The 57,671-nt window shown below is 46.4% G+C and carries 51 protein-coding genes (2 of these 51 running past the window's edge); 29 read left to right on the forward strand and 22 right to left on the reverse strand.

The annotated features are described in order from the left end of the window. The 3 genes from JHD44_RS10810 to JHD44_RS10820 form a co-directional block, all read right to left on the reverse strand. A protein-coding gene (locus JHD44_RS10810) for a sensor domain-containing diguanylate cyclase (RefSeq protein WP_199462763.1) crosses the window boundary here: on the reverse strand, positions 1 to 1,544 show its 5' portion. Its footprint begins 229 nt before the window's first position; 1,544 of the gene's 1,773 nt are visible here — the first part of the coding sequence; its start codon is at positions 1,542 to 1,544; its stop codon lies off the left edge, out of view. Positions 1,545 to 1,656: 112 nt separating this feature from the next. Beyond that, a complete protein-coding gene (locus tag JHD44_RS10815; protein ID WP_199462764.1) occupies positions 1,657 to 2,379 on the reverse strand; it encodes a TrmH family RNA methyltransferase in 723 nt (240 codons plus the stop codon). Position 2,380: 1 nt separating this feature from the next. Beyond that, positions 2,381 to 4,000 carry an NAD(P)/FAD-dependent oxidoreductase gene (locus JHD44_RS10820; protein ID WP_199462765.1) on the reverse strand — a complete coding sequence of 540 codons (1,620 nt, stop codon included), beginning with the start codon at positions 3,998 to 4,000 and terminating at the stop codon, positions 2,381 to 2,383. Positions 4,001 to 4,170: 170 nt separating this feature from the next. Between JHD44_RS10820 and JHD44_RS10825 the strand changes: the two genes are divergently transcribed. The 4 genes from JHD44_RS10825 (at position 4,171) to rluF (ending at position 7,581) form a co-directional block, all read left to right on the forward strand. Next, on the forward strand, positions 4,171 to 5,109 hold the full coding sequence (locus JHD44_RS10825) for a LysR family transcriptional regulator (protein ID WP_199462766.1): 939 nt from the start codon (positions 4,171 to 4,173) through the stop codon (positions 5,107 to 5,109). Between the two features lie 64 nt (positions 5,110 to 5,173). After that, positions 5,174 to 5,788 carry a LysE family translocator gene (locus JHD44_RS10830; RefSeq protein ID WP_199462767.1) on the forward strand — a complete coding sequence of 205 codons (615 nt, stop codon included), beginning with the start codon at positions 5,174 to 5,176 and terminating at the stop codon, positions 5,786 to 5,788. An 85-nt stretch (positions 5,789 to 5,873) separates the two neighbouring features. Beyond that, positions 5,874 to 6,494, forward strand: a complete 621-nt coding sequence (rlmE, locus tag JHD44_RS10835; protein WP_133561703.1) for a 23S rRNA (uridine(2552)-2'-O)-methyltransferase RlmE — start codon at positions 5,874 to 5,876, stop codon at positions 6,492 to 6,494. Between the two features lie 4 nt (positions 6,495 to 6,498). Beyond that, positions 6,499 to 7,581: a 23S rRNA pseudouridine(2604) synthase RluF gene (gene rluF, locus JHD44_RS10840; protein ID WP_199462768.1), complete on the forward strand. Its 1,083-nt coding sequence runs from the start codon at positions 6,499 to 6,501 to the stop codon at positions 7,579 to 7,581. A gap of 27 nt (positions 7,582 to 7,608) precedes the next feature. Here the strand turns inward: rluF and JHD44_RS10845 are convergent, their stop codons facing one another. The 5 genes from JHD44_RS10845 to JHD44_RS10865 all read right to left on the reverse strand — a co-directional run bounded on the left by JHD44_RS10845 (position 7,609) and on the right by JHD44_RS10865 (position 12,681). Next, positions 7,609 to 8,610 carry an NAD-dependent epimerase gene (locus JHD44_RS10845; protein WP_199462769.1) on the reverse strand — a complete coding sequence of 334 codons (1,002 nt, stop codon included), beginning with the start codon at positions 8,608 to 8,610 and terminating at the stop codon, positions 7,609 to 7,611. Then, the gene (locus tag JHD44_RS10850) at positions 8,607 to 10,325 is read right to left on the reverse strand and encodes an ArnT family glycosyltransferase (RefSeq protein ID WP_199462770.1); all 1,719 of its coding nucleotides are present in this window, start codon (positions 10,323 to 10,325) and stop codon (positions 8,607 to 8,609) included. The genes JHD44_RS10845 and JHD44_RS10850 overlap by 4 nt, the downstream gene beginning before the upstream one ends. 4 nt (positions 10,326 to 10,329) lie before the next feature. Then, positions 10,330 to 10,992, reverse strand: coding sequence for a TVP38/TMEM64 family protein (locus JHD44_RS10855; protein WP_199462771.1), 663 nt, complete (start codon positions 10,990 to 10,992; stop codon positions 10,330 to 10,332). A gap of 6 nt (positions 10,993 to 10,998) precedes the next feature. Next, positions 10,999 to 11,730 carry a glycosyltransferase family 2 protein gene (locus JHD44_RS10860; RefSeq protein WP_199462772.1) on the reverse strand — a complete coding sequence of 244 codons (732 nt, stop codon included), beginning with the start codon at positions 11,728 to 11,730 and terminating at the stop codon, positions 10,999 to 11,001. 150 nt (positions 11,731 to 11,880) lie between these two features. Further along, complete coding sequence (locus JHD44_RS10865; protein ID WP_199462773.1) at positions 11,881 to 12,681, reverse strand: AraC family transcriptional regulator; 801 nt, start codon at positions 12,679 to 12,681, stop codon at positions 11,881 to 11,883. 88 nt (positions 12,682 to 12,769) lie between these two features. Here JHD44_RS10865 and JHD44_RS10870 point away from each other — a divergent pair, with 88 nt between their 5' ends. Next, positions 12,770 to 13,972: an MFS transporter gene (locus tag JHD44_RS10870; protein WP_199462774.1), complete on the forward strand. Its 1,203-nt coding sequence runs from the start codon at positions 12,770 to 12,772 to the stop codon at positions 13,970 to 13,972. Here the strand turns inward: JHD44_RS10870 and JHD44_RS10875 are convergent. Together JHD44_RS10875 and JHD44_RS10880 are read right to left on the reverse strand one after the other, a co-directional pair. Next, positions 13,947 to 15,785: a sensor histidine kinase gene (locus JHD44_RS10875; protein WP_199462775.1), complete on the reverse strand. Its 1,839-nt coding sequence runs from the start codon at positions 15,783 to 15,785 to the stop codon at positions 13,947 to 13,949. The two genes, JHD44_RS10870 and JHD44_RS10875, sit on opposite strands and share 26 nt — an antisense overlap. Beyond that, positions 15,786 to 17,975 carry a putative bifunctional diguanylate cyclase/phosphodiesterase gene (locus tag JHD44_RS10880; RefSeq protein ID WP_199462776.1) on the reverse strand — a complete coding sequence of 730 codons (2,190 nt, stop codon included), beginning with the start codon at positions 17,973 to 17,975 and terminating at the stop codon, positions 15,786 to 15,788. A gap of 234 nt (positions 17,976 to 18,209) precedes the next feature. Here JHD44_RS10880 and gmk point away from each other — a divergent pair, with 234 nt between their 5' ends. The 4 genes from gmk (at position 18,210) to JHD44_RS10900 (ending at position 21,738) form a co-directional block, all read left to right on the forward strand. Next, on the forward strand, positions 18,210 to 18,830 hold the full coding sequence (gene gmk, locus JHD44_RS10885; protein ID WP_199462777.1) for a guanylate kinase: 621 nt from the start codon (positions 18,210 to 18,212) through the stop codon (positions 18,828 to 18,830). 69 nt (positions 18,831 to 18,899) lie between these two features. Beyond that, positions 18,900 to 19,124, forward strand: a complete 225-nt coding sequence (rpoZ, locus tag JHD44_RS10890; protein WP_199462778.1) for a DNA-directed RNA polymerase subunit omega — start codon at positions 18,900 to 18,902, stop codon at positions 19,122 to 19,124. Positions 19,125 to 19,190: 66 nt separating this feature from the next. Then, positions 19,191 to 21,308: a RelA/SpoT family protein gene (locus tag JHD44_RS10895; RefSeq protein WP_199462779.1), complete on the forward strand. Its 2,118-nt coding sequence runs from the start codon at positions 19,191 to 19,193 to the stop codon at positions 21,306 to 21,308. A 43-nt stretch (positions 21,309 to 21,351) separates the two neighbouring features. Beyond that, positions 21,352 to 21,738 (forward strand): RidA family protein, encoded by a 387-nt coding sequence (locus JHD44_RS10900; RefSeq protein WP_199462780.1) that lies wholly within the window; start codon positions 21,352 to 21,354, stop codon positions 21,736 to 21,738. An 86-nt stretch (positions 21,739 to 21,824) separates the two neighbouring features. On the opposite strand, the gene JHD44_RS10905 is transcribed toward JHD44_RS10900, so the two are convergent. Beyond that, complete coding sequence (locus JHD44_RS10905; protein WP_199462781.1) at positions 21,825 to 22,676, reverse strand: epimerase; 852 nt, start codon at positions 22,674 to 22,676, stop codon at positions 21,825 to 21,827. Positions 22,677 to 22,778: 102 nt separating this feature from the next. On the opposite strand from JHD44_RS10905, the gene JHD44_RS10910 reads away from it, so the two are divergent. From JHD44_RS10910 to JHD44_RS19120, 3 genes are all read left to right on the forward strand, one after another. Beyond that, the gene (locus tag JHD44_RS10910; protein ID WP_199462782.1) at positions 22,779 to 23,687 is read left to right on the forward strand and encodes a hydrogen peroxide-inducible genes activator; all 909 of its coding nucleotides are present in this window, start codon (positions 22,779 to 22,781) and stop codon (positions 23,685 to 23,687) included. A 12-nt stretch (positions 23,688 to 23,699) separates the two neighbouring features. Then, the gene (recG, locus tag JHD44_RS10915) at positions 23,700 to 25,781 is read left to right on the forward strand and encodes an ATP-dependent DNA helicase RecG (RefSeq protein ID WP_199462783.1); all 2,082 of its coding nucleotides are present in this window, start codon (positions 23,700 to 23,702) and stop codon (positions 25,779 to 25,781) included. A 110-nt stretch (positions 25,782 to 25,891) separates the two neighbouring features. Further along, on the forward strand, positions 25,892 to 26,647 hold the full coding sequence (locus JHD44_RS19120) for a ComEA family DNA-binding protein (RefSeq protein ID WP_199462784.1): 756 nt from the start codon (positions 25,892 to 25,894) through the stop codon (positions 26,645 to 26,647). A 93-nt stretch (positions 26,648 to 26,740) separates the two neighbouring features. Here JHD44_RS19120 and lrp read toward each other — a convergent pair whose 3' ends face one another. Further along, the gene (gene lrp / locus JHD44_RS10925; RefSeq protein ID WP_133561677.1) at positions 26,741 to 27,217 is read right to left on the reverse strand and encodes a leucine-responsive transcriptional regulator Lrp; all 477 of its coding nucleotides are present in this window, start codon (positions 27,215 to 27,217) and stop codon (positions 26,741 to 26,743) included. Positions 27,218 to 27,778: 561 nt separating this feature from the next. On the opposite strand from lrp, the gene JHD44_RS10930 reads away from it, so the two are divergent. The 9 genes from JHD44_RS10930 to phoR all read left to right on the forward strand — a co-directional run bounded on the left by JHD44_RS10930 (position 27,779) and on the right by phoR (position 36,953). After that, entirely contained in the window at positions 27,779 to 28,801 is a 1,023-nt protein-coding gene (locus JHD44_RS10930; RefSeq protein WP_133561675.1) for an amino acid ABC transporter substrate-binding protein, read from the forward strand. Positions 28,802 to 28,906: 105 nt separating this feature from the next. Further along, positions 28,907 to 30,079: an amino acid ABC transporter permease gene (locus JHD44_RS10935; protein ID WP_199462785.1), complete on the forward strand. Its 1,173-nt coding sequence runs from the start codon at positions 28,907 to 28,909 to the stop codon at positions 30,077 to 30,079. 10 nt (positions 30,080 to 30,089) lie between these two features. Next, positions 30,090 to 31,190: an amino acid ABC transporter permease gene (locus JHD44_RS10940; RefSeq protein WP_199462786.1), complete on the forward strand. Its 1,101-nt coding sequence runs from the start codon at positions 30,090 to 30,092 to the stop codon at positions 31,188 to 31,190. Between the two features lie 24 nt (positions 31,191 to 31,214). Further along, complete coding sequence (locus tag JHD44_RS10945; protein WP_325097086.1) at positions 31,215 to 31,994, forward strand: amino acid ABC transporter ATP-binding protein; 780 nt, start codon at positions 31,215 to 31,217, stop codon at positions 31,992 to 31,994. Positions 31,995 to 32,099: 105 nt separating this feature from the next. Further along, positions 32,100 to 33,365 (forward strand): HDOD domain-containing protein, encoded by a 1,266-nt coding sequence (locus JHD44_RS10950; RefSeq protein WP_325097087.1) that lies wholly within the window; start codon positions 32,100 to 32,102, stop codon positions 33,363 to 33,365. Next, entirely contained in the window at positions 33,362 to 33,922 is a 561-nt protein-coding gene (locus JHD44_RS10955) for a chorismate--pyruvate lyase family protein (protein ID WP_199462787.1), read from the forward strand. Before JHD44_RS10950 ends, JHD44_RS10955 begins: the two co-directional genes overlap by 4 nt. A 22-nt stretch (positions 33,923 to 33,944) precedes the next feature. Continuing rightward, positions 33,945 to 34,799, forward strand: a complete 855-nt coding sequence (ubiA, locus tag JHD44_RS10960; protein ID WP_199462788.1) for a 4-hydroxybenzoate octaprenyltransferase — start codon at positions 33,945 to 33,947, stop codon at positions 34,797 to 34,799. Between the two features lie 84 nt (positions 34,800 to 34,883). Further along, positions 34,884 to 35,579: a phosphate regulon transcriptional regulator PhoB gene (phoB, locus tag JHD44_RS10965; protein WP_199462789.1), complete on the forward strand. Its 696-nt coding sequence runs from the start codon at positions 34,884 to 34,886 to the stop codon at positions 35,577 to 35,579. Positions 35,580 to 35,585: 6 nt separating this feature from the next. Continuing rightward, positions 35,586 to 36,953: a phosphate regulon sensor histidine kinase PhoR gene (gene phoR / locus JHD44_RS10970; RefSeq protein ID WP_199462790.1), complete on the forward strand. Its 1,368-nt coding sequence runs from the start codon at positions 35,586 to 35,588 to the stop codon at positions 36,951 to 36,953. A 63-nt stretch (positions 36,954 to 37,016) separates the two neighbouring features. Here the strand turns inward: phoR and JHD44_RS10975 are convergent, their stop codons facing one another. Both JHD44_RS10975 and cysZ read right to left on the reverse strand, forming a co-directional pair. Beyond that, positions 37,017 to 37,847 carry a response regulator gene (locus JHD44_RS10975; RefSeq protein ID WP_325097090.1) on the reverse strand — a complete coding sequence of 277 codons (831 nt, stop codon included), beginning with the start codon at positions 37,845 to 37,847 and terminating at the stop codon, positions 37,017 to 37,019. A 9-nt stretch (positions 37,848 to 37,856) separates the two neighbouring features. Next, the gene (cysZ, locus tag JHD44_RS10980; protein WP_199462791.1) at positions 37,857 to 38,627 is read right to left on the reverse strand and encodes a sulfate transporter CysZ; all 771 of its coding nucleotides are present in this window, start codon (positions 38,625 to 38,627) and stop codon (positions 37,857 to 37,859) included. Positions 38,628 to 38,840: 213 nt separating this feature from the next. On the opposite strand from cysZ, the gene JHD44_RS10985 reads away from it, so the two are divergent. From JHD44_RS10985 to JHD44_RS10995, 3 genes are read left to right on the forward strand one after another with little or no spacing between them, the layout of a single operon-like run. Continuing rightward, on the forward strand, positions 38,841 to 39,344 hold the full coding sequence (locus tag JHD44_RS10985) for a molybdopterin-dependent oxidoreductase (protein ID WP_199462792.1): 504 nt from the start codon (positions 38,841 to 38,843) through the stop codon (positions 39,342 to 39,344). A 6-nt stretch (positions 39,345 to 39,350) separates the two neighbouring features. Next, positions 39,351 to 41,153: an ATP-binding protein gene (locus JHD44_RS10990; RefSeq protein ID WP_199462793.1), complete on the forward strand. Its 1,803-nt coding sequence runs from the start codon at positions 39,351 to 39,353 to the stop codon at positions 41,151 to 41,153. 10 nt (positions 41,154 to 41,163) lie between these two features. After that, entirely contained in the window at positions 41,164 to 41,505 is a 342-nt protein-coding gene (locus JHD44_RS10995; RefSeq protein ID WP_199462794.1) for an Hpt domain-containing protein, read from the forward strand. Positions 41,506 to 41,563: 58 nt separating this feature from the next. Here JHD44_RS10995 and phoU read toward each other — a convergent pair whose 3' ends face one another. The 8 genes from phoU to JHD44_RS11035 all read right to left on the reverse strand — a co-directional run bounded on the left by phoU (position 41,564) and on the right by JHD44_RS11035 (position 50,457). After that, positions 41,564 to 42,286, reverse strand: a complete 723-nt coding sequence (phoU, locus tag JHD44_RS11000; RefSeq protein WP_199462795.1) for a phosphate signaling complex protein PhoU — start codon at positions 42,284 to 42,286, stop codon at positions 41,564 to 41,566. Positions 42,287 to 42,303: 17 nt separating this feature from the next. Further along, positions 42,304 to 43,134, reverse strand: a complete 831-nt coding sequence (gene pstB / locus JHD44_RS11005; protein WP_133561647.1) for a phosphate ABC transporter ATP-binding protein PstB — start codon at positions 43,132 to 43,134, stop codon at positions 42,304 to 42,306. 20 nt (positions 43,135 to 43,154) lie between these two features. After that, entirely contained in the window at positions 43,155 to 44,867 is a 1,713-nt protein-coding gene (gene pstA, locus JHD44_RS11010; RefSeq protein ID WP_199462796.1) for a phosphate ABC transporter permease PstA, read from the reverse strand. Then, the gene (locus tag JHD44_RS11015; protein WP_199462797.1) at positions 44,867 to 47,119 is read right to left on the reverse strand and encodes an ABC transporter permease subunit; all 2,253 of its coding nucleotides are present in this window, start codon (positions 47,117 to 47,119) and stop codon (positions 44,867 to 44,869) included. The genes pstA and JHD44_RS11015 overlap by 1 nt, the downstream gene beginning before the upstream one ends. A gap of 119 nt (positions 47,120 to 47,238) precedes the next feature. Then, a complete protein-coding gene (locus tag JHD44_RS11020; protein WP_199462798.1) occupies positions 47,239 to 48,207 on the reverse strand; it encodes a PstS family phosphate ABC transporter substrate-binding protein in 969 nt (322 codons plus the stop codon). Positions 48,208 to 48,390: 183 nt separating this feature from the next. Next, complete coding sequence (locus tag JHD44_RS11025) at positions 48,391 to 48,711, reverse strand: hypothetical protein (RefSeq protein ID WP_199462799.1); 321 nt, start codon at positions 48,709 to 48,711, stop codon at positions 48,391 to 48,393. Between the two features lie 7 nt (positions 48,712 to 48,718). Continuing rightward, entirely contained in the window at positions 48,719 to 49,255 is a 537-nt protein-coding gene (locus JHD44_RS11030; RefSeq protein WP_199462800.1) for a hypothetical protein, read from the reverse strand. Continuing rightward, a complete protein-coding gene (locus JHD44_RS11035; protein WP_199462801.1) occupies positions 49,252 to 50,457 on the reverse strand; it encodes a PepSY-associated TM helix domain-containing protein in 1,206 nt (401 codons plus the stop codon). Before JHD44_RS11035 ends, JHD44_RS11030 begins: the two co-directional genes overlap by 4 nt. 271 nt (positions 50,458 to 50,728) lie before the next feature. Between JHD44_RS11035 and JHD44_RS11040 the strand changes: the two genes are divergently transcribed. The 5 genes from JHD44_RS11040 to putA form a co-directional block, all read left to right on the forward strand. Then, positions 50,729 to 51,250, forward strand: coding sequence for a TRAP transporter small permease subunit (locus tag JHD44_RS11040; RefSeq protein WP_133561639.1), 522 nt, complete (start codon positions 50,729 to 50,731; stop codon positions 51,248 to 51,250). 1 nt (position 51,251) lies between these two features. Then, complete coding sequence (locus JHD44_RS11045) at positions 51,252 to 52,643, forward strand: TRAP transporter large permease (RefSeq protein ID WP_199462802.1); 1,392 nt, start codon at positions 51,252 to 51,254, stop codon at positions 52,641 to 52,643. A gap of 17 nt (positions 52,644 to 52,660) precedes the next feature. Continuing rightward, positions 52,661 to 53,617 (forward strand): NADPH:quinone reductase, encoded by a 957-nt coding sequence (locus JHD44_RS11050; RefSeq protein ID WP_199462803.1) that lies wholly within the window; start codon positions 52,661 to 52,663, stop codon positions 53,615 to 53,617. Positions 53,618 to 53,726: 109 nt separating this feature from the next. Next, the gene (locus JHD44_RS11055) at positions 53,727 to 54,503 is read left to right on the forward strand and encodes a helix-turn-helix domain-containing protein (protein ID WP_199462804.1); all 777 of its coding nucleotides are present in this window, start codon (positions 53,727 to 53,729) and stop codon (positions 54,501 to 54,503) included. 315 nt (positions 54,504 to 54,818) lie between these two features. Next, positions 54,819 to 57,671 carry the 5' portion of a bifunctional proline dehydrogenase/L-glutamate gamma-semialdehyde dehydrogenase PutA gene (gene putA / locus JHD44_RS11060; protein ID WP_199462805.1) on the forward strand. The gene runs 270 nt beyond the window's last position, so only the first 2,853 of its 3,123 coding nucleotides appear in the window; it begins with the start codon at positions 54,819 to 54,821; the stop codon falls past the right edge of the window.

The following is a 57,671-nucleotide window of genomic DNA, read 5'->3' on the forward strand; positions in this document are numbered from 1 at the left end:
AATTCCTCTCCGCCATAGCGGGCAATAATATCGCTCTCGCGGAAATTCGTTTTCAACACTTGAGCAACCGCACTCAATGCTTCATCGCCCACATTGTGCCCATGGGTATCATTCACTTGTTTAAAGAAGTCGATATCACACAGCACCATAGCAAACGGTTTTCCATGTTGTTCTGCATGTTGACGGGCTTGCTCTGAAAGGAAGTTAAATCCTCGACGGTTATGCAACCCCGTCAGCTCATCGGTGGTACTTTGCTCCAATAGCACTTCATTTTCATCTTTAAGCTGAGAAGTACGCTGAGCGACTTTCTGTTCTAAGTTCTGCATAACGTCTGACAGATCACCTGCCATTTTTTGCAAACCTTGATTCAAAGAATGAATCTCTTTTACATGGCTCAACGTGTCAGGTAACGTGCGTATTTGACTTAAGGAATGCGCATTAACCGCGCTGTTCAAACGTAAAATAGGTTGACCGATGTAACGCGCTATCAGCGACCCTAACAAGGCAATACTGATGAAAATCGCCGCGACCACAATGAGTAAGCCTTCCGACAGCTCTGCTAGCATTCCCTTATAATAAGAATCCGGTATTAAAACGCCGATTAACCAAGTTTGACCATAGGGCAGCTCAATGGCTCTAACATTGTATAAATACCCTTTGTCTAAAATATCAACATGATGCACCCCAGGCTCTAACTGCTTTGCCGCTTGGCGGAATACAGGGCTTTGGTGAGACGCCAACGAAACACGCTGAACAGCACCATCAATCGTTTGGTACAGGGGGTTGGTATTGGAACTGGCGATCAAGTTACCGTTGGTTTCGGCTAGGAAAACATAGGAGTTATCAACTAGATCGATGTTTTGTAGATAGTTATCCAGTGACACTAAGGCGACACTGGTCGCGGTCACAGCCAAAAGCTCACCTGCTTGGTCATAGATCGGTACGGAGAGGCCCACACCTAACGAATGATAGCCAAAGTAAGGAGAGATCGAACTCCAAACCATTCCCTGCTTTTGTACCGCCTCCTGATAAAAAGGGCGTGACCTCGGATCATAGTTTTTATAGGCGGGCTCACTTTCTATATGTTTGCCCACGTAAGAGTACGGGTCATATTCGAAAGCCTCTAAACTGCCTGGAGAGTTTGTATAATTGGTTGCGACGTGATGGCTGGCATTACCAAAAGGATCACGTGTAGAGTTTATATAGCGACCATCTGAGGCGGTCGCCAAAGAAATAAACGTCATATAGGGATAAGGAATGGCTTGCTCATAGAATCGACCCGCTAACATATCGAGGTCATCTAACCATTCTGGATGATGGGATATCGCATCACGGTTCAACTCTGCCAGCACACTGAGCGGTGCCATAAACTCAGTAACACGGTCATACACTCGGCTTTCCACTTCTTGCATATAATGCAGGCCGACATTATCAGATACATTAGACAGTGTGACATTAGACAGTGTATAGACCGTCACGCCAGCTAGTGTAGCCAGAATAACAAACGGTATGACGATTAACCCTCGTAACGATACTAATGCCACTCAGTGATTCCTTACACCCGACTTCCACTATTTATATGCTTAACGCCTGTTTATTAGTACATAAGAATCTTTACATAATATTCTTGTGTACTAAGTTTTGTGTAACATTATGTTAACGCTGACGCTCGTATACACTCAAATTGACTGCGGTTGCTAGGTTGAGCGATTCAATTAGCCCAACGCCAGGGATGGTAAAGGCTTTCGCCTTTAGGCTATCCAAATGCTCACGTGGTACGCCACGGGCTTCGTTGCCAAAGATGTAGCAATCACGCTGTTTGAACGCTGGTGAGCTTAATGGCTCACCCTGCATATCCAAGCAAGCAATCGCCTCAAAGCGCTCTGGCAAAGTCGTGATATCCACATCTAGCTCCATTGGTACATGGAACAACGCGCCCATGCTGGAACGAATCACTTTAGGGTTAAACGGATCGACACTGCCAGGGCTTAGTAATAAGCGAAAGCCACCGAACCAAGCGAGAGTACGCAGAATCGTACCCAAATTGCCCGGATCTTGGATTTCATGCAGATAAATGCCAACCGCCTTCTCATCTGCTAAAGGTGAGATAGCAGCCATTGGAACCACCGCCAAAATGCCCTGTGGACTCTTGGTATCGGACATGCCCGCCATCTGCTTAGTACTGACTTCGATCTTTTCAAACTGAGTTGACCAATCGGCGTAATCCGCCGTCACATAAAGCTTGGCCGCCGCCAACTTAGGATTGTGCTTGGCCGCATTTTCCAGCTCCAGCACCAAGTGCTCTCCTTCCACTAGGCAATGGCCTAGTTCTTGGCGATATTTCTTTTGGTGCAGCTTTTTGATTTGGTCAATTTTCATCTTAAGCACCTTGTTGCTTCAGAATATCTAGCGCCACCGCTTCCGCCACTTTGATACCGTCAATGCCCGCAGACAAGATACCGCCCGCGTAACCGGCGCCCTCACCTGCTGGGTATAGGCCTTGAGTGTTCAAGCTCTGGTAACTTTGATGGTCTCGGGTAATACGAATTGGCGATGAGGTACGGGTTTCAATACCCGTTAGGATCGCATCGTCACGGTCGAAACCACGAATTTTCTTACCAAATGCAGGCAAGGCTTCGCGCACCGCTTCGATAATAAAGTCAGGCAACGCATCAGCAAGATCACATAGCTGGATACCTGGTTTGTAAGACGGCTCCACTTCGCCCAATTCAGTCGATGCTTGGCCTTTGATAAAGTCGCCAACAAGCTGTGCTGGCGCTTTGTAATCTGAACCGCCTAGTTTGTAAGCCACCGCTTCCAGACGCTCTTGCAGCTCAACACCAGCTAAGATACCGTCTGGGTAATCTTGTTCCGGGTTAATGCCCACCACAATGCCAGAGTTAGCATTGCGCTCGTTACGCGAGTACTGGCTCATACCATTGGTCACCACGCGGCCTTCTTCAGATGTAGCAGCCACCACAGTACCACCCGGACACATACAGAAGCTGTATACCGCACGGCCATTCTTTGCATGGTGAATCAGTTTGTAATCCGCTGCGCCCAGCTCAGGGTGACCGGCGTATTTGCCTAGACGCGCTTTGTCGATCAATGACTGTGGGTGCTCGATACGAAACCCGATGGCAAATGGCTTCGGCTCAATAAAGACTTCTTGTTTATGCAGCATACGGAAGGTGTCACGAGCACTGTGCCCCAGCGCCATCACCACGTGTTGGCTGTGCAGTTCAGTACCGTCAGCCAGCACCACACCCGTCACTTTTTGGTCCTCCAGCAACAAGTCCGTGACTTTCGATTCAAAGCGGATTTCACCACCTAGCTCGATGATTTCTTCACGCATTTTCGCTACTACACCGGTTAGACGGAAAGTACCGATATGCGGCTTGCTCACGTACATGATTTCTTCGGGCGCGCCCGCACGCACAAATTCGCTCATGACTTTACGGCCGTAGAATTTTGGGTCTTTGACTTGGCTGTATAACTTACCGTCCGAGAACAGACCTGCACCGCCTTCGCCGTACTGAACGTTCGATTCCGTATCCAGTTTCTTTTGACGCCACAACGCCCAGGTATCTTTGGTACGTTGACGCACGTTGCGACCACGCTCTAAGACAATCGGCTTAAAGCCCATTTGAGCAAGGGTCAGAGCCGCAAACAAACCACAAGGACCAAAGCCCACCACGATTGGGCGCTCGCTTAGGTTTTCAGGCGCTGTCGCCACAGGGTGGTATTCGATATCCGGTGCCACTTTCACATGCACATCGTCTTCAAAACGTGCTAAGACCGCTGCATCATTGCTGGTGTTTAGGTGAATGATGTACACGAAGGTGATTTCCGTATTCTTTTTACGCGCATCATAGCTGCGTTTAAAGACAAAGAAATCCAGCAACTCTTCATCTACAAGGTTCAGGCGCTTGATAATCGCCTCACGCAATGCAGCTTCTGGATGGTCTAGGGGTAGAGAAAGTTCAGATAAACGAATCATGGAAAGGTCCTGGCCGATTGACTCGGCAAAAGATAGTCCGGCGACAAATGTCGAAAAGTAAATTGTGGTCGCATTATACGCCTGCCTTGTTTACAAGTCAGTCAGAAGCGTTATCTATCACGGAAAAACTGTTATGTTAAGGCCTTTAATGCGCGTGACGAGAACACCCCATGCATCAAAACATTAACCTCAACTTGCTGCGATCGTTAAAAGTCCTCTTGGAAGAATGCCATGTCAGCCATGCAGCAAACCGACTCAACCTGACTCAATCCGCTGTCAGCCGTCATTTGAGCGTTCTGAGAGAAATGTTTGCAGACCCCTTGTTAGTTCGTGATGGCAACTTGCTGATTGCGACGCCCAAAGCGCTACTATTACAGAAGAAATTAGAAGGCTGGTTCGTCGAGTTGGACGACTTGATGAGCGATGAGGTGTTCGCCCCCCAGCTGTGGCAAGGGGAATTTGTGTTCTCTTCTAGCGACTACGTTGCTCAGTATATTTTGCCAGAAATCACCAAGACCTTGATGCAAGAAGCACCGCAAGTCACCTTAACCTATCGCTTATGGCAGCCGAGTTTACTCCATCAATTGCATGATGAAGGTATCCAACTAGCTTCCAGCATGTCCCTAGAAGCACCAGCAGGGCTATCCTCGGTTCAAATCGGTGAAGATCATTCTGTGTGTTTAATGGGCGCTCATCATCCACTGGCTTCAGCAGAGTCGATTAGCCTGGATCAGGTTCTTCATTATCCACATATAAAAATAGTCGGGGGCGGTGATAAAGATGGGCTGTTCGATGCCGCGCTTAAAGCACAAGGTAAACAACGCCGAATCGCGCTGAATGTACCGTTCTTCTTTGCCGCCGCCCAAGCGCTTTGTGACAGTGAGCTGCTCCTGATAACGCCAGAGCACATTGCTAAAAACCTTTCCGAACGCTATGACCTAACCTATCACCAACTCCCTTTGAAAACGCCAAAACATAAATACTGGCTCACATGGCACAGCAAATACGACCTAGACCCTGCCCATATGTGGGCTCGAAGCGTGATTGAGGAGATCATGACGAGGGTAAAAGGCTCGGTAGCTTATGATTTTAAATCATATCCATGTTGATCAATCATGATTTCATTTGATATTCACGACTTGCTAAAGTGCATTTCTTCAAAAGGAGAACATCATGACACTAACACTCTGGCTTTCTTTATTAGCGATTTGTTTGCTGGGCGCCATGTCACCAGGGCCAAGCTTGGTAATGGTTACCAAACACAGTTTAGCGGGCGGTAAAGCCAATGGCCTAGCCGCGGCGTGGGCCCATGCGTTTGGTATCGGGGTTTACGCGTTTATTTCCATGGTCGGCTTAGCAGTGATTTTCCATCAATTGCCTTGGCTGTATCAGATCATCAGCTACGCCGGTGCTGCTTACTTAATCTATTTGGGTGTTAATGCCATTCGTTCCAAAGGCGGTATCGCCGCGAAGCTGGAAGCGGGTCAAACCATGCCTGTTTGGCAATCAGCTAAAGAAGGCCTATTGATTTCACTGTTAAGTCCTAAAATTGCACTTTTTTTCGCAGCCTTGTTTAGCCCCTTTGTCGCCTCCGTACATTCGATCGATGGCAAAATGTTAATGGTGATGACGCCTTTCATTATCGATGGTTTGTGGTACACCCTGATTACATTAATGCTTTCAAATCAACGTCTTCTGAATGGACTACGTAAAAAAGCAGTGCTGATTGATCGCCTATCAGGGCTGATCCTCGTTGCCTTGGCAGGCAAAATTATCTTGTCCGCTTAGAACTCTGTCAGAGCCTTGCTTCCTTTGCTGATTGGCTGTCAGCGGTTACAATAGCGTTTTTATTCAATCCGGTAGCGAAATCACCATGGCTCGATCAAAAAGCAGTAACCGTTGGCTCGAAGAACACGTCAACGACCCGTACGTTAAAAAAGCTCAAATAGACGGTTACCGTTCCCGCGCCAGTTACAAACTGCTGACCCTGAACGAGAAAGATAAACTGATCAAACCTGGTAACTTGGTGCTGGATTTAGGCTCTGCTCCGGGTGGCTGGTCACAAGTAGCGTCTAAGTTAGTGGGTGACAAAGGTAAAGTCATCGCATCGGATATCTTGCCGATGGACACCATCGCAGGAGTTGAGTTTATCCAAGGTGACTTCACTGAGCAGGAAGTCTTCGATCAGATCATGACCGCAGTCGATGGCGCGCCAGTGGACGTTGTGATTTCTGATATGGCACCGAATATGAGTGGTGTCTCGGCGGTCGATCAAGCCTCATCCATGTATCTTGTCGAACTGGCACTGGATATGGCGATTCAAACGCTTAAGCCAAAAGGCTTATTCGCAGTGAAAGTGTTCCAAGGAGAAGGCTACGAAGAATTCGTCAAGCAAATGCGTCCGCACTTTGACAGTGTCGTGGTACGTAAGCCAGAGTCTTCGCGAGCACGTTCTCGTGAAGTATACCTAGTCGGCCGTGGCTTTAAAGGCTAATTCGATGCAGTTAAAAACCTCTATTCGCCTGAATAAATACATCAGTGAAAGCGGCCTTTGTTCACGCCGTGAAGCGGACCGCTTTATTGAGCAAGGCAGTGTTTACATCAATGGTAAGCGGGCTGGCATTGGCGATCAGGTCACGCCTGGCGACTTGGTGAAAGTAAACGGTCAAACCATTGAGCCAATGGAAGCGGAAGATCTGATCTTTATCGCGGTGAACAAGCCAGTGGGCATCGTCAGCACCACTGAGTCGAGCGAACCGAATAACATTGTTAGCTTCGTAAAACACGGTGCGCGTATCTTCCCGATCGGTCGTTTAGACAAAGACTCTCAGGGTCTGATCTTTATGACCAACAACGGCGACTTGGTTAACAAGATCCTGCGTGCGTCGAACAACCACGAAAAAGAATACCTAGTAACGGTCAACAAACCAATCACCGATGCCTTTATCGAAGGCATGAGTAATGGTGTGCCGATCTTGGGTCAAATGACCAAGAAATGTAAGGTGCACAAAGAGTCGACCTTTGTTTTTAACATCACCTTGGTGCAAGGCTTAAACCGCCAAATTCGCCGTATGGCTGAGCACTTTGGCTATGAAGTGGTTCAGCTTGAGCGTATTCGTATCATGAACGTTTCCCTTAAAGGCCTCGCCTTGGGTGACTGGCGTGACCTGACGCAAAAAGAGATCGCCACGATTGCTGACATGACCAAAGACTCGGACGGCAATGCGGCACCAAAAGCCTCTAACCCTCGTAAGCCAAAACCACGTCCTCAAGGACAAGGTAAAGGCAATCGTGACGGTAAGCCTCGTGTTGGAGGGCCAGGCCGTGGTGGTGAGCAACGAGGTAAAGGAAGTGGCCAAGGGGGACGACCCGCTAACGGTAAGCCAGCTACTGGTGGTCGTGGTAAACCAGCTCAAGGCAAAACCAACGGCAAAGGTGGTAAACCTCAAGGTAACGGCGGTAAACCAGCTTCAGTAGGTAAAGGCGGCGCGGGCCGTAGTAAACCTTTATCTAACGGTAAAAATAGCGCTGGTCGTGGCAAACCGGCCAAACCCGCAGGCAAAGGCGGACGTAGCCGCTAAGCATTCGCGGCTACCTTGTGTCAGGAACTACTGAACCTTATAAAACGCTTTGTACCAATCAACAAAGCGTTGAATGCCCTCTTTCACCGCCACGCTTGGGGTAAAATCAATCGCTTTAAACAGGTCTTCCGTGTCGGCAAAGGTGGTGTATACATCCCCCGCCTGCATGGGTAAGAAGTTCTTCTTCGCTTCGACACCCAAGGAATCTTCCAAGGCCTGCACCATATCCATCAGTTTCACCGGACTGCCGTGACCGATGTTAAACACACGGTACGGCGCCGTCGCACTGACATTCGGCGTGTTGGCTTCATTGTCTTGCGCCGTTGGGATCACGTCTTGAATACGCACCACAGCTTCAACAATATCGTCGATAAAAGTGAAATCACGCTGCATATCGCCGTGGTTGTAGATATCGATACTCTCGCCCACTAGGATCGCTTTGGCAAACTTAAACAGCGCCATATCCGGGCGCCCCCAAGGGCCATAAACGGTAAAGAAGCGCAACCCCGTGGTCGGCAATTGGTACAAATGCGAGTATGAATGGGCCATCAACTCATTCGACTTTTTGGTCGCCGCATACAAAGAGATCGGATGATCGACATTGTCTTCGGTGGAAAAAGGAATGCACTTATTCAAACCATACACAGAGCTGGAAGACGCGTATACCAGATGCTCAATCTTATGGTGACGGCAACATTCTATGATCGACAAAAAGCCAGTTAAGTTACTGGCGCCGTAGGCCATTGGATTATCGATGGAGTAACGTACGCCAGCTTGCGCTGCCAAGTGAATCACACGATCAAATTGCTCCTCTTGAAACAGGTCATTCAGAGCGTCGTAATCTTCGATACTGCGTGTGTGAAAACTAAAGTTGTCGTGGGCAAAATGCTCCAGACGTGCGTGTTTTAAGCTGACATCGTAGTAATCGTTAAGGTTATCCACGCCAACGACCGTATGACCTGCTTCGCACAAGCGCTTTGCAACATAACTACCAATAAAACCGGCTGCGCCAGTCACTAAAAACTTCATAACACACGATCCTCAGAAAACGGCATCTGATAACGCTTCAGCGCCTTAGGCGGTGCACACTCAGCGAGCATGTCAACGCGATCTAACAATAGCCATTCACCACCATGGCCGATGCCCATCAACTCGCCACCGCTGATGTCAAAACATGGGGTGGGCTCTTCTTTTGGCACCAACAAGTAACGATTTGGCTGCTCTTGTTGCCAAAACCAAGCGTTGCGGTACTGCTCTTCCATCGGCGCTAGATAACTAAAATGCGTCAATGGTATCGGTGAGAACAATAAAAACTGCTCTTTGAACTTCACTAAGCCTAGTTCCGCCTCAGGACCAATGCGCTCTGCCGTATCTGCCATGATTTTTTGCGCTCCAGCACGCACCGGTTCCATCACCACATAGCCCCAAGTACTGTACAGCAACCAAGTCGCGGCCATCACCGCACCAAACACTTGCAATGCTGGTGCGCGACGCTGCCACAGCAAAATCACCAACCAAGCCATGCCGGATCCAGCAAAGAATAGTGCCACTGTTATTGGGCTGACTACGCCATCAAGATGATCCACTAGGGACTTCTTGCCTGCTAACAACATACCCGCAGTCACAAATAGCAGCACAGGTACCAACCAAAGCAGCGCCTTGATCACTCTTTGAAGCCAACGCTCAGGCGATTGCTGCGCCAACCAAGGCGCCATCAATAACGCTAACATCGGCACCGCGGGCAAGATGTACACACCTCGTTTACCAGGGCTCCAGCTAAAAAAGAACACCACTAATGCGACCCAAGCGAACAACACCAAGGCAATGCGGTGACGCACTAGGAAACGCCAGAAACTTCGGCTTAACACCATAAACGACAGCGGGAACCACAAAGATGGAATCGCTTCGACGAGGTAATACCACCAAGGCAAAATATGGTGCCAAGCATTGGCATAACGCTCACCGGTTTGCTTGAACATAATGTTGTCACGGTAGGCAATAAAATCTGGATTACCACTACTGTCCGCCAAATACAGCATCGGAACCAACCAACACAGCACCGCCAACAGCATAAAGCCAAGCGTCAATAGCGGTTCCCAAAGCATGCGCCATGAACCACGACGGTTCTGCAAAGCTTGCTGGATGTAAACAGGAATAAAGAACAGGATCGGTAGGAAGCCAACCCCTTTGGTTATGATGCCCACCCCCATAAAAAAGCCCGAGACACACAACCAGCGTAGATCTGCTTTGACATAAAAGTGGCGAATCAAACCATACATGGCTACCGTGATCCAACAGGCCACCATGGCATCAATTTGCGCGGTTTTCGCCTGCAACATAAATTGTGGCGCCAGCAGCAATAACAGCCCCGCCACTCGTGCGGTGCGCACATTCCAAAGCTTGGCTGCAATGTCGTACACACACACCAACGTCAACAAAGACGCTAAGGCATTCGGTAGCAAAAATGCCACCTTCATATTGCCTAATAGCCAGTAGAAAAAGGCAATCGACCACATAAATACCGGAGGTTTATCAGGGTACAGCTCACCGCCACGGATGGGGAAGAACCAGTTACCCGAAGTCACCATCTCTCGGGCGACTTCCGCAAAACGAGGCTCATCCGCTGGCCAAGGTGAACGCAAGCCAATCCCAGCAAAGATGAAAACAAAAGCCATTAATAGTAATACGGCTAACACCTTGCCGTAATCATCACTCATTAAGCGTTCGTACAAACGTGAGAACACGGAATTACTCTCCTATGGTGACGATATTGGAATGCTGCTTTTTATACTGACGATACAAGTGACTAGTAAGTACTAAACTCACGATACCGAGCAGAATACTGACGATGAACTGCCACTGATTAGCCGAGCCAAAACCAGAACCTGCTAAAGCAAAAATGATTGTTTGTGGTAAGTAGCCTAAAGCTGAAGCGCTGACAAAGGCCATAAAGGGCACACCGACGGCCCCAGATAATAAATTCGTGATGACATTACTTCCAACGGGAAAAATGCGAACCAGTAACACTTTTGAGAAAGGATCAACCGAAACAAATTCGCGGAAGCGCTGATAACGTCGATCAAAGTAACGAATCAAGGCTTGCTTCACTAGACATTGCGCCAAACTGTATACAAGCACTGCACTTAATATGGTACAGAGCAAAGCCAGTAGCACCCCACTCAATCCACCAAACGTGAAACCAAAGGTAAACGCAATTAGCTGCCGAGGTGCACCAATGGCCGTAAAAATCACAGCGCAAGCAAACAGCAGTACTAATCCTTGTACACCATGTGTTGCAACGTAGGCAGCGATCCAATCTTTATCGGCAATGTGCAGCCAAATTTCACTGTTCGACTGACCGTACGCTAAAACTGCCAATACGACTAACAGAACGATTTTAAGAAATTTCATTCTTTATTAGTCTTTATGAGTCACTTCAACTACCGGCCAACGAGTCCGACGGCGCAACCATAAGACACCAAACATGTCGACAATACCCACCCACAAGCGATTCCAAACATTGTATTTCGATACACCTGCACCACGATCACGATGGTTGACAGGGTAAACAACAATCTCGCCGTTCATACGACAAATCAAGGCAGGCAAAAAACGGTGCATGTGGTCAAAATAAGGTAATAGCAAAAACGTTTCTCGACGAAATACTTTCAAGCCACAACCAGAATCCGGGACACCATCCGCCAAGAAAAACTGTCGTACTCGGTTGGCGATTTTTGATTGCAGTCGTACCCAAGGGGTATCTTTGCGTTTATTACGATAACCTGCGATGCAAAAATGTGGATTACTGATTTTTTTGGCTTTTTCTAACATCGCCACCACATCAGCTGGATCATTCTGACCATCAGCATCCAATGTTGCGATAAATTCACCTTCCGCATGTCGGATCGCAGTATGAACCGCCGTGCTTTGCCCACAGCTACTAGAATGACGCAGAACTTTAAGCTGGCAACCCAGTCGATTGGCGGTTTCGATCGCCTCTTGTCCAGTTTGATCATCGCTGCCATCATCTGTTAACACAATCTCAAACTTTGTATGTGTGCTCAGTGCGGAATGAATTTCTTCGATTAGCGGTCGAATGTTTCCTTGCTCATTTTTGGCAGGCAATACCACGGACAAACTGGGTTTCATGGGCCGATTCCTAATGCTTTGGACAGAATTTTTCCGATTCTAAACAGTGAAACTTAAGAAAAGCTTAAGCAAATTGTATTGGCAGCATGCAGATTATATATGTGAGAATTTAAGCAGTTAAACATTTTTTCCTAATTTAGCCATTCAATCTCACCTCTTTTCCCAACGCAGTTGTTGGTACTGTTTTGGCGTACAACCAAATTGCTTTTTAAAGAACGTAATAAATGCTCCGACTGATTCGTAACCTAGCTCATCTGAGATTCGCTGTATTGGCCACTTCTGAGCCAGTTTCTCGAGAGCGAGCACTGTATGTAAGCGTGCTCGCCATTGCCCAAATGTAAGCTGTACATGCTGACGGATCAAACGCGCTAACGTACGCTCACTCATAGCGTAGTCCTTTGCCCATTGCGCCAACGTACGGCGGTCATTTGGCTGATGTAAAAGCCGTTGTGCCAAGTCTCGTAAACGAGGCTCTTCTGGGATTGGAAAATCAAACGACTCCTGTGGTGCTTGCTCTAACAACTCCATTAGCACCTTTACCAAACGCTCTGCCTGACTGTCTGGCTCGTGTTTGATAGGTAAGGTCGCAATATGAAGAATGAGTTCGCGCATCAGTGGTGTCAGCGCCATGGTACAAACGCTATCTGGTAAACGAGTCATTGCCACATCGATAAATACCATGCAGACATCTGAATTAGGGGTAAATGCGTTTCGATGAACTTGTTGACTTGGAATCCATACCGCACATTTTGGTGGCACAAGCCACATACCTTGCTCGACATAGCTTGTAACCGAGCCCTTTAAAGCAAGAATGAGTTGACCTTTTTTATGTTTGTGCCACGGGGTTTCTTGATGATGACTCTCTCGCTGGAGGATCATCGGCTGAGCTAATGTGTCGGCTGGACCAAAGTCTGTCAGTACCGGTTGCTCATCTTGTCTGAATTTCGTCATTTTTTGTCTTAATTTCACAATACCGTAAAGCACGCTATCCCATATACTGCACATGGTTCAAGCATTTACACCGACGGAATTCGAAAACATGCCCACCTACATTAGGCGCGATACCCTTTTATTATTATCATTTATCATGCTACTAGCCCTTTGCTTGAGAGGGCCAGTGGTCGGTATTGCACCTTTAATTGAGCGTATCGAACATGACTTGTCACTGACCAGCTCCGCATCAGGTCTATTAACCACACTTCCGTTACTTAGCTTCGCTTTTTTTGCCCCAGTGGCCACTTGGCTCGCTCGCCGTTGGCAAATTGAAACCGCATTACTCATCGGCGCAGTGTGTATCCTGATCGGCATGGTACTGCGCTCCTTGGGTATGCTGCCCTCTCTCTATTTGGGAGTATTTCTAATCGGAGCAGGCATCGCAGTAGGCAATGTTTTACTGCCTATTTTGCTAAAGCGGGATTTTGCTCAACACATCATTCAACTAACCGCGTTGTATGTTCTAATGATGAATGTAGGCGGTGCACTGATGACGGGCAGCGCCATGCCCATTGCTTTGTTCTCAGAACAACATTTGTCTGCATTGGGCGAAGGTTGGTCGCTGTCCTTAGCCAGCCAAATACTGTTGGTGCTGGTGCCTGTTGTGCTTTGGTTTTGGTTACCAAAATCTCCATCCAATGCTGCCCAAGCGCCTACCACCACACTGCCTATCAACCTTTGGCGCTCGCCATTAGCTTGGCTCATTACGTTGTTCATTGCTTTGGATTCAGTAATCAATTACATCGTCAATGCATGGCTGCCCACTATTTATATGGATCAAGGCATTGCACCGGTCACCGCAGGGGTCTACCACAGCTATGTTCAAGTGGGGGGGGCCTTACCTGGTCTGCTATTGCCCTTGCTGCAACGCGTACTCAAAAGTAACCGGCAGTTAAGCGCTACGGCCTGTGTTTGTACGCTAATCGGATTGTTTGGCATTGCTGAATTCACTGCTTGGGCCGCTTATTGGTCGTTATTATTTGGTTTTGGCATCACCTTAGGTTTTGTCATAGGTATAGCGTTAATCAGCTTGCGCACGGACAGCATTAAACAAGCCGCCGCGCTGTCTGGTATGGCACAGCTGGTCGGTTACACCCTAGCAGCGATGGGCCCTGTTGCAATGGGTGGTTTACATGACTGGCTAGGGCAATGGCACACAGGGCTTTATGCGCTCATCGTCCTATGTCTCATTTGGAGTATTCTAGGCTGGTATGCAAGCAAGCCTAATGCTCATTGCCATCAGGAATAGGAATATACAAGGTGAAGCGGGTCTGACCAGGCTCGCTATAAACGGTAATACGTCCCTTTAAAAGCTTCGTCACCCACTGATGCACCATAAATAAACCCAGCCCAGAGTGCTGTTTAACACCGCGCTCTGTCGTGACAAACGGCTCCCAAATCTGGTCAATAATCTTATTGTCGATCCCTCTACCATTGTCTGATACTTCGATAACGTATTCTTCTTCTTGCTTGGCCGTTAAGGTAATAATCCCGGCAGAGTCTTCGTCAAATGCATGGCCCAAAGCATTCATAACGAGATTCTGAAGAATTTGGGACAGCACCCCTTGAGCGGTATGCATCTCTGCCTCTGGCTCACCATGACACATTATCTGTATATGTGGATGCTTTTTTAGAATCGCTTTTAAGGGTGCTAAGGTGTCATCAAACATGGCTTGCACTAAGAAACTATCCTTGTCTGAATTCATTTGATTTTCCGTAATGCGTTTGAATTGCGCGACCGTTTGTACGGCACGGCTTAAGTTCTGATTCGCTAAGTTGAGGCTACTTTGAAAGAGAGTCTGATCCTGTTCTGCTAATGTCGGTATAAGCCGCTTTGATAAATGCTCCAACGATGACAAGCTTAAACGCACACCTCCTAAGGGTGTATTCAGTTCATGACCAACCCCTGCGACGAGCAGCCCTAGAGAAGATAATCTCCCTTTTTCAACTAACTCACTTTGCAAGGTGACAAGATCCCGATTGCTTTCTTGTAACTGTGTTTGAGCTAACTCTAGCCGGATTTTTTCCTGTTGCAACGCGTGGATGTACACTCTTCGTTGTTCGGTATTACGCCACCACAGCATTAAAATGGAGACGAGAAAACTGTATACAATCACACTAATGAACACCGTAAAGAACAAGGCCAGTTGATTGGTTGATTTCCAGATGTTGGAGCGCACTTGGGACAAGAAGAAATAATTTGGCATCCCAGTTTGCTGTTCATCCACATAGCTGGGTAAAACGGTCATGGGACGACCATCCGCTAGCATCAAAGCCTGTAAGTTTCGGCTGTTTTTCACCTCCGCCCAAGTATTAGGCAGCTGATTTTGAAAAGACGATAAAATGTCACCATATAGATGACGCCACTCTTGTTCTGGTGTTTGCGATATCAGCCAATCTCCTTCTTGATCAATCATCTCAAAGGTATTCGCTGCTGTTTGCATAGAGCGTAATCGAGCAAATAAGTAATTAAGATTATAGTTCACCACCAGCAGCCCTAACTCCTTACCTTCTGGACTTAGTAATTTTATGCTGGCTCTTACGGTTATCTCATAAGGCTTAACGATGGCACCACGTTCAACATTTAAGTCAATGGGTGAAAAAGAGACAGTTTGAGCAGCGCTCTTCATACCCTCAATAAAATAGTATCGATTAGACTTATCTTGAAGATCGGTCCCTTTTACCACTTCTGTTTGCTGACCCAAAATGTTGACACGAACCGCCTCTATACCATCGGGCGTTAGCCAACGAATTTGCGACATATAATCGGATAAACCAGCAGAACGAATGAAATAATTCGCTACATCCGTCTGCCAGCGAGCTAGGTCATCAAACTGATCTGGGCGATAAAACTGTCTCAGTACTTCATCCATGTAAGACAAGGTTTGCTGGATATGTCCAAGCTCTCGGGACATCAAAACAGCGCCACGATTCACTGTATCTATTTGATCGAGGCGCCATTGCTCTCTAACACGGTCTTGCCAAAGATGCCAAGCAGCGTAGCTTAATAACGCAACCAACAATAGTGGGAGCGCAAAAATCGCAATATAAGGACGCTTCATTTATGAGTGAGTTCTATGGTGATGTTCCAACCAACTTAACACATCCGTAAGCGGCATGGGGCGACCGATTAAGTAACCTTGTCCAGCATCACATCCCATATCCAATAGAGCTTGATATTGCGCCTGCGTCTCAATGCCTTCGGCAATCACCTTCATATTCAGCAAATGGCCTAAATCGATAATCATTTGCACGATTTGATGGTCCTGTTTAGAACGATCCATACGCCATACAAATTGGCGATCAATCTTAAGTTCAGAAGCCATTAGTTGCGACAAATAGGACAATGAAGAGTACCCTGCACCAAAATCATCGATGCTAACCCTAACGCCTCCTTGACTTAGTTTATCAAGGCAGCCTGCGGCATTTCGAAATACTTCAATCAATTGCGTTTCGGTGACCTCTATCTCGATATCCTGCATGGAGACACCCGACTTCTGCAGTAGCTCGGCAAAGCGGTTTGCGAAATCAATACGAGAGACTTCTGAACCTGCGACGTTGACTGACAAAGGAACGTCTACACCCGATTGACGCAAATACTTAATCGCTTGGCATGCTTGTCGAGTCACGTACTCATCTAACTTATCAATTAAGCCCGAACTTTCAGCAAGTGGCACAAACCGATCAGGGGGAATCATTTTACCTTCACTGTCTTGCCATCGAACCAAAACTTCAAACCCCTTTAAAGCGCCGTCTGTTAGAGCAACTTTTGGCTGTAAATGGATGAAGATTTCCTCTTCTTCTATGGCACTGCGCATTTTTTTCATCAGCTCATAGCGCTCTTGCATATCATTCATTTCTTGAGCGTTGAACACACCAAAATCGACATTTCGATGTTTTGTTTGCTCTAAAAAGCTTTTTGTAATGCCCAGTATTTGCGCGGAAGATTGATGGGTAGGTAAATCTGACAATTTGACGATGGTGCCAGTGAGATCAATCGTATGTAACACGCCTTCGATATCTAGCTGTGGATGCAGCACATGCTCTAAGTCCTGCCGCTGATAATCTTGGCTGTCATAAACCAGCAACATCAGGGTATCGCGCTCATAGAGAACAATATCAATAGCCTTTACGAAGCAGGCTTTCAGATGCGCCGCTAAATGCATCATCAAAGAGCGACCAAACTGAACCCCAAGCAGAACCTCACTGTACGAGAGCTCCTCAACAAAGAGCATGACGAGCTTGGCGTCTTTTCGCTCAGCTTTGGATAAACTGTCCAGCTGTTTTAAAAGCCAGTTTTTATTGTGTAGACCTGTCGTACTGTCTTGATAAGCAAGCTCCGAGAGCCGACTATGAAGAGCAACGTTAGTAAACCCTGCATTAATGTTCTCGCCAAAGATTTGCAGCAAATCCATGTCAAATTCGCTTAATGGCTCTTCATATTTCACAATGACAACGTAGTCACGCTTGTCAATTTCAACACTTGAGAAATACAGTGCCGTAAAAGGCGTCTCTAGAACATGGCATTTTGCCTGTATACTCTGCTCAAACACACGAACCAGCTCAGCTTCAGGTGATACGCGCCCTAAATACTGATTGGACCATGGCCGAAATTGCCCCGCCGCAGCGAATACTAACGCCTGATCAGGTAATTCATCCTGCTGATGAGCAATGCAAACGATGCCCCCTTTTTCGAGCTTAAAGACACGAGCCAACTCATCTAGAATGGACTGTGTGTAACTTTTAAGATCCAACTTACTGCTGATACGCTGACTGGACTCAATCATCATTTGCAGACCAAGACGCGCTTGTTGCATCGCATACAAATGATGCCAAGTACGTAAATTACCAAGCACAATGGTTTGTAAGTGCTCATGGCTGAGTTCACTTTTATTCCAATAGTCATCTATATCATAGGAAGACATTAGCTCATCTTGTGGCATTAACCCTGGTTGGCCTGTTAGCAGGATAATACGCACCATCTGATTACCTACGGTATTGCGGATACTCCGGACTAAACGCAGCCCAGAGTCTTCATCTTCCATCACAACATCTAATAGTACTAAGCTAATGTCTGGGTGTTTCGCCATGACCGAAGCCGCTTCTTGAGCACTGTTCGCGCAAAGAAACTCGACCTTAAAATCACCATAGTTAAGCGTTTGCAAAGAGAGTAATAATGCTGCTTGATAGTCCACATCATCTTCAACAGACAGTACTTTACAGACTTGGGTCGTTTTACGAGTTGCTTCCATGTTCCAAATACCTATTTTGCAGTACTACAAAAGGATCCGTTGTGTATTTAAACGAGACACATAAGAGTCTAAGTATTTGTTGGAATGTTGGATTTTTCAAACATTAGCAAGCTCCGGTTTACAAAACGTCACCTTAATCATACTTCGCCAACAAATTTGCACCACAAATATGCTATAGTCGCCGTTCGTATTGTGTATATTTTCAAACAACATCTTGCTCAGCAAGGTAGGGTCATGACAAAACAAAAAGGCAATTTATATATCCTCTCCGCACCTTCTGGTGCCGGCAAATCTTCGCTGTACAAAGCATTGCTACAGGCAGATTCTCAGGTTCGTATTTCTGTTTCTCATACCACTCGCGCACCTCGCACCGGTGAAGAACATGGCCGAGAATACTTTTTTGTAGACGTGGACAGTTTTCTAGATATGATCGCTGAAGATGCCTTTTTTGAGCATGCGCAGGTGTTTGACAACTACTATGGCACTTCAAAACAAGCCATTTTTGACACCTTGAACCAAGGTCTTGATGTCATTTTAGAAATTGATTGGCAAGGTGCTCGACAAGTACGTGAACAGTACCCTGATGCGATTGGCATTTTTATTCTACCGCCATCCTTGTCAGCACTGGAAGAGCGTTTAACGGGGCGTGGCACTGATGCCACGGATGTGATCGCACGACGAATGTCCAAAGCCGTCAGCGAAATGTCACATTACGATGAATATGAATACGTCATCATTAATGATGATTTTGAGCTTGCCCTGTCTCAACTTAAGGCTATTTTTGTTGCTAATCGCGCACGAACATCATTAATCCAAGATATTCATAGCGATCTGATCAATGATCTCTTGTCATAGAGACTGCCCCTTAAGTAAAATCAACCACACTAATTAGTGATCAATCCTTACCCTATATAGAGGTCTAACATGGCTCGAGTGACAGTTGAAGATTGTCTAGAAAACGTAGACAACCGTTTTGAACTAGTAATGGTAGCAGCGAAGCGTGCTCGCCAGCTTGCAACAGGTGGTGCAGACGCAAAAGTACCACTAGAAGAAGACAAAATGACCGTTGTGGCATTGCGTGAAATCGCAGAAGATCTAATCAACGCAAAAAACGTCGACTTCCAAAACAAGCCTACGACTGAGTTCTAATCTGTATGGTATGCATCGCTCAGCACACGATTTTCTGGTTTAGCTTTTCCTGATGTGAGGTGAGCGATGTCGACTATTGAACAATTAGCGGAAACGCTTAGCCAATACTTGCCCTACGAGCAAGTGGCAACCGTCAAGAGAGCGTATTACTACGCAGAACAAGCCCACGATGGCCAAAAGCGTAAAAGCGGTGAGCATTATGTTACTCACCCTTTAGCTGTGGCTTTTATCCTTGCTGATCTGCGTATGGATTGCGAAGGACTCACGGCGGCTTTGTTGCATGACGTGATTGAAGACACGGGTATCTCACGTGAATCTTTAGCCGAGCAATTCGGCGAAGGCGTTGCTGGTTTAGTTGACGGTGTAAGTAAACTGACACACCTTGAGTTCAACAGTCAGCTTGAGAAACAAGCGCATAACTTCCAAAAAATGGCCATGGCCATGGCCGATGACATTCGCGTCATCATGGTCAAGTTAGCGGACCGCTTACATAACATGCGTACACTCGACGCCATGCCCGGCCACAAAAAGCGCCGCATCGCTCGAGAAACCCTAGATATCTACGCACCAATCGCCAATCGACTTGGTATGTACGATGTCAAAGTCGATCTAGAATCCCTCGCCTTCGAAGCATACTACCCAATGCGCTCGCGCATGCTAAAACGCGCGATCAACAAGCGTTACGGTCAACGCGAAAAAGCCATGCAAAAGCTTGAGGACTTTATTCGCTCGGAGTTGGCAGCGGACTATATCGATTCATCCATCAGTATTCGCGAGAAGCACACTTACAGCATCTATCAAAAGATGAAGAAAAAGCGACGCTCGCTAGAAGAAATCATGGATGTGATGGGCGTTCGCATTGTCACTGATCGACAAGACAGCTGCTATCGTATTTTAGGTGTGGTCCACGCACTATTTAAGCCGATCGAAGGTCGCTTTAAAGATTATATTGCTGTACCGAAGTCGAATGGTTATCAGTCATTACATACGACTGTGCTAGGCAACAATGGCTTACCATTGGAAGTACAAATCCGTACTCAAGAAATGGACGTGGTTGCGATTAACGGTATTGCTGCCCATTGGTCTTACAAATCCAATGGGCAGTCTGGTATATCACAGACAAACCACGAACGCGCCACAAAATGGGTAAAAAGCTTACTTGAGATTCAAGAAAAAGCGCATAACCCAATGGAGTTCATCGACAACGTTAAGAGTGATTTATTCCCTGATGAAGTCTATGTCTTCACACCTAAGGGTCAAATTATTGAATTACCGTCTGGAGCAACGCCTGTCGACTTCGCGTATGGCGTACACACAGAAATTGGTAATACGTGTATTTCTTGTCGTATTAACCGTCGTCTCGCGCCACTCAGTACGCAACTAGAAAGTGGCCAGACAGTAGAGATTATTACGGCGAAAAGCGCCCAACCTAACGTTGCATGGCTAAGTTTTGCGATTACTGGTAAAGCTCGCACGAATATTCGTCATTACCTCAAAACCAAACAGCGTGAAAATGCCATTTCGTTTGGATACCGCCTTCTTACACGCTCTTTAAATGCGTTTAATAGCACTATAGAAGAGCTAACGCAGGAACAAGTACAAGTTGTTTTAGAGCATTATCAACTGGAAAGTATGGACGACTTATTAGAGTCGATTGGTAAAGGCCGACATGTCGGTTATGTAGTCGCTCGTCAGTTGTTCCCTAACTTTAATGAAGATGAGCTAACAACCCCTAAATCTTTCAAAGTGAACGGCTCTGAGGGCATGTTAATATCCTACGCTAAGTGCTGTTCACCCATCCCAGGTGACCCTATTGTAGGGTATGTTCAGGTTGAGAAAGGTATCATTATTCACCACCAAAACTGCCCGAATATTCAGGACCACCTGTCTAACCCAGAACGCTATATTCGTATGACTTGGAGCAAAGAGATTGAGGAGGAGCTAAATGTGAGCTTAATCGTCTCTTATGTGAATGAGCGCGGTGCGGTGGCTAAGATTGCCAGCTCTATCACAGATACCGACTTCCAAGTATCGAATCTAGATATTATCGAGCGCGGCAAGATTTCTCGTTTACGCTTAAACATCGCGATCTCAAGTCGTGTTGGCTTGGCCGATGTGATGCGTCGTATTAAAGCGGTTCGCTGTGTGGAAAAAGTCACCCGCGAAACGCTGGTGGGACGTTAATGCGTCCCACCCCTATTCGATTAACTCAATAAGGATACTTAACATGGCAAAACAAGTGATTTTCTCTGAAAACGCACCTGCAGCAATCGGCCCATACTCTCAAGCGGTTCGCGCTGGCAACACAGTGTACCTTTCAGGCCAAATCCCATTGGTTCCAGCGACAATGGAAATCGTCAGTGAAGACGTTGCAGAGCAAACCACTCAGGTTTTCAAAAACCTTCAAGCGGTTTGTGAAGCGGCAGGCGGTGCTTTAAAAGACATCGTTAAGCTAAACATCTACATGACAGATCTTGGCAACTTCGCCACGGTTAACGAAGTGATGACTCAGTTCTTCGAACAACCTTACCCAGCTCGCGCAGCGCTTGGCGTTCGTGCGCTACCAAAAGACGTTGCTGTAGAAATCGAAGGCGTGATGGTTCTAGAAGACTAATCTTCTGCTACCTAGTAAAAGAGAAAGGCGTTTGGGATAACCTCAAGCGCCTTTTTTTGTGGTTCGATCAAGGCTTATTCCTCCCTTCAATCGAGCCTCTCATGGTAAGCGGCCATCATACTTTCATAACCCGCTACATAAGATGAATATTTCGGTGTCCAACCTAATGCCAGTAAAGCGTTCGGCACAATACGTTTACCACGAGCAGGCAAATAATCTGCACGGTTGATGGTTTCACCCAGCGGGGTCGATACCTGCAATCGCTCTGCCAACCATAATTTGACCTCCCACATGGACGTCGGTTGGCCATCACTGGCAATGATATGTGCTGGTAGCGACTCTTCTGCTAATGCTCGTTCCCCCAACAAACACAGTGCGGACACCACATCATCACGATGAATGCGATTGGTCCATTGATTCGCTCCCCAAGCCTCCTTTCGCTGTACACCTTGCAATAAACGGAAACGACCAGGGCCATAAATGCCCGAGCAACGCACCGCAACCGTCGGAAGGTTTGAAACCAATAGATTTTCCGCTTCGAGCAGCTTGCCAGCCGTTTCCGATTCGGCCACTGCGTGCGTCTGGTCATCCACCCACTCGCCGCTGTTTTGCCCGTAAACACTGGTACTTGAAACAAAGATCACGTTTGGCTGACGTCTACCTTGGTACGCCGTCACCACTGCAGCAGCGGTCATAACATAGGCTGCATGGTAAGCGTCTGCATTACGACCTTGAGGCGTCATAATCAAATACAGCAAATCCGCATCGGGCCATTGCTCAGCAGGCAATGTGAGCAAATCATGGGTAATGCCACGCACCCCTTCTGGAAAGACAGTACCAGAACGACGAATACCAATAACCTGAGCCTGTTTCTTTACAAAGTACTGCGCAACACCTTGTCCTAAGTCACCACAGCCCGCCACTAAAATCTTTGTCATGACATCCTCAATCATTGCAAATAAAACGCATCTTTCCAGAAGCAGTACACTTTATCAAATTATGTATTATCATAGTTAATACCAATCAAAGGGGTAATAACTATGACGCTAACAGAACTCAAATACATCGTGATGCTAGCAGAAGAGAAACATTTTGGCCGCGCAGCAGAACGTTGTCACGTTTCTCAACCAACATTAAGTGTTGCGGTTAAGAAACTAGAAGACGAACTTGGTGCGGCCATATTTGAGCGTAGCAAAAGCTCCGTTTACATTACCCCTATAGGCGAACAGATCATCGCCCAAGCACGTCGTGTCTTAGAACAAGCAAATATGATCAAGGAAGTGGCTTCGTCAGGAAAAAACCAACTTAAGGGGCCATTAAAAGTTGGTGCTATTTACACCATTGCTCCTTATCTATTTCCTTCCATGATTCCTGAGTTAAAGCGCATTGCCGAAGGCATGCCGCTACTGATTGAAGAAGATCTAACTGAGAATTTACGTCCAAAGTTACGCAATGGTGAATTAGATGCCATCATCGTCGCACTACCATTCCGTGAGCCAGACGTCGTGACTCGCCCCATTTATGAAGAAGAGTTCGTTGTGTTAATGCCTAAAGATCACCCATGGACTCAATTGGAGCACATTATCACTGATCAGCTCACCACCGATAACTTACTGCTGCTGGGCAAAGGCCATTGTTTCAGTGATCAGGTGATGGAAGCCTGTCCAATCGTCGGCGAGAACGAGCTGAACGAAGGCCATACCATTGTTAACGGCAGTTCGCTCGAAACAATTCGTTATATGGTTTCCTCCGGCCTAGGCGTCACCGTGTTACCAAAATCCGCGGTAACGCATTTAGATGAGCAAATATTGGCAGTGCGCCCATTCAAATCCCCTGCTCCTAAAAGGACCGTGGCCTTAGCGTGGCGTGCGAGTTTCCCACGCCCTAAAGCCATCGAGTCACTGAGCCAATCAATCAAAGAAGCGTGCCAAAAGCTTAACCTAGATTAACGTTGGACAGACATGATTGACACACTTGAAACACAAGATATCAAAGAACTAAAAGGAGTGGGGGCAGCCATGGCTGAAAAGCTCGCTAAGCTCCACATTCATACTGTCCAAGATGCTTTGTTTCATTTGCCAATTCGTTACCAGGATCGCACTCGCGTCGTACCCATCGGGCAACTACGCTTCGGCGATGAAGCCGTGATCGAAGGTGAAGTGAGCGGCTGTGAAATCAAAATGGGCAAACGACGCAGTTTGATTTGTCGTTTGCGAGATCACTCAGGCTCACTTTGCCTGCGCTTTTTTCATTTCAATGCAGCGCAAAAAAAACAACTAGAGCAATCTGGGCGTGTGCGCTGCTTTGGCGAAATTCGCCGAGGCAGTACAGGGTTTGAAATATACCACCCTGAATATACGGTGCTTTCAGACGATGACTCCCTTGAAGGTACTGACCAGCTTACTCCGATATACCCGCTTACCGAGGGAATAACGCAGACTAAGATTCGCCAGATTTGTGAACAAGCCCTAGAGCGTTTAACCCCTTATAACCTGCGCGAGTGGCTACCAGACAGCATACGCCAGCAGTTCAGTCTGCCGCCCTTAGCGGACGCCATTCACTTTTTGCATCACCCCACTCGTGGCACCGATTTAGAACAATTGAAGCGCGGTGCACACCCAGCCCAGTATCGCTTATCTTTCGAAGAGTTAATGGCGCACCAATTATCGTTGATCGGCAAACGCCAAATGGCTAAGCATGATCGGGCGATTGTAGTACCAGAGCCTGGTCAACTGGTCGACCGGCTACTGGCTGAACTGCCCTTTTCTCCCACCGGTGCACAACAGCGTGTCAGCCAAGAAATTCTTCAGGATCTCGGCACAGGACACCCCATGCTGCGCCTAGTACAAGGAGACGTGGGTTCAGGGAAAACTCTAGTGGCTGCCATGGCAGCAGCGGCAGTTGTTCAACAAGGGTACCAAGTCGCTGTTATGGCACCGACAGAAATCCTCGCAGAACAACACTACCTAAACTTTAAGCAATGGTTTGAGCCGCTTGGTATTGAGGTGGCTTGGATGATTGGCAAGCTCAAAGGCAAGCAGCGTGAGACGGAGCTTGAACGGATTGCCTCAGGCAGCGCAGGCATCGTCGTCGGCACTCACGCGCTATTCCAAGAAACCGTGTCATTCAAAGGCTTAGCTCTGGCCATCATTGATGAACAGCATCGCTTTGGTGTGCATCAACGTATGGCATTGCGCGAAAAAGGTTTACAAGCGGGTTTCCAGCCCCATCAACTGATCATGACCGCAACCCCTATTCCGAGAACATTGGCCATGTCTGCCTATGCAGACTTGGATTGTTCCATCATTGATGAGCTGCCACCAGGACGAACCCCGGTGAATACCATTGTCGTTTCTGACCAAAGGCGGGATGAAGTTATTCAACGTGTGCGTCACGCCTGTGAAGAAGGCAAACAAGTCTATTGGGTATGTACCCTTATCGAAGAATCTGAAGCACTTCAATGCCAAGCCGCCGAAGATACGGCCATCTTGTTACAAGAGCACCTTACCAGCCTCTCTATTGGTTTGGTACATGGACGACTAAAAGCTCAGGAAAAGGCGGATATTATGGCTCGTTTCAAAGCGGGCGAGATTCAGCTCTTAGTTGCAACCACGGTCATTGAAGTCGGTGTTGATGTTCCAAACGCCAGCCTGATGGTGATCGAAAACCCCGAGCGGCTTGGCTTAGCACAATTACATCAGCTGCGCGGTCGTGTCGGACGTGGTCAGGCAGCCAGTCATTGTGTGTTGTTGTACCACGCACCGCTTGGCCAACAAAGTAAAGCGCGCCTGTCCACCATGCGTGAAACCACAGACGGTTTTAAAATCGCAGAGAAAGACCTAGAACTGCGTGGACCAGGCGAGCTACTTGGCGCTCGCCAAACTGGTTTGTTGGAATTCAAAGTGGCTGACTTACAACGGGATAAAGCCCTATTAAGTCAGGTGCAACAAGCCGCCGCGAAACTCTATCAAGAGTACCCTGAGCATGTTTCTCCCCTACTTTCTCGATGGTTACCAAAGCACCAACAATATTTAAATGTCTAAGCGCAATAACACGACGAAATATTGTTTAGTTTTTAACCTGCTTGTCATATCCTGCTCCGAACATACGCTCTATTACGACATCTTTGTAAAGGAAACATAGGGGAATCATCGTGTCTGCTTTAGCATCATCCATCGAACCGGCAAATGAACTGACGCTTATCGGTGGCTTCGGCTACCGCATTAAACAAGACCGAATTATGATCAGCATTGATCAAATCGCCAATCAGCGCTCACTAGACAATTTAAGTGGTACCTTATCCATTGAGCTTCACGGCTACTCAAGTGACGGTCGAGAGACAGTGCTCGCCAGTACCACCATAGGTCAAATTACGGGACAACACTTTCTTGAACACTGCGTTTATGACCTAGTATTTAATAAGCCATACGCAGGAATATGGACACTGGCCCTAGAGCTAAAAGAATGGGATGGCAATCAGTTCGCTTTGCAATCACGCCAGCTTTTCGATCAAACTTACTACGTCCCCCAAGAACCCGAGACACCAAGTCCACTGCCCATGAGCAACGTTATTGTGGCAGATTTCTCCCCATCTGAAGCAAAACCAGATACCGTACCCCCCAATAAAAAGGACAATGATCGTTTGGAATCCCCTGCGATCACCACTAAGCACCCTAAACAGCCAAAGCCAACAAAATCAGTGAAGACAAAAAAGAAACAGAAGCCAGTGCTTACAAGTATCAATAAAAGCAGTCTTGAAGAACTGTCTAGCGTTAAGGGAATGCCTAAGAAACTGGCAATCGAAATCGTTGATAAGCGGCCACATAAAACGTGGGAGAGCTTACTCAAACTAAAAGGAATGGGGCCAAAGCTACTAAAAAAGTTAAGCGCGGGGTTAAAGCTAAACTAAATTGCTTTTGACCTCTTATCACTCAACCACGCTTTTACTCATGACTACAGAAAGCGTGGTTGACGTACTTTTCTTAGTAAATAGTCAAACCACTTATGGGATTTTGACAACCGTGGTGTTCTTGACCTCTTCCATGGCGACATAAGTTCGTGACTCACGAACATGAGGTAAGGTTAATAATGTTTCACCTAATAAGTGACGGTAAGCGTCCATGTTCGATACACGAGCTTTGAGTAAGTACTCGAAATCACCAGCAATCAAATGACATTCTAGCACTTCAGGTATCTCAGCAACGGCTTCTTTAAACTCATTGAAACCTTCTGGTGAAGTGGCTTTTAGACGGATCTCAACAAATACTAATAAACCTGCATCGACTTTTCGTGGATCAACCAACGCACAGTAGCCGGTAATGTAACCATTGCGCTCTAGACGTCGCACACGCTCTAAACAAGGTGTGGCACTTAAGCCAACGCGGCTAGCAAGTTCTACATTCGACAAACGTCCGTTTATTTGAAGCTCACGTAGGATCTTCTTATCCAATCTATCTAAAGGCTTTGCAGACGTTTCCATTTATACGACTCTCCGAAGATAACTGACATCTAATTTAACTCGATTCTATCACGTGGCAAATACCTAAGGAAAAATAAGCTAAAATGAACCATATAGTCAGTTTTAATAGATTCTTCGCACCAAATAATAACAATGAGCATCAAATAGCACCAAAAAATAACCAAATGCGTCATTTTGTTTGTTTATCCACCAGAAACTAGGCGATTTTTGCTTTATTAGAGTGCGCTTTTGCAAAAAAACGCACCACACCGAAACACAATAACTAAAAGCTATTAAGAGCATTGCACAAATAGCATTTATGTTATCGAAAATATACAAAAGAGGAAAAAAAACGCATAAAAGCAGTGGTTTCGGCTTGACGAGAGGGGGCAAACAGTAATTCTATAAGGTAGTTCCGTGCTAACTCAGTAGATTGCACTAGACTAGAGAAACAACAAAAACAATTAAAAAATGTTGGCAAGCAAATTGCTTTAGATATTTTCGAAAGTGAATTATCCGAATCTTAACGGATTCTACTTTGCAAACATAACAACTAGTAACAAAACGCCTGGAGGCAAAATCATGAAATCGAACGTTGGAAAAATTCTAACCACCGCAGCCGTAGCGGCAACGATCAGTACCGGTGCTGCAGCAGCAACATTGGATGACGTAAAAGCAAAAGGCTTTGTGCAGTGTGGCGTGAGCCAAGGTGTTCCAGGATTTTCAAACGCGGATGATGCAGGTAACTGGACAGGGATCGACGTTGACGCATGTCGTGCAACGGCTGCTGCAATCTTCGGCGACGCGCAAAAAGTAAAATTCACACCACTTTCTGCTAAAGAGCGTTTCACTGCTCTACAATCAGGCGAAATCGATGTTTTATCACGTAACACGACTTGGACTTACACTCGTGATACGTCTCTAGGTTTAGACTTCACTACGACAAACTTCTACGACGGCCAAGGTTTCATGGTGCGTAAAGATCTAGGTGTGTCTTCTGCAATGGAGCTTGACGGTGCAACAGTTTGTACTGAGCAAGGTACAACAACTGAATTGAACATGGCTGACTTCTTCCGTAAGCACCAGCTTTCGTACGTTCCAGTAATCGTACAGAAAGCGGACGAAGCACTTGCTGCTTACGCATCTGGTCGTTGTGACGTATTCACTACTGATAAATCAGGTCTAGCTGCTCACCGCTCTAAGCTGTCTGATCCAGCTGCACACGTTATTCTTCCAGAAACGATCTCTAAAGAGCCGCTGGGGCCTGTTGTTCGTCACGGCGACAACCAATGGAAAGACATCGTTACTTGGGCGCTATTCGTTCAAATTAACGCTGAAGAAATGGGCATCTCTTCTAAGAACGTTGCTAAAATCAAATCTGAGTCAACTGACCCAGGTATCCGTCGTCTACTAGGCGCTGAAGGTAACATGGGTGAAGCACTAGGTCTAAACGCTGACTGGGCTTACAACATCATCGCTGAAGTAGGTAACTATGGTGAAGTGTTCGAGCGTAACGTTGGTCCTAACACTCCTGTAGGTCTACCACGTGGCGTGAACAACCTATGGACTGAAGGCGGCGTTCTATACGCGCCACCAGTACGTTAATACGTATCCATCCCTTACCTACCAGGGATTAAACCCAGCGGTGGATGCCGCTGGGTACCCCCTTCCGATTTTACATCTGACGAGCATTTCATTGCCTGAACCAAGATGAGCGAAAAAACAACGACGAATACGAGCTTCTTGAACGATGCTGGCAACCGCGCCATGCTGTTTCAAGCTGTGCTCCTAATTGCTGTGGTCGCTGTGGGTTATTACTTATTCCATAACCTTCAAGCGAACCTTGAAAATCAAGGGATTTCGACTGGTTTCGCCTTTTTAAACGAACCAGCTGGCTTCCCAATTCTAATCCACCTTATTGAATACACTGAGGCCAACACTTACGGACGTGCCTTTGTTGTTGCTTTGATTAACACCACTCTAATATCTTTGATGGGGATTATCCTTGCGACCATCATTGGTGTAATCATGGGCTTAGCACGATTGTCCAATAACTGGCTGGTTGCACGTTTAGCAACGGTTTATATCGAAACATTGCGTAACATCCCGTTACTGTTACAAATGTTCTTCTGGTACTTTGCTGTACTAGCAACCTTGCCACACCCACGCGACAGCTTAATTTTTGGTAATTTCTTCCTAAACAAACGTGGCATTTACTCACCAGAACCGATTGCACAAGACGGATTTGGTATCGTCATCTTTGGCTTCCTAGCGTGTGTCATGGCTGCCATTGCCCTAATCGTTTGGGCTAAAAAACGCCAAAAGCAAACTGGCGTTTGGTTCCCTGCCTATTGGACATCGCTGGCGATCATTATTGTTGGCACAGTTGTGTTCTACTTCCTTGCTGGGTCTCCAGTAGAATTTGATGCCCCAACGAAAAGCCGTTTTAACGTAACAGGCGGTATGGTACTGGTACCTGAGTTTGTTGCTGTGCTAGTCGCTTTATCTACGTACACTGGCGCGTTCATTGCTGAAATCGTACGTGCGGGTATTTTGTCGGTGAACTGGGGACAGACGGAAGCATCGCGTTCGTTGGGCTTACCTGATGGCTTAACACAGCGTTTGATCGTATTGCCACAGGCACTACGCGTTATCATTCCACCGCTAACCAGCCAATATTTAAACCTTGCAAAGAACTCATCTTTGGGTGCAGCCATTGCCTACCCAGAGCTAGTAGCCGTTGTTATGGGTACCACATTGAACCAAACCGGTCAGGCTATTGAGACCATTGGTTTATGTATGTTGGTTTACGGTTCTTTAAGTTTGTCCATTTCAGTCTTTATGAACTGGTACAACAAGAAAATGTCATTAATTGAGCGATAAGGGGGCACACATGGCGATTGAATTTAAACCTTCTCCTAGCCTACCACCACCGAGTAATGCTGTCGGTCCGGTCGCTTGGGTTCGTAAAAACTTTTTCTCTTCACCGCTGAACATCTTTTTAACGTTCTTCAGCTTTTACATTCTTTATTTGTTAATTCCCCCTGCTCTAGAGTGGGCGATTTTTAACGCAACATGGGAAGGCACATCGAAAGCCGCTTGTACTGCTGGTGGCGCTTGTTGGGCATTCATTAGAGTTCGCTTCGACCAGTTCATGTATGGTCTGTATCCAGCGACGGAATATTGGCGTGTCAATGTAGCGGCAATTTTACTGGTGGTTCTGGTGGGCATGTTTGCCATCAAAGCGATCAATAAGCTATTGCTGTCGATTGCTATCATCGTGGTCTACCCGATCATCGCCTACTTCTTGTTTGCGGGCGGAATATTGGGCTTAGAAGTGGTAGAAACGTCGCTTTGGGGCGGTCTATTCTTGACCATGCTACTGGGTATCATTGGTATCGTAGCATCTTTCCCACTGGGTATTATTTTGGCGCTAGGTCGCCAGTCTAAAATGCCGGTAGCGAAATCTGTTTGTGTCATCTTTATCGAGACCATTCGTGCCGTTCCTTTGATCACAATCTTGTTCATGGCATCGGTGATGATTCCGCTGTTCCTGCCAGACGGCATGAACTTTAACAAGCTGCTACGTGTTCTAATCGGTATTACCTTGTTCTCTGCAGCCTACATGGCTGAGGTAATTCGTGGTGGTCTACAGGCCATTCCAAAAGGCCAGTACGAGGCCGCTGATGCAATGGGGCTTACCTACTGGCAGTCAATGATTTTGGTCATTTTGCCGCAAGCATTGAAGCTGGTTATCCCAGGTATTGTGAACACTTTCATCGGTCTATTTAAAGACACCACGCTGGTTTACATCGTAGGTATGTTCGACTTCTTAGGCATCATTCAGATGGCAAACCACGATGCCAACTGGTTAGGAACAACGACAGAAGGTTATGCCTTCGCAGGCTTTGTATATTGGGCTATCTGCTTCGGTATGTCCCGCTACTCTATGGCGGTTGAGCGTAAGTTAGATACCGGACACAAGCGGAATTAATAAGAGAATTTGAGGCCTTTACACATGACAGAACAAAATATGGCACTTGCCCAACTTGAGCCGGGCGAAGAAGCAATCATTCAATTTAGCGATGTAAACAAATGGTACGGTGAATTTCACGTACTGAAAAACATCAACTTCAGCGTTAAAAAAGGTGAGCGTATCGTTGTCTGTGGACCATCAGGTTCCGGTAAGTCAACGATGACTCGTTGTATCAACCGTCTTGAAGAACACCAAAAGGGCCAAATCTTGGTCGATGGTATCGAGATGAACGATAACCTTAAAAACATTGAGGCGATTCGTAAAGACGTGGGCATGGTGTTCCAGCACTTTAACTTGTTCCCGCACTTGACCATCCTTGAAAACCTGACACTTGCGCCAATCTGGGTTCGTAAAATGCCTAAGAAAGAAGCGGAAGCCATGGCAATGCATTACTTGGAGCGTGTAAAAATTGCTAACCAAGCTTTAAAGTATCCAGGTCAGCTTTCTGGTGGTCAGCAGCAGCGTGTAGCGATCGCTCGTGGTTTGTGTATGAAACCACGCATTATGCTATTTGATGAGCCAACATCGGCTCTTGACCCTGAAATGATCAAAGAAGTATTGGATGTAATGATTCAATTGGCAGACGAAGGCATGACCATGGTGTGTGTGACGCACGAAATGGGCTTTGCAAAAACCGTTGCCGACCGTGTGGTATTCATGGATGCAGGAGAAATCGTAGAGGCGAATACGCCACATGAGTTCTTTGAAAACCCGCAGCATGACCGTACACAATTGTTCTTAAGCCAAATTTTGAACCATTAAAGTTTGCTATTTTGCTCAAACAATACTAAAAAAGCCCCTTAAGGGGCTTTTTTCGTTTTCATAATCATGCACTAATATAGTTGAACAATTCTATGGGGATGTAGAGTGTCTGAGCAAGCCATTGAACAGCCGAGTCGAACTCGAGTAAGGATCGTTCATTTAGCCGATCACACAGGAAAGTTACAGGTCATTTTTCCGTATGACAGCATGCTGGATATGGCGTCGTTGTCGCGTTTGACGAAACGTAGATTTGACCCAATCGCGAACTACAATATTGAAGGCGACCCTCTCGTAAAACCCAATGCCTGCTCAACCATTATTGATTCGTCTTTATTAAGTCACGACATCATAGAGCTTCGTACTAGTGCTCAACACAGCTATAAAGAATTTACTCAAGAAGAGTTTTGTTCGCGATTTCAGGGCCCTCTTGCGCGCTATGAAAACATTGCGATTCCTCTTTCTAGTATTGATAAGCCGGTTCATGATATAGACCAAGATGCACAACAAATGCAGACTGCTCTTGGTAAATTTCAATCTATGAGACTGAAGCAACGCTTAGAGGAAACCTTAGAGATTCCACCTCTTCCTGCTTCTTCTCATCGAATTATTCAATTGTGCTCCAATGAGCATGCTGGCACTGATGATTTATGTGATGTGATCAGTTTAGACCCGTCCTTATCCGCGCAAGTCATTAGCTGGGCCTCTTCGCCTTATTACGGTGTACGCGGTGAAATTGAATCCGTTGAGGAAGCGATTATTCGCGTTCTTGGTTTTGATATGGTGATGAACTTGGCGCTCGGTTTGTCCATGGGAAGCGCTTTGCAACTGCCTAAAAATGGCCCGCGACACTATGAGGATTTTTGGTTTAGCTCCGTATCACATGCGGTACTTATGGAAGAGTTAGTCCGTAAAATGCAATCAGATCGCCCGCGCTTAGGTCATGCCTACTTATCTGGTTTATTGCATAACTTTGGCTACTTGGCCATTGCGGTCGTACTACCACCACACTTCGGTATACTGTCTCGTTATATTGAAGCCAACGCGCACCTGCCATCTGACATCATCGAGATGCAAACGCTTCACTTCACGAAAGAGCAATTAGGCGCTTGGTTGTTAAAGCACTGGGGACTTCCTGAAAGTATTTATACTGCTGTCCGCTACAGCAGGACCGAAGACTATGATGGTCCATTCAGTAAGTTGGCTCAATTACTCCAGTTGTGTCACCAGCTTTTCAATGATCAAGAGCCTGACGAGTCACTACTGTCTACTCTCGGGTTATCTGCTTCAGATGCCAAACAATCTCATCACAAAGTGATTAGCTCATCCAGCGAATTGTCTAAGATGGTAGATTTAATAAGCGGATCTAAATGAACCTGCTAGACTTCAAGAAAATTAAACAACTCGACTACCAATGGCACAGCATTAATCAGGTCCGTCGAACCAGTATTCCTAAAGATATATTACCTTGGCTGATCACACGCTTCTCGATCACGGCAAAGCTTAGGCAGGCTGGCCAGTTAAGAGTGGATGTGCTGGAGGACAGTTGGCAAACGCCCACGCCTAGAGAGCAGTTACGCCTACGACTCAAATCTCGTGAAACTGCTCGTGTTCGAACCGTAGTACTGTATTTAGATAATGAGCCGATGCTTTACGCTCGATCCATTATCCCCGCTCGCTCAATGAAAGGCTCATGGCGCTTTCTGCCATACTTAGGTAATCAGCCTCTAGGTGGCTACGTGTACAAATCCAGAGCACTTCGACGCAGTACGACTGAAGTTGTTAAACTACCCGCTGGCTTGATTCAAAATAGTAATGAGGCATTATGGGCTCGACGCTCAGTATTCATTGAATATGGTCCCGGTATTTTGGTCAATGAAGCCTTCTACCCTGCTATTAGCCGCGCTACCAAAATGGCTGGACAACTTTAATCACCGCAACAATAATGCCCCTATGAGTAAAATTAAAGATTACGCTGAATTAACACGTTTCAATCGGCCCATTGGTTCATTACTGCTGATGTGGCCTACATTATGGGCCTTATGGCTCGCTGCTGATGGCTGGCCAGATTGGCATCTTGTTGTCATTTTTGTTCTAGGTGTTTTCAGTATGCGTTCCGCCGGTTGTGTCATTAATGATTTTGCTGATCGCAAAGTGGATGGGTTCGTTGACCGAACGAAGAATCGTCCATTGCCCTCCGGACGAGTATCAGAAAAAGAGGCCCTATTACTGTTTGCAGGACTATCAGTCCTAAGCTTTATCTTAGTGCTGCTAACGGACTGGAAAACGGTATTACTTTCATTTGTAGGGCTCTTTTTAGCTGCGCTTTACCCTTTTATGAAGCGTTATACACACCTGCCTCAAGTGTTCTTAGGGTTAGCCTTCTCTTGGGCAATTCCGATGGCGTACAGCGCTCAAGGAGGCAGTCTCCTGGACCCAGAGCTGTGGATGCTGTTCGTAGCAAATAGCTTTTGGACCATTGCCTATGATACCTATTACGCAATGACCGATCGTCCTGATGACATAAAAATTGGCATTAAATCCACCGCTATTCTCTTTGGTCAGTTTGATTTGTTGGTAATCATCGTTTTGCAGGGGTTAACCTTATCTCTGTTGATGTGGGTTGGCATACTAGCGCATTTAAACATAATATATTTTATCAGCTTATTAGTAGCTGTTTGGCTATTTTACCAGCAATATCAACAAGCAAAGAACCGTGATCGACAAGCGTGTTTTAAATCTTTTTTGGATAACAATCGGGTTGGTGGCTGTATATTTGCGGGAATATTACTAAGCTATTACCTGTGAATATGGCAATGATGTGACAATTTAACACAGCTGTCATATTTAGCCGCTTTAATATCTACCGTTCCTGAGATGAGGGTATGTCCTGTGACCGGTAAAAAAGTACTGATAATTGATGATGAAGCACCAATCCGCGAGATGATTGCCGTCGCGCTGGAAATGGCAGGCTATGAATACATGGAAGCTGAAAATAGCCAACAGGCGCATGAAATGATCGTAGATCATCGTCCTGATTTGGTATTAGTTGACTGGATGATGCCTGGAGGCAGTGGCGTCGAACTGACACGCCGTTTGAAAAAAGACTCCACAACGGCAGAAATTCCAGTGATTATGTTAACCGCTAAAAGCGAAGAAGATAACAAAATCCAAGGTCTAGAAGTCGGTGCGGATGATTATATCACCAAACCATTTTCACCAAGAGAATTGGTTGCACGCCTAAAAGCGGTTTTGCGTCGTGCCACGCCGCAGGGTGTCGACGATCCAATCGAGGTAGAGGGGCTACACCTAGACCCTATTAGTCAACGCGTCTCTATTGGCTCAACCCCTATTGAGATGGGTCCAACGGAATACCGTTTACTTAAATTCCTTATGACTCATCAAGAGCGAGCTTATTCTCGCGCTCAGCTGCTTGATCAGGTCTGGGGGGGAAATGTCTATGTTGAAGAGCGTACCGTTGATGTGCATATCCGTCGCTTACGCAAAGCGATTGGTGAAACCCATGACTTTTTAATTCAAACAGTCCGTGGAACAGGTTACCGTTTTTCGGCAAAACGTACGGCATAAGGTTTTATGAAGCGAACTTGGCAACGAGCTTTCATTACATGGATTATTGGACTGATGGCTGTCATTACCATCGGTTTCGTACTGGGCCACATTCTCGCACTCGCATTGATTTATACACTGGGTACACTGTATTGGCAGTTGTACCAGTTGTATCAATTTCATTCTTGGCTGCGCCGCTCCGGTAAAGCAGCACCTCCTGAAGCTACTGGCATCTGGGGGGAAATATTTGATGCGGTCTACCGCCTGCAAAAGAAACAACGCAAATCTAAACGTCGCATGCGTCAAGCGCTCAATCGAATTGAAAACTCGACTGCCGCGCTGAAAGAAGGCGTTATCATGGCCGATAGTAATGGCAATCTCGAATGGTGGAATAACTCCGCTGGCTTGCTATTAGGTTTGCAACGCCCTGTAGACCGAGGGCAGCCGATTACCAACATTCTGCGTAACCCAGACTTCTTCAAGTACTTCACGCAAAAGCGCTTTGGCGAGCCTTTAGTCATGAAGTCGCCATCGAAAGAAGGGGTGTACCTTGAAGTACAAACCACACTGTATGATCAAAACGATCACCTGATTTTCGTACGAGATGTGACACGTTTGCACCTACTGGAGCAGATGCGAAAAGACTTTGTCGCCAACGCCTCACATGAGCTGAAAACACCTTTAACGGTTATCAAAGGCTACCTTGAAACATTATCGATGTTTAAAGATAGCCTGCCGCAATCCATGCAGCGTGGTATCGTGAATATGAGCGATCAGTCACTGCGTATGGAGCATCTAATTGAAGACCTATTGCTGCTCTCTCGGTTAGAGACCAACGATAAGCGAGAAGCCCATCAATGGCTAAAGCTTGAAGACTTGTGTGAGACTATTAAGAAAACCGCATTACCAACGCTTTCTGACAGCCATAAACTGAGTTTTGATATTCCTGAAAACAGCTATATCTATGGCGCGTACAACGAGCTTTACAGTGCGTTTTCAAACCTCGTCTTCAACGCTATTAAGTACTCTCCTGAAGGGGGCGACATTCAAGTACAGTGGACGCAAAATGAATTCAGTGGCATTTTTTCAGTCGATGACCAAGGGCTTGGTATTGACCCGCGCCACATTCCTCGATTGACAGAGCGCTTCTTCCGAGTTGATAAGGGACGAGGTTCGGGCACAGGAGGCACTGGACTGGGGCTTGCTATCGTCAAGCATGTGCTAATACACCACAATGCCAAACTGCAAATCCGCAGTCAGCCAGGTACAGGCAGCACATTCTCTTGTCATTTCCCAACAGATCGTGTTCGTCAAGAAGCGTTACTCGCAACGGTCGCTAGTGACGTCCCAGACAATCACAACACAGCTGCAGCGGAACAACCGTCTCAATCTTAATGTGAAATCAGCCGCACCTTATTATTTCTGGGCGCGGCTGGATATGGGATCTTCTATTGGGGCTTATAAAGACTGAAATAAGCGATTTATAAAGGCTTCTTTCTCAGCGTCCTGATCAATCAAAGATAGGGTAACGGTTAGGAAGGCAGAATCGGCTTTCTTTTCTGTGGTCGCTACCGACTGAACATAATAATTCAAACGGTTTACTTGCTTATCATGGGATAGGTCTAGGACGGCTTGATCCAAAACAGTGGGAATCACATCGTCACTCTTGATCAACATAGTGGCTTCGTCTTTGGCAAAATGCACCACCATACAACGGAACTCTTTACCCGCAAAGCGTACCTTAGTTGGGATTTTAACGTCTTTGGAGGATGCCTCTGGGTTAGTAATCTTAGGCGTCGGAGCAGCCTTAGCAGAAGCGTTTCCCGCCATCAAAACATCCAGTGAGCCAGAAGCAACACCTCCCGAGCTTGTCACAGGTGCTTTTGCTGGGGCGCCAAGTTTTTTTTCAATGCCATTGCGTTTTGCTGCAGACAGGACTTTCTGTATTAGTTGGTCTGCTGAGAATGGTTTACCGAGATAGTCGGTCACACCTGACTGTACCGCTTCGACCACATGGGACTTATCACCTCGACTGGTAATCATCACAAATGGCAAAGTGTCTTTCTTATAATTTGGCTGCTCTCGGCACCATTGTAGCAACTCAACACCTGTCATTTCAGGCATTTCCCAGTCACAAAGCACCATATCAAACGTCACTTTTTCTAGCATTTGCTGTGCTTTGCGACCATTGATTGCTTCTTCAACTGTGACCGAGGGAAAACGTTTACGTAAGGTACGTTTTATTAAGTCACGAGTAAACGAGGCATCATCTACCACTAAAATTTTCACAATAGGGTCCTATCGAGTCTGAGCCAATAAATCTGCGTAATTAACAAAATGTTCACTAAACAGTTTTATCCATAATAAAGTTGCCGCTACGACGGCGATCGGCATCACAAATAAATTCAGGAATGGAATCGTAACACCTAACATAATGATGAAGCCAAATGTCCAGCACAGCAGAGGTTTTTTGCGTAAGGTCGCCCGCATTTCATGAAAGGGGACTTGGTTATTATCAAATGAGTAATCCATGTATTGAAGTGCCAACATCCAAGCAGAAAACATGACAATTAAAACCGATGCAACCACGTTTACAACAGGGATCAACGAGAGCAGTAACAACCCCACAAAGCGAGGTAGAAAATAAGCCAACTTTTGTAGCTCACGTTTCAAGCTTCGGCCAGCGATTTTTAACAAGCCTGACGCACTCAGATCTTCATTAAACTGCTTACCCGTTTGCTGCTCTTCCACCTTTTCCGCTAAGAAAGCCATAAACGGTGCTGCCAAGATATTAACGCCAACAGAAAAGCTGTAAAACATTAATAACCCGATCGCGATATTCAAAAGCAGATAAAACAACCAGTTCAAAAAGGACATCCACTCTGGCACGTAGTCCATCATTTCATCTACGGCAATATTCATATAGCTCAACGCGACGGTATAGAGTAAAGCCATTAATGCTATATTCGCCAAAATAGGCGCCAATAAGAAAAAGCGCAAGCGCTTAGACAATAGCAAAGGAAAGGCCTGTATAAATGCGCCAATGGCACTAAATGGATGCGTAATCACGAGTTGAGCTTCCTCTTTTTTAATCACTACAGACGTAACAACGTTGCGCTATTTAAGCATATTTTCGCACAGAACGGCTTATCTAAAAACTTGTCACTTTTCGATGATTGTAAAGTAGGAGCACAAAAAGGATTTGTTCTAACTCAAACAGGGAAATTTGATACACTTTAGTACTTGATCAAATATCCAACTAGAAATGCGTCAGGAACCAAGATGATACGTTTTGCCATTCAAATGCTGTTACTTTGCATATCAAGCATAACTTTTGCTGAGATTGAATCACCCACTGGACGAGTGATTTTAACCACCTCTGGCGCAATAGATGAATTCAATACAGATGAAAAGCAAGCTCAGTTTGATTTAAGAATGCTACAGCAGCTTCCTGCTCATGAAATTCAAACACATAACCCTTGGGAAGAAGGTATACATCACTACGTTGGTTTCCACCCGCGAGATCTTCTGCAATGGCTCAAAGCCGATGGACATATTCTACGGTTAACCGCTTCAAACCAGTATGTTACTGAAATCCCCCTCTCTGACTTTAACGATTGGGACGCCATTATTGCTTATGAAATGGACGGACATCCCATTTCTGTACGTAATAAAGGGCCGTTAATGGTAGTGTACAACTTTGATAAACATCCAGAATTGAGAAACGAAGTACACTATGGCCGATCCATTTGGCAGATCCAAACTCTACGTATCATGGAGCCCTAGTCCTTTATGAATGCAGAGCCTAAGGCATCAGAAAAACCCCGTTTTTTCGAGCGTCACCTCGGTAAGATGCTCGTATCCTGTGCTTTATTGTCCGCTGTATTTTCCTTCTTACTGATTCCTCTTGCTGACAGCAGTACACGCTTAAACGCAAGACAAGTATTCGATAGCTCACGTTGGCACTCATTGCAATTGCAGTTACAGACTTACCGCTTAATGGATTATTTATCTGATGTGGATGAGCGCGACTTACCTCTTCAGGGCAATGCATACTTTCAATACGACCTTGTACTGAGCCGAGTTGACCTACTACGTAAAGGTGAGCTGGGGCGCCATATTCGAAACTTTGCAAATGGACGGGCCACCCGATTACTGAATATTATCTCTGGCGAGCTCGAACTCATTAGCTTAAACATCGATCACCTTGAACAAGGCAAGTTAGATCAAGTTCCTATTCTCATCGAGCGCTTAAGAGCACTGGATTCTCAGGTAAGTGATTTTGTCGTCATCGTCAATCAAAGTGCCAATGACTACGTTACAGAAAAGCGAGCAGAACTGGATATTCAGATAGAGTGTATTCAAATTATTTCGTTAATACTGCTTATTCTCACAGCGATATTGCTGATTATTAGCTTTAAATTATCTAAGAAATTAGGTCATGTTTTTAAACGTAATACTCGTTTAGAGCAGCGAGTAAAAGATGTACAAGCAGGAAAGTTTGAGACCATTCGACAAATTAACGCAGAATTGCAGCCATCCCTCATAGGCACCTTAAATAGCAGCACATCTTTGCTTCAACAAAACTTATCAGGAAGCATCAATATTGTGCTGGAGCGTATTGCGAGTAACCATCAACAAGTCTTGACTCAGCTGGATTGCTACCATGATTTGACTCTAATTGAAGCCGATCAACTGACGCCAGTATTAACATTTGGAAGCCTGAGCCAACAACTAAGTGCCAGTATTGAATCCGTCAAACAAACCATTAATAGTTATCGTATTCGAGCCTTATGTTGTATCGATCCACACCTTAATGATTGTGTTGAAACAGATTTAAAACGCTTACACGAAATACTGGTGACATTAATCACTCAGTTAGCTCCTTATTGTCAAAGTGCGGATTTGCTTATACAAGTGCGTCCATCCACATTACCGATTGTCAGTCTCCCTCGTCGATCAAAACAACACCCTCTTAAGATGATCCAAATTAGCATTCGAGATAATGGCGAAGGCTTACCAGAAAGTATCCAAGATGGGCTACGGAGTAATCCGCATAACCCAAATAATACGATCATGAATCAAATTCAACAGATGGGGATGGGGTTTACATTCTGTCACTTTCTTATTAGCGCATTACAAGGCGAATTACACTTTTCCAGTTCACCAGGGAAAGGGTCTGAGATCTGGATTGATTTGCCTATGGGAGTCAATGAGAATGAGCCCAACAGAAACCAAGATACGGTACCCACGCCTGATACGGTGATGGCTATATTGGAGTCTGACAGCCTATTGGATCAAGCGTTACTTCAGACAATGAAACCTTTTGTGCATACGATGAGTGTTACAGAAGCCCAGCTCAATGAGTTTCTGTTGATTTCCGAACCGATACCATTTCAGGCTCTGTTTATAAATCAAATCCATCTATTACATAATGAACAGTTGGATTGCTTACTTCATCTTAAAGCTCACGGGGTTGATTTAATACTTTCACAAGCGCTCATTCAGGCCTACCCTGAGTTAGCGGGCAGTAAAAGCTTTCAGTACCCTATTACACCTAACCAACTGCGTTCAATTACACAATTTTCAGACTAGGAGTTTTTTAATGGCGGTCGACCAAATACAGCTCAAAACCCTTAAAGATATATTGGGTAGTGAAACACTGAATCGTGTAAAAGAAAGTTACATAGAAGACAGTCAACCAAAGCTTGAGCTACTTGGCAATGCCGTAGAAAGCCTCGACTTTGCGACCATTGAGCAGTTGAGTCACTCCCTAAAATCTGCCAGTTCAAACCTCGCCTTAAGCGAGTTAGCTAGACTTTTCGCGAACATGGAAGCCGCTGCCACACAGCAGGAGCCCAGCTCTTTAGCTGCACTCTATGATGCCGTTCAAGTCACCTACCCTGAAGAACTGCTAGAGCTCGACTCTCTCTTAAATGCGGGGTAACCAATAAAAAAGGGCTGATAAATCAGCCCTTTAGTAACCTAGTTCAGTTCATCAACCGCTAGATTTTCTTGTCGTCCTGAGCCACTTTCTCAAGCTGCTCTGCTGGCATATGACGTACGTTGACACCATTGATCAAGTACACCAAGTGCTGGCAAAGAGAACGTGAGTGGTCACCGATACGCTCAAGTGAGCGCAGAATCCAAATAACATTGAATACACGACCAATCGAACGTGGATCTTCCATCATGTAAGTGATCAAAGAACGAATCGCAGTTTTGTATTCAAGGTCCACAGTACGATCAGCTTTGGCAACACTGACCGCTAGATCAATGTCCAAACGCGCATACGCATCCAGACTTTCACGTACCATGCGCGTTACTAACTGACCGATACGGCTGATTTCTACGTAACCACGTGGCGATTCACCTTCATTGATCAGTTTCAAGGCATGGTTAGCAATCTTTTTCGCTTCGTCGCCCATACGCTCTAGTTCACCAACCGCTTTACTGATCGATAGAATCATGCGTAAGTCGGTTGCCGCAGGCTGACGCTTCGCCAGGATGCGCGTACATTCTTCATCAATGATGCCATCTAGCTGGTTGACGGTCGCGTCTTTTGCTTTCACTTCTTCAGCTAGGCTGCCATCGCTTTCAAGTAGCGCATGGATAGCATCCGCGACCTGATTTTCTACTACACCACCCATGGTCAAAAAGTGCTGACGTAGGGTCTCAAGCTCGGCATTAAACTGCTGAGAAATATGATCCGCTGTTAACTCTCTCATAATCGTCGTTCCTTATCCTAGCCGTAGCGACCAGTGATGTAGTCTTCAGTTTGCTGTTTCGTTGGGTTGGTAAATAGGCTGTTGGTATCACCAAACTCAACCATGTTGCCCATGTACATAAACGCAGTATAGTCAGAAACACGTGCTGCCTGTTGCATATTGTGAGTAACGATGGCAATCGTGAATTCTTCTTTTAGCTGGTGAATCAGCTCTTCGATCTTCAAGGTAGAGATCGGGTCAAGTGCCGATGCTGGCTCGTCCAAAAGAAGTACTTCTGGTTTAACCGCTACTGTACGAGCGATAACTAGACGCTGTTGCTGACCACCAGACATACCTAGGGCACTTTCGTGTAGACGGTCTTTTACTTCGTCCCAAAGCGCCGCTGAGCGCAGTGCCCATTCAACCGTTTCATCGATCACACGCTTTTTGTTGATACCTTGAATACGTAGGCCGTAAGCCACGTTTTCGTAGATACTTTTCGGGAATGGGTTTGGCTTCTGGAATACCATGCCCACGCGACGACGTAGCTCTGCTACGTCGGTACCTTTTTCGTAGATGTTCGTGTCATGCAGGTTGATTTCACCTGTGATGCGACAGCTGTCAACCAAGTCGTTCATACGGTTGAAGCAACGTAGCAGCGTTGATTTACCACAGCCAGATGGGCCGATAAACGCCGTTACTTTCTTTTCAGGGATGATCATGTCGATCCCTTTCAGTGCTTCTTTCTCGCCGTAGTAAAGGTGTAAGTCTTTAACGGAAAGACAAACTTTTTCGTCTTCAATGCGCAGCGCCTGCTGGCTACGTTGCATTGCTGAAATATCGATAGAGTGTGTAGTTGTTTCGCTCATAATAGTCTCTCTCCGCCGTCTTACATTTCCAGCGATTTGTATTTTTCACGTAGGTGGTTACGGATGGTAACGGCTGCTAAGTTAAGCAATGCAATCACGATTACCAATAATAGTGCCGTCGCGTAAACCAATGGGCGCGCTGCCTCTACGTTCGGGCTTTGGAAGCCCACATCATAAATATGGAAGCCCAAGTGCATGAACTTCTGATCCAAGTGGATGAATGGGTAGTTACCATCCAATGGTAGCGATGGAGCTAGTTTTACCACGCCCACAAGCATCAGCGGAGCTACCTCACCGGCAGCACGGGCTACCGCTAGGATAACACCGGTCATGATCGCTGGGCTGGCCATTGGCAAGACCACACGCCATAGTGTTTCTGCTTTGGTGGCACCCAATGCCAAAGAACCTTCACGTACGTTACGCGGAATGCGTGATAGACCTTCTTCTGTCGCTACGATGACCACTGGCACGGTTAGCAGTGCGAGCGTGATCGATGCCCACATTAGACCACCGGTACCGAACGTCGGTGACGGTAACGCTTCTGGGAAGAACGCTTGGTCGATTCCCGAACCTAGGAAGTAAACGAAGAAACCTAGACCAAATACACCGTATACGATCGATGGTACACCCGCTAAGTTGTTTACTGCGATACGAATGGTACGTGTCACAAAACCTTGCGATGCGTATTCACGTAGGTAAACCGCCGCCACGACACCAAATGGTGTCACCAGGATGGTCATCAACAGTACCATCATTACTGTACCGAAGATCGCAGGGAACACACCACCTTCCGTGTTCGCTTCACGTGGTTCAGCAGTTAGGAACTCCACCACTTTTGAACCGTAGAAGCCTAGTTTCTCAGCAATGCCCATCGCATTAGGACGGTAAGCACGCACAACTTTCGCCACTTGCAGCTCATGTACGCTGCCATCCATCACCTGTACCACAAAGGTATCACGGTTGATTTCGGCGTATAGGTCGATCAGACGTTGCTGTAATGCTTCGTACAGCGCATCTTGCTCTGCACGTTGCGCATCGATGTCCGCCAACTTCGCTGGCGTCAGTTCGTTGTTCAACTCAAGACGACGCTGCTCCAGACGAAGACGTTCTAGCTTGTGGTTGATCGCACCGATTTCGTCTTTTTCCACTTCATGGATGTCGTCGTAAATCGTTGTCGCACGCTCGATACTACGTTCCAAGGCTGCCCAAGTCGCCAACGCTGAATCCGTTGGCGTTAGGTCCGCTGTTTCAGCAACGACCTTGCCGTCTTCTTTCACGGCTTTTAGGTAACCGTATAGGTTGCCCCACTCATGACGTTCCGCTGCGAACAGCATCTCAGGTTGAGTAATATCGGTGAAGTACTCATCGATCACCCAACGGAAGTCAGAGCCATATACATCACGGTTACCTGTCTTCATTAGAGAGCGCATCATTAGGTCATGATGGTCCGCCACATCGATGCCAGCTTCACGTAGTTGAGCTGCAGGTACTTCCGCGGACTCAACTCGCTCCGCAACCAATGTGTATGGCGTTGAGCCAGGTAGGCTGTATGTTCCTTGGTTAATGTCCGCTGGCCAAAAGTGACCTAGACCACGTACCGCAATCAGCGCCAATAGACCAATTACCATGATCACACAGATAGCGACTGCACCTGCGTTTAGCCATACCCATGGATCACCAGACTTCACCCACTGGGATACGGTTTGATTCTTAATTTTTAGTTCATTACTCATTATAGCGACCCGTATTTCTTACGTAGGTGCTGACGCACGGATTCAGCGATGGTGTTCACAATAAAGGTGAAGGCAAACAACACAAACGCTGCCAAGAACAAGATACGGTAGTGCGAGCTACCCACTTCGGATTCCGGTACTTCCACGGCCAAGTTCGCCGCCAAGGTACGCATACCTTCGAAGATGTTGAAGTCCATGATTGGCGTGTTACCCGTCGCCATCAATACGATCATGGTTTCACCCACTGCACGACCCATACCGATCATGATGGCAGAGAAGATACCTGGACTTGCAGTTGGTAGTACTACGCGTGTCATGGTTTGCCAGTACGTCGCACCCAATGCTAAGGAGCCCTGTGTTAGCGCTTTTGGCACTGAGAAAATTGCGTCTTCAGTGATCGAGAAGATCGTTGGAATCACCGCAAAGCCCATCGCAAAACCAACGACTAGGGCATTACGTTGGTCGAACGTGATACCTAGATCGTTAGTGATAAAGCCACGGATGTTACCGTCGAAGAAACTCAATTCGATCACTGGGCTCATCGCCACACAGAACCAGCCGAGTAACACAACGACAGGAATCAGCAGCATTGGCTGCCAGCCATCTGGCACCATAAAGCGAATGCTTTGTGGCATACGAGACCAAATAAAAGCGAACAGTAAGATTCCCAGTGGTAAAACGATCAGAATGCTGAACGCCGCCGCTAAGTTTTCTTCCAAGAATGGTGCAAAGAATAGACCGGCCAAGAAACCTAGGATAACCGTCGGTAGTGCTTCCATTAATTCGATGACTGGCTTCACTTTACGACGTAAACCTGGTGCCATGAAGTAAGCCGTGTAGATCGCACCACAGATCGCTAGCGGAACCGCCATCAACATGGCATAGAACGCGGCTTTAAGGGTACCAAATGCCAGTGGCATCAAGCTGTATTTTGGCTCGAAGTCGTTGTTCGCAGCAGAGGACTGCCAAGTGTAAGTCGGTTCTTGATAACCTTCGTACCACACTTTACCCCAGATCGATGACCAAGAGACTTCAGGGTGTTCGTTGTCAACTTCGAAGAAATGCAGGCCTTTACCGTCTTCTAGTAATAGACCGTTAGCACGAGGTGCGAAGCTGATCATGGTCGCTGAGCCATCACTGATACGTTCATCAATCACCTGACGACTAGACGTTGCGTTGAAGATCGATACCACACCACGGTCATCCAAGGTAGCAAAGCCTTTACGACGGTGCTCCATCGCCATGTCGACTAGACCCGTTGGGTGCTTCACATCGCGAATGTAAGTCAGATGCTCAACATTGTTATCATCACGTACATTGAACCATTGGCTCACACGACCGGCACTGTCTGCCACCATGACAGATGACTGACCTAGCAAGTAACGCATCGAAACTAACTGGGCATCACCATCGATTAAATCGATTTGCTCTTTCAGTTGCACGTCATCAATGTCACGAATATCAAACTCAGACATATCCCCCGCAGCATTCGCTACGTACAAGTAACGTTGATCACCCGAAATCAATAGTGAATGGGTGCCGTCTACAAATGGAATGTCTGCACTGTCTTCTGTTAACTCGACTTCTTCCGTGATGAAGTTAACGTCTTTTGATAAACGCACGACTTGTGCTTGCTGATCACCCACAACCGCCAATGTCATACGGTCTTCGTTGTCACGAATGCTCAAGTGGCGAGGTGCGAAATCGGCGGCTTGGATACCCTCTGTACCGTATGGGTATTCAATGCTTGGCGTGATCACACGCTCACCTTCAGGATAGGTCGTCTTGTACACTTGTTGTGCCACAAGAACACGGCCATCAGCGTACGCGAAGGCAATCATACGGCTGGTGTCAGACTCAACGGCAAATGCTGTAGGCTGACCTAACGGGTTTTTAACGTTCTCGATAACGCTACCGTCGGCCACGTTGAAGTACACCATGTCGCCATTTTCAGCCACACGGAAGCCCACTTCTGCTTGCTCTTCTGATGTGAGATATAAACTTTTACCTGACTCTGCAGCAGGCACGGCATAGCTGTCTTTTTGTTCAATACTGGCACCTGAAAATAGGGGTGCAACCTCATACATTAGATAGAAACATATCAGTAGGACAGCCAAAATCACACTGCTACCGCCGATGGCTATGCCAACGCTCGCACTGCGATCTTTGAATGCACGAACTTTACGATGACGCTTCAATGCTGGCGTATCGAAATCCAGTTCGGGTATTTTTTGATCCGCTTTTGTACTCATCCGATTTCACTTTTTATGACATTTTTGTGACAGTTAGGGACATAACAAAAGCAGGAGAGATCAAGTCTCTCCTGCTCCGTTGCATCCTGCAAACGTTCCTTGTTATCCAGTATCTCTTATTACTGAATACCTAGGTCAGATAGGTATTTAGCTGATACTTTCGCTGGTAGTGGAACGTAACCGTCTTTCACTACAACTTCTTGACCCATTTTTGAAAGAACCATCTTAACGAACTCACGCTCTAGTGGAGCTAGTGGTTTGTTAGGTGCTTTGTTTACGTAAACGTAAAGGAAGCGAGACAGTGGGTATTTACCCGTCGCAGCGTTTTCTGGCGTTGCTTCGATTAGCTCACCGCCTTCTTTCTTAGCAAGTGGCAAGGCACGAACTGAAGACGTTTTGTAACCGATACCAGAGTAACCGATACCGTTAAGGGACGTAGAAACTGACTGTACTACAGAAGCAGAACCTGGCTGCTCGTTTACAGAGTTTTTGAAGTCACCTTTGAATAGAGCATTTGATTTGAAGTAACCGTAAGTACCAGATACTGAGTTACGACCAAATAGCTGAACATCGCGGTTCGCCCAAGCGCCTTCAAGGCCAGCTGCACCCCAGTTAGTGATGTCTTCGCTGTGACCACCCTTACGAGTAGAAGAGAAGATCGCATCCACTTCTGGAAGAGATAGACCTTTGATTGGGTTGTCTTTGTGTACGAATACTGCTAGAGCATCGATTGCCACTGGGATTGCAGTTGGCTTGTAGCCGTATTTCTTCTCGAATGCTGCAATCTCTTTGTCTTTCATTTGACGGGACATTGGACCGAAGTTAGAAGTACCTTCAGTAAGCGCTGGTGGCGCAGTAGAAGAGCCAGCTGCTTGGATCTGGATGTTCACGTTAGGGTAAAGACGTTTGAAGTCTTCTGCCCATAGTGTCATTAGGTTCGCTAGCGTGTCAGAGCCAACGCTAGAGATGTTACCTGATACACCACTTGCTTTAGTGTAAGAAGGTAGGTTTGCATCAACGTCTGCCATTACGTTAGCAGAAACACCTGCTAGAGTAGACACTGCTAGAGTCGCAACTAGTTTTTTCATCACTTCAACCTCAATGGTTATCGTCAGTTTTGTATGAATCGAAATCTTTATCAGAGAGCCCGAATAAACTTCGTTTTCTTTCGATGATGAGAACTATAAAGAGACTTTGTGACAGTAATGTTAAAGCTTGAAATATTCTGATTTTTTTTAGCAGGCGCTAAAGGCGCCTGCTAAAAAGTAGAGCTATGGCGTTTTGATTTGATCCCAGTCTACTTCTACTGTATGACCTGGTCCCGCATCAAGTAGGATATAAAACTCCCTTCCAAGCTGCTGAAATTCGACACTTGAACGATCATTAAATGTTTTACTAGCTATGATTTCTTCATCATAAGAAATTAAATCAACCGTAATGCCTTGTGCACTAGAGCCATCGGAAAAACCACCTATGCAGACAATGTTTGACGCTTCATTGGTACACTCCAGAAATGGAAAATGTGCAAACGAAGTCTGTGAAAACACCGCCATTAAGACCGCTAACAATGTTTGAAAATGCCTAAGTTTCAAAATTTTATTACTCCTGTAGCTGCTTTAAAAACTGTACGGTTGCTGGAGAAGCTTCCTCTAGAGTCCATTGTGTTTGGTGAAGAGCGCCATCCCACCCCTCTAAAGTGAGCCAAACAAGCTGCTCAGTTGACGTATTTTCTGCTACAGGCATGGTAAAACTCATATGATAGGGTGAGCCAAAACCAATAACACCAGCAGTACGTAAATTACGGGGTTTCCCTAAGCGTATGTACACTGCTTTTACATCCTCTGCACACTCTTGGCAAAGTGCGGCATTAAACGTCTTCATATATCCCGCAGGCCCATCCAAAATTGGCCCCGCTTCAAACTGTTCTGCTAATGTAATCGTCCAAGGCCCTACCTGCCGAGAGCCAACAGTGCGTTCACCCAATCCATTAGCACCTCCAAATATTGACATCAACTCAATATAAGATGGTGTGAGTACAATCGGAATTAGGATTAATAATCCACTTAAATGAAAGCGCCAGCGAAACCAGAGCGAGCTCTTATTCATACCTTTGCTACGTTGTCTGACTTCCCTCATGACAGGCCACCTGATAAGTTCGAAAAAGCCTTTTTCTGGCGAAAAGCGGCTTTGGTGGCCTTGAAGGTACGAATGGTCCAGATACGCATACCGCTAAATATCATCATCGTAAGCAGTACTCCAAAAAAGAAATACACCAATTTCAACGATAATCCGACGAAGTCACCTGTATGCAGCGCACGCATGGATAAGCGTGTCAGCATCAAACCTGGCTGCTCAGAGACACGCATCGCCTCATCAATGGTTCCAGTGTATGGATTCACTAAAAAGCTTTCATGAACTAAGGGAAACGCTTGGCTACGCCCAAGAATTCGATAATGGTCAAATGCTGTACTAGGGAAATAGAGCATTTGTGCCTCAACATTTTCATATCTCGAGTTCACCTTTGCGATGGCTTGATCAGCTAATAGTAGTGGAGGCCTTCCTTCCTGAGAGGTAGGGACATCATCTCTAGCCACATAAATAGGTGCTGTCGATACCCCATTAAAGGGTACTCCCACCTCGAACAGCAGCCCTTGTATTAAAAACCAAATAGTTGTGATGGAAATGATAAAAATAAACGGGATCGACCAGATGCCCGCTAAACGGTGGAAATCTCCCCAGAACACTCGTGCTCCACGGTTAACCCGTAAACGCGGATGCAAGAAACCACGCCAAAACTTCTTATACACCACCAAGCCTGTGATCAGCGATAAGAGCATAGGGATGCCTAAAATACTCACCATGTACCAGCCTAAACTGTAGCGAGTGAAGCCTGTATTGAAAGGAATCAGTAACCATCCATGAATCGCACGCACAAACTGACGAAAATTAAACCCTGTTGCGGCCCGCCCCTGAATTTCACCTGTGTATGGATTGATAAATACATTTTCACTTGTGGAGTCGGGGTAACTAATCTCAGCAGTCAGGGCGAATTGGGATTTTACTGGGCGAGTAATTTGCTCTATATACGCCCCTGGAAAGTCCCGTTCAATCACATCAATCACCTCATCAAAGCTCAACACGGTTGCCGCATCATTAGGTGGATTTGCTCTTACACTGGAGTCAAACAACCAGACAATCTCTTGACTAACGGTAGCAATAGTCCCAGTCAAACAGATAAAGAAAAGAAACAACCAAATAGGCATCGCTAACCAGCTATGCAGTAAAAACCACCACTGCGACCGTTTCTGATGCGTTTTGATTTTAGGATCGACATTCATATAAAGAGCCTAGGAAAGTGAAAAATAGTTTACGCAAATTATGACTTCACTACTCATGCCACTTTAACCCTCGAAAAAGGGTACTCTTCACCATCACTTTACTCAGTTTTTGCATAATCCTATTGCTCAACAGATACGACAAAAAGCGGGGGCATCCTGCCAAATAAGTGATAAATCATTCACTATTTAATAGATATCCAATAGACTGACGCCTCGGATTTTTCCGCCTTTCTATATTACAAAAGCAAAAAAATAGCCTGTGGGTTTAACTATGTTTAACAAAATCGTATGCGGTGCCGAAGGCATTTCCTCCGTCGTGGGGAAATGTGTCGCTTGGCTTACCCTTCTTATGATGTTGCTGACCTGTCTAATAGTGTTGCTACGCTATGGGCTGGGCATCGGCTCCATCGCTCTGCAAGAGTCTGTGCTTTATATGCATGCTATGGTGTTTATGCTCGGCGCAGCGTACACCTTCAAAGACGATGAACATGTGCGAGTAGACGTGCTTTACCGAGATTTCTCACCGCGTAAAAAAGCTTGGGTGAATATCTTAGGGGGCTTGTTCTTCTTATTGCCATTCTGTGCTTACACCGCTTACATGAGTATCGACTACGTCGCCGCTTCTTGGCGTGTACTAGAAACATCACAAGAGCCAGGTGGTCTGCCATTCGTCTACCTATTAAAAACACTGATTCCAATAATGATGGCGCTACTGATTATTCAGGGCATCGCTGACATTCTTAAGAACCTAGGTGTGGTATTCAATAAACAGCAATTAACGGAGGCACAATAAGGTGGCTGAGTTTTTACCTTTATGGCTATTCGCCGGTGTCTGTGTGTTTCTTCTATTCGGTTACCCGGTTGCCTTCTCTCTTGGTGGTACAGCACTGCTGTTCGCTGCCGGTGGCGCGATGTTTGGAACGTTCGATGCGGTATTCCTAGAAGCCTTACCAAACCGCTTGTTTGGTATCGTGCGCAATGAAACCCTGATTGCCGTACCGTTGTTTGTCTTGATGGGTGTTCTACTAGAAAAATCTAAGCTAGCTGAGCGCCTATTGGATTCCATGGCGATGCTGTTCGGCACACTGCGAGGTGGTTTGGGTATTTCGGTGATCTTGGTGGGCATGTTGATGGCGGCCAGCACCGGTATCGTAGGTGCAACTGTGGTCACCATGGGCATGATCTCTCTGCCAACCATGCTGCGGCGTGGTTACGATCCCGCTCTAGCTACCGGTACTATTTGTGCGACCGGAACCCTTGGCCAAATCATTCCGCCGTCAATCGCCCTCGTACTACTAGGTGATGTCATGTCCAATGCCTTCCAAAAGGCACAATTGGAAATGGGCGTATTCTCTCCTAAAACGGTGTCCGTAGGTGACTTATTTGTCGGTGCTTTGATCCCTGGTTTAATCTTGGTCGCCCTGTACATTGCTTACGTAGCAGGTGTGGCGTGGCTACAACCGCATAAAGCCCCAGCCGTACCAAAAGAAGAACTGCGCCGTGGTGTGGACGATTCTTCTTTAGCACTTGAGATCATCAAAGGCTTATTGCCACCGTTGCTCCTGATCCTTGCGGTATTAGGCTCGATCCTTGGCGGTCTAGCAACACCGACAGAAGCAGCAGGTGTTGGCGCATTCGGTGCCGCTATCCTAGCGTGGGCATCCGGTAAGCTGTCGTTACAAACTCTTAAAGAGTGTGTACTGTCGACCACAAAGGTCACCGGCATGGTATTTATGATCCTAGTCGGTGCGTCACTGTTCTCGTTGGTCTTCCGTGGTTTTGGCGGTGAAGAACTGATCCATGAGTTCTTTAACCAACTGCCTGGTGGTGTCATCAGCGCAGTCTTAATCGTCATGTTGGTGATGTTCTTCCTAGGCTTTATTTTAGACTTCATCGAAATCACCTTCGTTGTGGTGCCTATCGTTGCCCCAGTATTGTTGGCAATGGGCCTAGATCCAATCTGGTTAGGTATTATGATGGCGATCAACCTACAAACGTCATTCCTAACACCACCGTTTGGTTTCGCCCTGTTCTACCTACGTGGCGTTGCGCCACCAGAAGTAAAAACGCAGTCTATCTATAAAGGTGTGATTCCTTTTATTTTGATTCAATTGTTCGTACTGTTACTGCTCGCTATTTGGCCTGATCTGGCAACTTGGTTGCCTGAAACGGTCTACGCAGACTAATAATAAGAGGAGATGCTATGAAAGCTATGCAAGTGAACGATTATGGACCAGCAAGTGATTTAACGCTGGTAGATGCTGAAAAGCCCACCATCAACGATGATCAAATACTGGTTCAAATCGGAGCCTCTGGGGTTAACCCAGTCGATACTTACATTCGTTCTGGCATCAATAACTACACCGCGTCATTTCCTCATACCCCTGGCAATGACGGCGCGGGGACGATTGTCGAAGTCGGTAGCAATGTAAAAGAGTTTAGCATTGGCCAACGGGTATATTTCTCGCGCAACCTAACCGGCTCTGCAGCAGAGTATGCCGTCACCCTACCGACGCATACCTTCCCGTTAGCGGATGCGTTGAGCTTTGCTGAAGGTGCTTGCCTAGGTGTTCCTTACACCACAGCCCATCGTGCTCTATTTGGCCGCGCTCACGCCCAAGCGGGCGAGCGTGTTCTAGTGCACGGTGCAACCGGTGCAGTGGGGATTGCAACGGTTCAGCTTGCGCTGGCGGCTGGTATGAGTGTTGTGGCTTCTGCAGGCACTATTGAAGGCGCGAACCTTCTACGTGCCCAAGGTGTTCAAGAAGTCATCATGCACAACCAAGAAGGTTATCTAACCCCTTACCAATCACTGCAAACTGGCTTTGATGTGATCATCGAGATGCTGGCTAACCATAACCTTGACCAGGACCTCAAAGCACTGGCATTTGGTGGTCGTGTGGCCGTTATCGGTAACCGTGGCACCGTAGACATTAACCCACGAGATCTGATGGCTCGCGATGCCGCAGTGATGGGAGTAGCCTTGGCAAATGCTACACCGGATGCTCTGAAACGTATCGCCCAAGCGATGTTGCCATTGTTTGAAAAAGGCGTATTGAAACCGGTGATTCGTAAAGAGTACGCTCTGACTGAATTACCACAGGCCCATGAAGATGTAATGAAAAGTGGCGCTCAAGGGAACCTAGTTGTTGTCTTGTAACCTTCACCAGAGGGCAGATTCTCTGCCCTCTTTCATTTTCCCTCTACTCAATTTCCCGCGACCCCGCTATACTTTCACTGTTTGATTGAATAAAAAGTAGGCAATTTACTTGGCTCCCTCTGATTCTGATGTCTTTAGCTTGCCCGACGTGGCAGACACACATGACCACAACTACCATCAGCTAGTTGTCGTACTTGATGGAAACACCGACTTTGATTTGGAAAGTCGCGGTGGTCGTCAAATGCGTTCTGGCAGTGGCTGTATTGTGCCATCGGCAGAAGGCCATCAATTTGTCGGTCTCGGAGACAATCGTATTATGGTGGTAAACTTGCCAGTCCCACCGCAAAAAGCTATTACTGACGAAGAATACGAAGTGGTGTCACGGTTGTTTGATCAAGCGGCCTACTTTGAGCTAAACCCACGTTTACAGGTATTGGCGTCCGCTCTATCGGGTGAATTACAACAATATCCAGAAGACATTCTTTTGGCGCGCGCCTGTGGTAATACGCTTCTCAGCGCTATTCGTCACCAGCTAAATAACCAAAATATTAAAACCCGTGGCCAGCAGTTGGATATCGAAAAGCTTGATCAATTTATTGAGCTTAATTTGTCTCGCCGTGTACAAATTAGCCAACTTGCTAACTTCTGTTTTTTAAGTGTGAGTCAGTTTCACGAGCGCTTTAAAGAGCGTACAGGTATGACGCCGCACCAATATCTGATTCGTAAACGCCTTGAACGAGCGCAGTTATTATTGCGTGACGGCCATACCCCAGTTCAAGTAGCGGAAATGTGCGGTTTTTCAAGTCAAAGCGCCATGACCAGTACCTTTTCACAAACCCTTGGCATCACTCCTTTGAAATATCAAAAACAGTTCCGTAGTAGCTGATTTCTTACCATAATCCTGCACTAGTTTTTAGCATTTAGCGCCATTTATGCTCTTTATTGGCGCAGATAGCAGCTTGTTTACAACACTAATAAATTCTGTCGGATTTTCTTATAAAAAAAGCCGAGTATTACGAAAGACGCTGTCACCTCTCTGTCACTATATTTCTCTCACAGTACGAAGATGACGTTTATTACACGTTTGCTAGCTTGTGTTTTTCACTTCCTTTGCAACACTTTACGTAAAACGTCTTCATAACAATACAAAACGGTTTTATACGGAAACAATGCTTTCCGGTTGTCGTGGGAGAATCTAACTATGTTTAACGCACTCGAGGTTTTACAACCAACTATTCTTGAGCGCCCCCTAAACGAACTGTGGCAGCGTATTTCACCGCTGTACAGCGCGGATGAAGAGCAGTGGCTAACAGAACTATTGAAGCTTGCTGAACCAACTGATGCGCAGCTAAAAGCCAGCACAGATGCCGCGACAACCTTGATCGAGCAAGTACGTAAAGACGATGAGTCCATGTCAATGATTGACTCACTGTTGCTTGAGTACAGCCTAGATACTAAAGAAGGTATCTTGCTAATGTGTTTGGCAGAAGCTTTAATGCGTGTGCCAGACAAAGAAACCGCTGATGCGTTCATCAAAGACCGTCTAAGTGTTGCTGACTGGGCTTCTCACGTTAAAAACTCGGACTCATTCTTCGTTAACGCGTCGACTTGGGGACTATTGCTGACGGGTAAAATCGTCACTATGGACGAAACCAAAGATGGTCAGCCAGCGAACCTGATCAACCGTATGGTGAACCGTGTTTCTGAGCCAGTGATCCGTAAAGCCATGAACCAAGCTATGAAGATCATGGGTCACCAATTCGTGCTTGGTCGTTCTATCAGCGAAGCCTTGTCACGTGGTAAGAGCTACCGCGACAAAGGCTACACTTACTCATTCGACATGTTAGGTGAAGCGGCTCTGACCGCTGCTGATGCCGACAAATACCTTAAGTCTTACGAACAAGCCATCGAATCCGTTGGTCAAGACACTTACAATAAGGGCCACCGCCCAACGATCTCAATCAAACTGTCCGCGCTACACCCACGTTACGAAGTTGGCTGTGAAGAGCGTGTCATGACAGAATTGTTTGACAGCGTAAAAGGTCTAATAAAAAAAGCCCGCGCATTGAACGTTGGTATCACTATCGACGCAGAAGAAGCGGACCGTTTAGAGCTATCACTACACCTGTTTGAAAAGCTGTTCCGTGACGAAAGCACAAAAGGCTGGGGACTGTTTGGTCTGGTTGTACAAGCCTACTCGAAGCGTTGTCTTCCTGTTCTAAACTGGCTAGCAGCGCTTGCAAAAGACGTGGGTGATCGTATTCCTTTGCGTTTGGTAAAAGGTGCTTACTGGGATTCTGAGATCAAGCTGTGTCAGCAACGTGGTCTAAGTGGTTACCCAGTTTACACACGCAAAGAATCAACTGATGTTTCATACCTTGCTTGTGCAAACTTCCTATTAAGTGCACACACACGTCAGTGGATCTTCCCACAATTCGCAAGCCACAATGCGCACACGATTGCGACTATTGCTACGATTGCAGAAAACTTGGGCGCAACCACTAACGAGTACGAATTCCAACGTCTACACGGCATGGGTGATGCACTTTACAACCGCCTAATCAAAGACAAAGACGTTTGTGTTCGTATTTACGCGCCAGTTGGTAGCCACAAAGATTTGCTTCCTTACTTGGTTCGCCGCCTTCTAGAAAACGGCGCTAACAGCTCATTCGTACACCGTCTAGTGGATGCACGTTGCCCAATATCTGAGCTAGTCGATCACCCAGTGACGACGCTTAAGAGCCGTAAAACGCTGCGCAACCCATTCATCAATCTACCAAAAGACATGTTTGTTGACCGTAAAAACTCCTATGGTCCAAACATCGAGATTGAGTCTGAATGGACACCATTTAAAGCGTCTGTTGATGCCTTCATGGGTGCCGACACAACGTGGACAGCTCACCCAATCGTTGGCGGTGAAAACCTAGAAACGGACAAAGTTCGTGAAGTAAACAGCCCATACGATCACAGTCTAAACGTCGGCAAAGTGTACTGGTCCAATACTGAGATCGTAAACAAAGCCATCGATACCGCGGATGCAGCCTTCCCAGCTTGGTCTAAAACCCCAGCAACAGATCGTGCAGCTTGCCTAGAACGTATGGCAGAGCTGATGGAAGAAAACTACGCTGAGTTGGTTGCTATCTGTCACCGCGAAGCGGGTAAGACTATCCAAGATAGCATTGACGAAGTACGTGAAGCCGTCGACTTCTGTAACTACTACGCACAACAGGTTCGTCAAAACTTTGCCGCACCAAAAGTCTTCACCAACTTCCAAGGTAAGACTCAGCAGTCACAACTGACTGGCCGTGGTGTATTCGCTTGTATCAGCCCATGGAACTTCCCATTGGCGATCTTTACTGGCCAAGTTGTTGCCGCTCTTGCAGCAGGTAACGCAGTCGTGTGTAAAGCCGCTGAGCAAACCTCTTTGATTGCTTTCCGTGCCGTGCAAATGCTGCACGAAGCAGGCATTCCAAAAGACGTCTTGCACTTCCTACCTGGTAATGGTGCAACCGTAGGTGCGCCAATGACGCAACATAAACGCATCGCAGGTCTAGCGTTCACTGGTTCAACTGGCACAGCACAGTTGATCAACCGTACCTTGGCAAGCCGTGGTGTTGCTCCAGTTCCTGTGATTGCAGAAACCGGTGGTCAGAATGCGATGTTGGTTGATTCAACGTCTCTACCAGAACAGGTTGTACGTGACGCCGTTCGCTCTGCCTTTGCTTCTGCCGGTCAGCGTTGTTCTGCCCTACGTGTTTTGTTTGTTCAAGCTGACATCGCCGATCGCGTTATCCCAATGATCGCAGGCGCCATGAAAGAGCAGACGGTTGGCCTACCTTACCTACACTCAACTGATGTAGGTCCGGTAATCGATGAAAAAGCACAGAAAATGCTGCTTGATCACATCGAAGTGATGAAAAAAGAAGGTCGCCTGATCGCTCAAGCCGAGCTGCCAGAATGGGCGGACAAAGGAACTTTTGTGGCACCGACTGCGTTTGAAATCAGCAGCATCGACCAACTAAAAGATGAGAAATTCGGTCCGATCATGCACGTG

This window comes from Marinomonas ostreistagni (assembly GCF_016461785.1).
GTDB classification, from domain to species: Bacteria; Pseudomonadota; Gammaproteobacteria; order Pseudomonadales; family Marinomonadaceae; genus Marinomonas; species Marinomonas ostreistagni_A.

Excerpts from the sequence above, each read along its gene's own strand:
- JHD44_RS10815 (WP_199462764.1), bottom strand. The coding sequence starts at position 2,379 with ATGAAAATTGACCAAATCAAAAAGCTGCACCAAAAGAAATATCGCCAA.
- JHD44_RS10820 (WP_199462765.1), bottom strand. The coding sequence starts at position 4,000 with ATGATTCGTTTATCTGAACTTTCTCTACCCCTAGACCATCCAGAAGCT.
- JHD44_RS10825 (WP_199462766.1), top strand. The coding sequence starts at position 4,171 with ATGCATCAAAACATTAACCTCAACTTGCTGCGATCGTTAAAAGTCCTC.
- JHD44_RS10830 (WP_199462767.1), top strand. The coding sequence starts at position 5,174 with ATGACACTAACACTCTGGCTTTCTTTATTAGCGATTTGTTTGCTGGGC.
- rlmE (WP_133561703.1), top strand. The coding sequence starts at position 5,874 with ATGGCTCGATCAAAAAGCAGTAACCGTTGGCTCGAAGAACACGTCAAC.
- rluF (WP_199462768.1), top strand. The coding sequence starts at position 6,499 with ATGCAGTTAAAAACCTCTATTCGCCTGAATAAATACATCAGTGAAAGC.
- JHD44_RS10845 (WP_199462769.1), bottom strand. The coding sequence starts at position 8,610 with ATGAAGTTTTTAGTGACTGGCGCAGCCGGTTTTATTGGTAGTTATGTT.
- JHD44_RS10855 (WP_199462771.1), bottom strand. The coding sequence starts at position 10,992 with ATGAAATTTCTTAAAATCGTTCTGTTAGTCGTATTGGCAGTTTTAGCG.
- JHD44_RS10860 (WP_199462772.1), bottom strand. The coding sequence starts at position 11,730 with ATGAAACCCAGTTTGTCCGTGGTATTGCCTGCCAAAAATGAGCAAGGA.
- JHD44_RS10865 (WP_199462773.1), bottom strand. The coding sequence starts at position 12,681 with ATGACGAAATTCAGACAAGATGAGCAACCGGTACTGACAGACTTTGGT.
- JHD44_RS10870 (WP_199462774.1), top strand. The coding sequence starts at position 12,770 with ATGCCCACCTACATTAGGCGCGATACCCTTTTATTATTATCATTTATC.
- JHD44_RS10875 (WP_199462775.1), bottom strand. The coding sequence starts at position 15,785 with ATGAAGCGTCCTTATATTGCGATTTTTGCGCTCCCACTATTGTTGGTT.
- JHD44_RS10880 (WP_199462776.1), bottom strand. The coding sequence starts at position 17,975 with ATGGAAGCAACTCGTAAAACGACCCAAGTCTGTAAAGTACTGTCTGTT.
- gmk (WP_199462777.1), top strand. The coding sequence starts at position 18,210 with ATGACAAAACAAAAAGGCAATTTATATATCCTCTCCGCACCTTCTGGT.
- rpoZ (WP_199462778.1), top strand. The coding sequence starts at position 18,900 with ATGGCTCGAGTGACAGTTGAAGATTGTCTAGAAAACGTAGACAACCGT.
- JHD44_RS10895 (WP_199462779.1), top strand. The coding sequence starts at position 19,191 with ATGTCGACTATTGAACAATTAGCGGAAACGCTTAGCCAATACTTGCCC.
- JHD44_RS10900 (WP_199462780.1), top strand. The coding sequence starts at position 21,352 with ATGGCAAAACAAGTGATTTTCTCTGAAAACGCACCTGCAGCAATCGGC.
- JHD44_RS10905 (WP_199462781.1), bottom strand. The coding sequence starts at position 22,676 with ATGACAAAGATTTTAGTGGCGGGCTGTGGTGACTTAGGACAAGGTGTT.
- JHD44_RS10910 (WP_199462782.1), top strand. The coding sequence starts at position 22,779 with ATGACGCTAACAGAACTCAAATACATCGTGATGCTAGCAGAAGAGAAA.
- recG (WP_199462783.1), top strand. The coding sequence starts at position 23,700 with ATGATTGACACACTTGAAACACAAGATATCAAAGAACTAAAAGGAGTG.
- lrp (WP_133561677.1), bottom strand. The coding sequence starts at position 27,217 with ATGGAAACGTCTGCAAAGCCTTTAGATAGATTGGATAAGAAGATCCTA.
- JHD44_RS10930 (WP_133561675.1), top strand. The coding sequence starts at position 27,779 with ATGAAATCGAACGTTGGAAAAATTCTAACCACCGCAGCCGTAGCGGCA.
- JHD44_RS10935 (WP_199462785.1), top strand. The coding sequence starts at position 28,907 with ATGAGCGAAAAAACAACGACGAATACGAGCTTCTTGAACGATGCTGGC.
- JHD44_RS10940 (WP_199462786.1), top strand. The coding sequence starts at position 30,090 with ATGGCGATTGAATTTAAACCTTCTCCTAGCCTACCACCACCGAGTAAT.
- JHD44_RS10945 (WP_325097086.1), top strand. The coding sequence starts at position 31,215 with ATGACAGAACAAAATATGGCACTTGCCCAACTTGAGCCGGGCGAAGAA.
- JHD44_RS10955 (WP_199462787.1), top strand. The coding sequence starts at position 33,362 with ATGAACCTGCTAGACTTCAAGAAAATTAAACAACTCGACTACCAATGG.
- ubiA (WP_199462788.1), top strand. The coding sequence starts at position 33,945 with ATGAGTAAAATTAAAGATTACGCTGAATTAACACGTTTCAATCGGCCC.
- phoR (WP_199462790.1), top strand. The coding sequence starts at position 35,586 with ATGAAGCGAACTTGGCAACGAGCTTTCATTACATGGATTATTGGACTG.
- JHD44_RS10985 (WP_199462792.1), top strand. The coding sequence starts at position 38,841 with ATGATACGTTTTGCCATTCAAATGCTGTTACTTTGCATATCAAGCATA.
- JHD44_RS10990 (WP_199462793.1), top strand. The coding sequence starts at position 39,351 with ATGAATGCAGAGCCTAAGGCATCAGAAAAACCCCGTTTTTTCGAGCGT.
- JHD44_RS10995 (WP_199462794.1), top strand. The coding sequence starts at position 41,164 with ATGGCGGTCGACCAAATACAGCTCAAAACCCTTAAAGATATATTGGGT.
- phoU (WP_199462795.1), bottom strand. The coding sequence starts at position 42,286 with ATGAGAGAGTTAACAGCGGATCATATTTCTCAGCAGTTTAATGCCGAG.
- pstB (WP_133561647.1), bottom strand. The coding sequence starts at position 43,134 with ATGAGCGAAACAACTACACACTCTATCGATATTTCAGCAATGCAACGT.
- pstA (WP_199462796.1), bottom strand. The coding sequence starts at position 44,867 with ATGAGTAATGAACTAAAAATTAAGAATCAAACCGTATCCCAGTGGGTG.
- JHD44_RS11015 (WP_199462797.1), bottom strand. The coding sequence starts at position 47,119 with ATGAGTACAAAAGCGGATCAAAAAATACCCGAACTGGATTTCGATACG.
- JHD44_RS11020 (WP_199462798.1), bottom strand. The coding sequence starts at position 48,207 with ATGAAAAAACTAGTTGCGACTCTAGCAGTGTCTACTCTAGCAGGTGTT.
- JHD44_RS11030 (WP_199462800.1), bottom strand. The coding sequence starts at position 49,255 with ATGAGGGAAGTCAGACAACGTAGCAAAGGTATGAATAAGAGCTCGCTC.
- JHD44_RS11035 (WP_199462801.1), bottom strand. The coding sequence starts at position 50,457 with ATGAATGTCGATCCTAAAATCAAAACGCATCAGAAACGGTCGCAGTGG.
- JHD44_RS11040 (WP_133561639.1), top strand. The coding sequence starts at position 50,729 with ATGTTTAACAAAATCGTATGCGGTGCCGAAGGCATTTCCTCCGTCGTG.
- JHD44_RS11050 (WP_199462803.1), top strand. The coding sequence starts at position 52,661 with ATGAAAGCTATGCAAGTGAACGATTATGGACCAGCAAGTGATTTAACG.